Here is a 54308-nt window from a genome sequence, read left to right on the forward strand (position 1 = left end):
CTTGCCGTGGGGCTTCGGGAAGAAGGGCTCCAGAGGCGCCATTTGCGCATCCGTAAGCCAGAAGAGATCAGACATGTCCACCGCTCGTTTTTGAACCGTGAATCACGCCGCAAAACGGAAATCAATGGGGCCTGACCCTAAGCCGACATTAGCGCCCCCCTCCGACTGGGCAATGTGCTCAGAAAAAGCACGCGCCCAACAAAGGCGATCCGACCAATCCTTGAAGCCACGGCATTGATCCCCATCTTAACCCGCGACCGTGCGCCCTCTGGTACTTTCTGCACAAGCAGCGTAAAAAGGGTGCTGCGCGAAATATTTGGAGCCTCGCATCGATGAAAGAACATCGTGGCCGTCTGACCAAGGACGGTATCCGTATCTATGAACAGGGTGACTTTGCCGGCATGCAGGCGGCAGGGGCTTTGGCTGCGCGGATATTGGATGATATTGCCGATCATGTGTTCGTCGGCCAGACCACTGGCGCGATTGATGGGCTCATCACGCAGATGGTCGAGGATGCGGGCGCAACTTCGGCCACGATTGGATATAAGGGCTATCAGCATGCCAGCTGTATCAGCGTCAATCATGTGGTCTGCCACGGCATTCCCGGCGACAAAAAGCTGAAGGATGGCGATATCCTGAATATCGACGTGACCGTTATTGTCGACGGCTGGTTCGGGGATACCTCGCGCATGTATGTAGCGGGAAAGCTGCCACGCAAAGCCGAACGGTTGATCCAGATCACTCATGATGCCCTGTTCAAGGGCATCGAGATGGTCAAACCCGGCAACACGTTCGGCGATATCGGCCACGCGATTCAATCATTTGTCGAGGCACACCGGATGAGCGTAGTCCGCGATTTTTGCGGCCACGGGCTGGGCCGGGTCTTCCATGCACCGCCAAACGTTCTGCACTATGGCCGTCCGGGCACTGGTGCGGTTCTGGAAGAGGGCATGTTCTTTACCATCGAACCGATGGTCAATCTGGGCCGCCCCGAGACCAAGACGCTGGCCGATGACTGGACCGCCGTGACGCGCGACAAATCACTGTCGGCACAGTTTGAACACTCGGTCGGTGTAACGGCAGATGGGGTCGAGATCTTTACCCTGTCGCCAGGCGGTAAGTACCACCCGACTTATTCTTCCTGATCCGCGGCCTGTTCCCATAGCAGCTTTAGCAGCAAGGTTTCCGGCCCCCATGGCGTGACCGCATCATGGATGAAAACCGGCGCGCGCAGAGGTGTGCGCTGGGGATCGGTTGCGGTGTCAGCCTCTTGCGGAAGTGACCAATTCGACGGGGTCAGTGCACGGTCCATGCCCCGCAGGGTAACATGACAGGGTCAAATCCCCAAAAGCGCCGGGACCTGCGTCATGTCAGAGAAGACTTCGCCCCCCGCAGCGGCCAGTTTTTCACCGCCACCATGCGGCGCATAGGCCAAACAGCGCATATGTGCCCTGCTTGCTGCGGTCAGGCCGCTGAGGCTGTCCTCGATCACCACGGGGTTTACGGCGTTGAAACGCTCAGCCGCTGTCAGAAACAATGTCGGGTCCGGCTTGGCCGTTCCCAGGACATGGGCCGAAAAGGCGACATCGCGAAACCGATCCCATAACCCGTTCTGACCCAAAGTGATCTGCATCTTGTCCGGGCTGCCGTTCGAGGCGACACAGAAAGGCAACCCGTTTGCTTCGAGAACCGCCAACAGGTCCGCCACGCCGGGCATCAGCTGAACGCCAAGGCGGAGCCGGTCATAGGTTTCCGCATAGACCTCATCAACCCAGCCTGTGGGCAGCTCCGCGCCCAGCGCCCTTGCCTTGTCCCGCACCCCGGTCATGGTGCCCCCAACGAACAGCTTCATACTGTCTTCGATTGTCAGGTTCAGGCCATAACGGGCAAGATTGTCGACCAGTACCTGATTGGACAGCGGCTCACTGTCGACCAGGACTCCGTCGCAATCGAAGATCACCAGATCATGCATCCGGATCGCCATTCCACATCAGGGTGATATGCGTATCGCCATATTTGCGGCTGTTTTGCAGGACGAATCCTTCGGGCGGCTGCATGGGCGCGTTTTCCTCCCAGACCACAAGGGCGCCTTGTGCGAACCAGTCCTCTGACAGGGCAGCAATCGCCTTTTGCCCAAGGGATTTACCATAGGGCGGGTCCAGAAAGATCAGGTCATAAGGCGCTGCAGGATTGGCCCCCAACCGCGTGGCGTCGCGACGGATCAGCTCGGTACAGTCAGAACTACGGGTTAGGTCGATATTCTTGCGGATCAGGCCCTGTGACACGCGGCCATCATCGACAAAGCTCACATGTGCCGCACCGCGCGACAAGGCCTCAAGCCCCAGCGCACCGGTGCCTGCGAACAGGTCCAACACGCGCAGTCCGTCAAAATCAATCTGATGGGCCAGTACGTTGAACAGGCTTTCGCGCACCCGGTCTGTGGTCGGGCGCAGATGCGCGCCGGCGTCCCCCTTGCCGACCGAGGCCAAAGCTCGGCCTCGGAAGGCTCCGGCGATGATCCTCACGCTCTGAGCAGCGGTTTCAGGTCCGCATCCGGGTCGGCCACAATAGCAGGATCAGCTGTTTTTCCGCTTTCAATCAGACGCTTACCAACCATATAGGCACGCGGATCGTTCATCGCGTCGACCGCGATCAGCTGATCGCCCTTATAGTACCAGAAGGACACGGTCTGCCCGTCACCATTGCGGGTCACCACCCGGTCATACCCGGTGTTCAGGCCCGCGATCTGCAGTTTGACGTCATACTGATCCGACCAGAACCACGGGGTCGCAGTATAATCCTTTGCCGCGCCCAACATGTTCTGGGCAACAATCTCGGCCTGATCAATCGCGTTTGGCACGCTTTCCAGACGGATACGCCCGCCAGCATGCGGGAATGAGGCGCAATCGCCCGCCGCCCAGATCGACGGATCAGAGGTGCGCCCATGCGCATCGGTCTTGATGCCATTGTCCAGCTCAAGCCCGGCCATCTCGGCCAGTTGGGTTGCAGGAGCGATGCCAACGCCGACAACAACGAAATCGACCGCCAGTTCTGTTCCATCGGTCAGCACCGCGCCAGTGACCTTGCCGTTTTCACCCAGCAAACGGTCCAACCCGACGCCTTCGCGGATATCGGCGCCATATTCGGAATGCAGCGTTCTGAAATAGTCACTGGTTTCAGGGGCGGCGACCCGTTGCAGAATGCGGTCGGCCATTTCAACCAGGGTCACCTTGACCCCGCGCTTGGCGCAAACGGCTGCGGCCTCAAGCCCGATGTATCCCCCACCCACGATCAAAGCGCGCGCACCTTCAGAGACGAAGGGTTCCATTTCGTCCACATGGGCCAGATCGCGCACCACATGAACGCCGTCCAGATCGCCGCCAATAGCAGCGGGAAGGCGGCGCGGGTCTGATCCGGTGGTCAGGGCCAGCTCATCATAGGCAACAACCTGATCACCCAGCGTTACTGTCTTGGCCTGCGGGTCGATGTCGGTCACGCGCTGACCAAGGCGCAGGGTGATATTGTTATCGGTATAGAAGTTTTCGGGGCGCAGGAACAGGCGCTCTAGCCCCATCTCACCCAGAAGATAGGCCTTGGACAAAGGTGGTCTCTGATAGGGCAAATGCGGCTCCACGCCGATCAGAGTAATCTCGCCGTCGAACCCATCTTTGCGCAGCCGGGCGACAAGCGAAGCACCTGCCTGGCCGGCGCCAATCACGACAATATGGCTCATATTCCCCTCACCCTGTCGAATTCCCGTGGTCACTTTTGTTAGCTCACCTATATTGCGGCTAGGCCCGACTCTGCAAATCCAAATGACAGGAGCGAAAAAATGATTTCAACAGGTGACACTCTGCCCGACGCCACATTGACCCAAATGGGGGCAAATGGCCCTGAAGAGGTCCGCGTTTCGGACAAGACCAAAGGGCGCAAGGTTGTCATTTTCGCCGTGCCCGGCGCCTATACCGGCACGTGCACAACGGCGCATGTTCCAAGCTTTATGCGTACCAAAGACCAGTTCGATGCAAAAGGCGTGGAAGAAATCATCTGCATCTCGGTCAACGACCCCTTTGTCATGAGCGCCTGGGGCGAGTCCACCGGCGCAACTGCGACTGGCCTAACCATGTTGGCCGATGCGGCGTCTGAATTCACCAAAGCCATCGGGATGGATTTCGACGCCCCGCCCGTTGGTCTGATCGGCAGGTCCAAGCGCTATGCGATGCTGGTCGAAGACGGCAAAGTGGTCGCCATGAACCTGGAGGAAAATCCCGGCGTCTGCGAGATTTCCGCAGGTGAAGGGCTGTTAGAGGTTATCTGACCTGATCTGGCCCCAGTGCTGCTGGGGCCATTTTCGCAATTTAACTTGCGGCACTCTCATGATGGGCGAATACTTGGTACATATTCATCAGGGAGTTTGTTTATGAACCTAAAGACATTTACCTTTCTTTTAGGTCTGACCGGCGCACTTGGCGCTTGTGGACCGGCCCCTACCCCGCAGCAACAGGCCGCACGACAGCATGAGATCGCCTGCCTGAGCGGCACAGTGGGTGGTGCCTTGCTGGGCGGTGTCATCGGCAATCAGTTTGGCGGCGGTTCCGGGAAAACCATCCTGACGGCAGCGGGTGCTGCGGTCGGCGGCGTTGAAGGTCAGAGGTTCGCATGTTGAGAGGGATGAAGATGAAAACCGCAATCGTCCTGTCGATGTTGTCCCTGGCGGGTGCCGCAACGGCCGAAACCGTGGCAGAGCTGCATGAGAATGAGCTTAAGGCCATCGACACCAATAATGACGGCTTCCTGTCGAAAGATGAGTTCGACGCCTTTTCCGACTATGCGTTCCAGACGATGGATGAGGACAAGAACGGCACATTGGGCCTGGATGAAGCCAAGCCGTTTCTGGATATAAAGCAATTCCAAAAGGTTGACCGGGACCGGGATAGTAATATTTCAAGAACGGAATACGATCAGCATATGACCGAAGATTTTATTTCTGCCGATCAGAACAGCAACGGTCAACTGGATTAGGCTCTGCGGCCCTGGACCAGACAGGAGTATGCAATGACCAAATGGAGCGCTCTTTTTGCGTTGGGGTTGCTTGCGGCATGTGATGTGCCGCAGGCCCCTATTGTGACCGGCCCTGATGGCCAACCGAGGATAGAGATCAGTACCAATGGCCTGACCTGCTATGACCGGCGTTGTCTCGACATCAACCCCGCAGCACGGTCCGTGCGCATGATCGGCAACAGAACTACCCGGATACCTGCCGAAATCGACGTTAGTGACAACCTGGTCACCCCAGCCGAGTTCAGGCGGCTGGGTCAGGTTGCCAGCCTTGCCGGTGGTGTCGGATCACGCGGTGACAGCGGCTAGACCAGGCTGTCCATCTTGCGGGCCAGTTTGGCGTCCAGCGCCGAAAGCCCGCCGACATCATGGGTGGACAGCGTCACCTCGACCGTGCGGTAGACATTGAACCATTCGGGATGATGGTTCCATTTCTCGGCAAACATGGACACTTGGGTCATCCAGCCAAAGGCGTGGACGAAATCTTCGAAGGTAAAGGTCTTGGTGATCGCATCCCGGTCCTTGACCATGGTCCAGCCGCTTTTGAACAGCGGGTCCAGCAAGGGGCCACGGGTCTCGGTCGACAGAAGTTCAGTCATTGGTGTTCCTCCGGGTTCGACTTTCTGAACGGGCCATAATCAGTCAGAATCTCGATTTCTTCTCCCACTGCTTGGGCCTCGGCGTCCAGATATTTTTTGATCGCATCGGCAAAGCTGGGGTCATTGACCCAGTGCAGGCTGTGCGTGCGCGTGGGAAGATAGCCGCGCGCCAGCTTGTGTTCGCCCTGCGCCCCTGCCTCGACCCGGGCCAGGCCTTGCGCAATGGCAAAGTCGATTGCCCTATAATAGCACAGTTCGAAATGCAGGCAGGCATGATGTTCGACGCAGCCCCAGTAACGGCCATAAAGCGTCTCGCGCCCGATAAAGTTCAGCGCCCCCGCAATCGGATACCCGCCGCGCTCGGCCAGAACCAATGCCATGTCATCCGCCATGGTTTCCTGAGCGATATCAAAGAATTGCCGCGTCAGATAGGGCACGCCCCATTTCCGAGCGCCGGTATCCTGATAGAACTCCCAGAACGCGTCCCAATGTTCAGGGCGCAGGTCATCACCCGTCAACGCGCGGATTTCGCCGCCAAAGGCGCAGGCCTGCGCGCGTTCCTTGCGAATGTTCTTGCGTTTGCGCGAGGATAAAGCGGCCAGAAATCCATCGAAATCCGCATACCCGTCGTTCAGCCAGTGAAATTGCTGGGAATGGCGCGGCATCAGGCCCATCTGCGCGCCAGCCAGCGCCTCATCTTCGGTGCAAAAGGTCGCGTGGACAGAGGAAACCTGATTGTCCGCCGCCAGCTGCACCGCCCCCTGCACCAAGGCGGACATGCCCACCGCCTGATATCCCGGCCGCAGCAGAAAGCGACGCCCGGTGGCCGGGGTGAACGGTACGGCAATCTGCAGTTTGGGATAATACCGCCCGCCGGCGTTTTCATAGGCATGCGCCCAGTTGTGGTCGAAGATATATTCGCCCTGACTATGCGATTTGGCGTACATCGGGGCGGCCCCGATCAACATTCCATCCAGATAAACCGTCAGGTATTGCGGCTGCCAGCCGGTACCCGGCCCGACCGACCCGCTCTCCTCCAAAGCCAAAAGAAAGCGATGAGTGGTAAAGGGATCAAGCGGACGGCCCCAATCCGCAGTCTCGGGGCAGGCACAGCTGTCCCACTCTGCCGCAGTAATCTGCGAGAGCGATCCAAGTACCCGAACCTCGATTTGTGCCTGATCCATGTGCCCTCTGCGTTTGATCTTTATCTGTGACGGAAGGGGCGCGGTTCAAGCCGGATGCGCAGCTATGTACCCTTCGAAAGTCACATTATCGGCAATCTTGCGAGCCTCGGCCTCTTGCGCGGCCGAGCGAACGGTCCAGCACAGGACCGGAACACCCTGCGCCTTCAGCTCGGCAACCCTTGGGCGGGACAAGTCTTCGACTTCGTGGCTGATGAAACTGGCCCCGACCCTTACGAAATCCGGGATGTCCCGCAGGTAATCGCACACCGCCGCAGGCAAAAGTTCGACTTTGGGCTGATACGAACAGGTCGTGATCCCCCTGGGCAAATGCGGCGCCAACCGCGCCAGTTCAGCCACCGAATTGGGGTTGAACGACATCAGCGCCACCGGACCTTCATAACCCTCAAGGGCTCGTACAGTATCGCGCTCGAGCGGGCCCACATTCGGGCCCATCACACCGTCCTGATCCTTAAGCTCGATCAGCAGGGGCACCTTGCCCGCCACGATTTCCAGCACATCATCCAGTGTCGGAATACCGTCATCAGCGTGCAACAGCTGTGTCTCGGACGCTACCTGCGCCGAAATCTGCCGAACTGGCCCCGGTCGCCCGGTCAGTCGCCCCAGGTCATAGTCGTGAAAGACCAAAGCCCGGTTGTCGGCGCTCAACTGCAGATCAATCTCAATCCCGTAACCGGCCTTAACAGCGGCACGAACCGCCGCCCGGCTGTTTTCCGGGCGGTTGTCCAATTTGTCGTGCAGGGCCCGATGCGTGATCGGGGCCTGTAGGAACGTAGCGGGCAGTACCGGGGTCATGCGATCTCGAAGATGCCTTCGATCTCAACCGCGACGCCCAACGGCAACGACGCTGCACTCACGGCCGAGCGCGAATGGCGACCAGCCTCGCCCAGCGCCTCGACCAGAAAGTCCGACGCACCATTGATCACCTGCGGCTGGTCGGTGAAATCGGCGGTTGAATTCACAAACCCTGTCAGTTTGATCACACGCACCAGCTTTTCTATATCGCCACCGCAAGCAGCCTTGACCTGCGCCAGAAGATTGATCGCGCAGACCTTGGCAGCCGCAGCACCCGCTGCAACATCCATGTTATCACCCAGCTTGCCGGTGATCAGTTCCGCATCCTTGGAAATCTGTCCTGAAACGTAGACGATATTGCCGACCCGCACGAAAGGCACATAGTTGGCGGCGGGCGCCGGCCCGTCCGGCAGACTGATTCCCAGGCTTTCCAGTTTTGCTGCGATACTCATCGGTTGATCCTCACCTGATATAGACTCGGCCGGACGCTATCCGGGATCGTTCGGCTGGAAAAGTGTGAAACCAGTAAAACTGCGGTCAGTGGCGTATTAAGCGTAACTTCTCTTATCCCGAGGTGTTGAACTTGTGTCACTTTACCTGATGCAGTCGGCCGGGTTAAACGCGAACTGTTTCAAAATGGGACCAAAACCTTTATGTGACGACAGATTGAGCCGCAAAATGGCCGCAGGCATTATTGATTGAGCGTCCAGCCCCACTCACAAAACGGCTGGCGCGTTTGGAGTTGAAATACCGTGTTGAGCAAGATCAGATTCAAGCCCCTGATTGTCGTGACCCTGATGACCGTTCTTGGCGCTTGTGCGTCCCAACCCGCCGATCAGGCCGCGCGAGGCGATACTTTCGATCCCTACGAGAATACAAACCGCGGCATTCACAAGTTCAATCTGGGCGTCGACCGGTTCCTGTTCCGTCCGGCCTCGAAAGGCTATGTGAAGATCGTGCCCGATCCGATGGTGACCAGTTTCAACCATTTTGCCGAAAACCTGACTATGCCGGGTCAGGCTCTGGATTATCTGCTGCAGGGCAATCTGAAGCAGTCGGGCAATGCCCTACTGCGGTTCCTCATCAATACGACCGTTGGTGGCGCGGGTCTGTCTGACCCGGCCAGCGAATTGAACCTGCCGCCCGTGGATACCGATTTCGGTGAAACCCTGCACGTCTGGGGTTTTGGCGAAGGTGCCTATGTGGAATTGCCCTTCTATGGTCCCTCAACATCCAGGGATGCGGTCGGCGTCGTCGTCAACCTGTTTTCGAACCCGATCAACTTCACACCAGTGCGCCCGGTTGAGAATATCGGCGTCTACGCCGAAATCGTAAGGCGGATGGGCGACCGTGGACGGTTCTCGGACACAGTCGATTCCATCCTCTATGAAAGTGCTGACAGCTATAAGCAGGCACAAACAATTTACCTGCAAAATCGACGTTTCGAACTGGCACGCGATGATGAGGACGCCTATCTGGGATTGTATGACGATCCCTATGCAGATATCGGGACCGACCCTGTCAGAGACCCCTACCTTGACCCCTACGAGGATCCATATGCCGAGTAATTATTTGAAGAGAAGAGAGTTTATTGCATCTGGCATCGCCGGCCTGGCGCTAGCCACCCTCCCTTTGCCAAGCTTTGCACAGACAGAGGCCAGTGCAAAAGCGTTGGTCGTTAGCGTTGTGGATGACATCAACCGCGTCATCAGTTCGGGAAAATCCGAAAAGAGCATGATCCGCGATTTTGAAAAGATCTTCGTGCAATATGCCGACGTTCCGATCATGGCCCGCTATGTGCTGGGGGCCGATGGCCGCTCGGCCAGTGCGTCACAGATAAAGCAGTTCACCGACGCGTTTCAGGGCTATATCTCGAACAAATACGGACGTCGCTTTCGCGAGTTCATTGGCGGCGAGGTGACCGTTCGAAATGCGCGCAAGATCAAAGCCGGATACGAGGTGCGTACCTCGGTCAAGCTGCAGGGCTCCTCGCCCTTTGAGGTGACCTTCCTGGTGTCCGACAAATCCGGCCGCGACAAATTCTTCAACATGTTTATCGAAGGCGTGAACATGCTGCTGACCGAACGTACCGAGATTGGCGCCATGCTGGACGCGCGCGGCGGTGATCTGAACCGTCTGATCAAGGATATGAAGCGAACCGGGTGAATTCACAGCGATTTGCTGCAGTCAAAACTTTCAAATCCGATCGTAGTTTCGACCAGTTCGGCCTCATAGTGTGCGATCATTGGCATTGCAATGGGTTCGATCTGGTCATTCCAGACCGCCTCACCATAGAAGCTGTCCTTTATCCTGTCGCGTTCTTCCAACGAAGAAAACGCGCGCATCCAATGCACCTTGTCAGGATTTTCCAGGTCTCTGAGCGGCCCAAACACAAGCATTCCTGCATCCCGCAACGCAGCGCGATTGTGTTTCTCAAAGAATTCTATGAACGCTTCTCGGCGGCCCGGTTTTAGTGTGTAATGTCGAATTTCCAGTATCATCATATACCCCGGGCAATCTCGTTGGCCTGACATGGCGTCAGTACTTGGCGAAATTGCCCGAGTTTAGCAAGAACAAGTCCTGCGCAGTGCGCTAGTTCAACCGCTCGCCGGTTTCCTTGGCAAAATAGGACACTTTGCTCATGTCAAAGGCCAGGTTCAGCTCTTGTCCGGCCTGGGCGCTGGTTTCCGCGTGCAGGCGCGCAGTGACCTGTTTGCCGCCCAGTTCGGACACTACATAGGTGTCAGCTCCGGCAGGTTCGACCATGTCGACCATGCAGACCGCCTCCTGCACACCGTCGCCTGCGCGGAATCCGGCCTCGGCGATATCCTCGGGGCGCAGGCCCAGAATCACGTCCTGCGGCAGCGACAGATCACGGGCATCCTTGAGAACCAGCGTTTCACCGGATGACCGCTCAATGGCGATTTCGGTGCCCGTGCCGTTCTTGGTGGCCTTTGCAGGGATCAGGTTCATCGCAGGCGAGCCCATGAAATCGGCGACGAACAGGTTGGCGGGGTTGTTATAGATCTCGGCCGGGCTGCCGATCTGTTGCACGATCCCGCCTTTCAGAACCACAATCTTGGTGGCCAGCGTCATCGCCTCGATCTGGTCGTGGGTGACATAAACGATCGAGGCATCCAGCGTCTGGTGCAGCTTCTTGATTTCGGTCCGCATCTCGACCCGCAGCTTGGCGTCCAGGTTTGACAGCGGTTCGTCAAACAGGAACAGCTTGGGGTCGCGCACCAGAGCCCGGCCCATCGCCACACGCTGCCGCTGACCACCCGACAGTTGGCTGGGGCGGCGATTCAGCAACGGCTCGATCTGCAGCAGCGAGGCGACCTCTTTCAGCTTGGCGTCCTGTGTGGCCTGATCGACGCCGCGCACCTTCATGCCAAAGGTGATGTTCTTGGCCACCGACATGGTCGGGTACAGGGCATAGGACTGGAACACCATCGCGATGTCGCGGTCTTTGGGGCTGACATGGGTCATGTCCTTGCCTCCGATCGACAGCGTCCCGCCTGAGATCGGCTCAAGCCCGGCGATGCAGTTCAGCAAGGTGGATTTACCACAGCCCGATGGGCCGACCAGCACCAGAAAGTCGCCCGGTTCGATCGAGATGTTGATATCCTTCAGGATCTCGGTTGCGCTGTAGTTCTTGTACAGCTTGTTGATATCAAGGATGGGAGCCATCATTCTATCCCTTCACAGAGCCAGCGGTCAGGCCGCGGATGAAATACTTACCGGCAACGACATAGACGAGCAGCGTCGGCAGACCCGCGATGATCGCGGCGGCCATGTCGACATTGTATTCTTTGACACCGGTGGTGGAGTTTACGATGTTGTTAAGCGCCACAGTCACAGGCTGTGTGCCCGCCTGGCTGAACGACACGCCGAACAAGAAATCATTCCAGATCTGCGTGAATTGCCAGATCACGGTTACCACGATGATCGGCAGTGACAGTGGCAGGAAGATCGACCAGAAAATCCGCAGGAACCCGGCCCCATCGACGCGAGCGGCCTTGGTCAGCTCGGCCGGGATAGAGACATAATAGTTGCGGAAAAACAGCGTGGTGAAGCCAAGACCATAGATTACGTGGACAAAAATCAGACCCGGAATGGTTCCGGCAATACCCATCATGCCCAGAAGGCGCGCCATCGGCAGCAGGACGACCTGAAACGGAATGAAGCAACCAAACAGCATCAGCGAGAAGATGATGTTAGCCCCTTTGAACCGCCACTGCGCGACAACGTAACCATTCAGAGCACCCAGCAGGGTCGAGATGGCCACCGCAGGCACCGCAATCAGGACCGAGTTCCAGAAGTAAGGCCGCAGACCTTCGCATTGGATACCCGTGCAGGCGCCCGACCAAGCGGTTTTCCAGGCCTCGAAACTCACCTCACGCGGTAACGATATCAGACTACCGGTACGGATTTCCTCAAGACTTTTGAGCGATGTCGTCAACATCACAAATAATGGCATCAGGTAATACAGCGCGAACAGGCACAGCACCACGTAAAGCAGCCAGCGCAGGACGATTTTGCTCATGTTACTTTGACTGCGGGTTTGGGTGTGGGGCATCGACAGATCAGTCATTTTTAGCCCTCAATTCTGAGTAGAGATAAGGAACCACGATGGCAAAGACGACCAGCATCATGATCATTGCAGAAGACGCCGCCTGACCGATATCGCCGCGCGAAAAGGCCATCGCATACATGTAAGTGGCGGGCAGATCGGTGGCATAACCCGGGCCGCCGCCAGTCAGGGCGATGACAAGGTCAAAGCTTTTGATTGCCAGATGCGCCAACACGATGAAAGCGGACAGGAAAATCGGGGCCATCGACGGGATGATGATCGCGGTATAGATACGCCATGTTGGAATACCATCGACCTGTGCGGCCTTGATGATCTCGCCATCGACCGAGCGCAGACCGGCCAGAAACAGCGCCATCACAAAGCCCGAGCTCTGCCAGAGTGCAGCGATCACAATAGTGTAGATCGCGTAATCGGGGTTCACCAGCCAATCGAATTCGAAGTTGGGAAAGCCCCAACCCTGCACCATGGACTCAATCCCCAGACCGGGGTTCAGGATCCACTTCCACGCCGTGCCCGTGACGATCATCGACAGCGCCATGGGGTAGAGATAGATTGTTCGGATCGCTCCTTCGACGCGGATTTTCTGATCCAGCAGGATGGCCAGCAGCAGGCCCAGCAGCATCGCGATCACGATGAACAGAGTACCAAAGATATACAGGTTGCCAATCGCCGTATCCCAGCGAGGAGAGTCGAACAGGCGCTCATACTGGATGAAGCCATGGATCTCGTATTTCGGCAGCAGTTTTGAGCGTGTAAGCGACACCCATGCGGTCCATCCGATAAATCCGTAGACAAAGATCAATACGGCGATGAACGACGGTGCCAGCACCACCTTGGGCAGGTGGTTTTCCAGCCATTCGGACATGTTTTCCTCCGGGGAAAGATGCTCTGCCCCACACCTTGGGGGCAGAGCGTATTGGATCAGTAGCTGTTGGCCACCGCGTCCGCCAGTTGCTGAACCGCGTCAGCCGAGGACATATCCGAGTTGAAATGCGCGGTCACAACATCTGTGATCGCACCAGCCTGCGACCCGCGCAGCGCCATGCCATGGGCATAAGACGGCAGCAGTGAACCACCTGCCGAGGTCGAGCCCATGTCTTCGGCCGAGATTTGCGCGCAGATGTCAAAGGCATCCAGCGACACATCGGTCCGGGCCGGGATCGAACCTTTGTTCAGGTTGAACACTTCCTGAAAGTTCGGTGCAACAATCAGCTTGGCCAGCAATTCCTGACCGGCGCGATTGTCGTCGCCCTCAACCTCGAACATGGCAAAACTGTCGACGTTATACAGATATCCATCGCCGGGGGTCGAGGCGCAGAGGAAATCCTCACCAGGCTTCTTGCCCGCTGCCAGGAATTCGCCCTTGGCCCAGTCACCCATGATCTGAAAGGCCGCTTCGCCGTTCATCACCATCGCGGTGGCAAGGTTCCAGTCGCGACCCGAGAAATTCTCGTCCACATAACCACGCAGGGTGCGCATTTGGTCAAAGACCTGGATCATTGTGTCCGAGGTCAACGCCTCGGGGTCCAGATCGACCAGGGCTTTCTGATAGAATTCCGGTCCGCCAAGACCCAGCGCGACGGCTTCGAAAACCGTAGCGTCCTGCCAGGCCTGACCGCCATGCGCCAGCGGGATCACACCGGCGGCCTGCAGTTTTTCGGCTGCGGCGTTGAACTCGTCCCATGTGGTCGGCATCTCAATTCCGTTTGCGGCCAGCACATCGGCATTGGCCCAAATCCAGTCGATGCGGTGAACGTTCACCGGCGCCGCGCACCAAGTGCCTTCGCACATCATGTGACCGGCGATCGACGCGGGCAGAACCTCGGCCCAGCCCTCGGCGGCGGCCACGTTCGAGATATCGGCCAGTACGCCCTCTTCATACCATTCCTGAATCGCCGGGCCTTTCAGCTGAACCGCTGTCGGCGCGTTGCCTGCCAGAACCCGCGCCCGCAGCGCTGTCATGGCCGCATCACCGCCGCCGCCTGCGACAGGCATATCGGTCCATGTGCCCCCGTTCGAGGCAAACTCTTCCTGAAGCACGGCCACCGATTTGGCCTCGCCACCGGATGTCCACCAATGCAAGACCTCCGCCTGTGGTTCGGCCACCACAGATGATCCGGCTGCGACGGCCAATGCGGACACAGTCGCAAAAGAAAATCGTTTCATGTTTTCTCCTCCCTGAGAATTCGGTGCCAGTCAAAATGGCAATGCCGCAATACTGTGTCCCTATCTGAGTCTGACAACGCTAAATCCGGGCCAATACCCGGGAATGGCGCAAATTTTCACCGCTTTTGTTACAGCGTGTTACGTTAGCATTGAATCTGTTTCCGTTCGTTACAATGGACGAAGTTTGGGGCCAGAGAACAGGAGGACGAACACTGTGAGCATTCCGCGGCTGTTGGTGGTGGATGACGACCCTGAAATGCGGTCGATGATGACCCAGTTCCTGCAACAGAATGGCTTCATTGCGCTGCCCGCCAGTTCCGAAAGCGAAATCCGCGCCCATCTCAAGTCGGGTCGGATCGACCTGATTCTGTTGGATGTGATGCTGGGGGATGAAAACGGCGTTGATATCTGTGCCCGCCTGCGGGCCGAACAGGACGTGCCGATCATTCTGGTCTCGGCCTTGTCCGCCGATCATCAACGCATGGCCGGGTATGAGGTGGGCGCCGACGATTACATCGCCAAGCCTTTTAATCCGCAACTGATGCTGGCTCGCGTACGCGCCGTCATGCAACGGGCGCGTCGTACACCTTCGCTTGCCTATCGCCGCCGCACCCGCTCCTTTAGGTTTGACGGCTGGCTCTATGACGGCAAACGGGACGAAGTGCATTCGCCCGACGGATATCTGGTATCCCTGTCGCAGCGAGAAACAGCAATGCTCAAGGTTTTTCTGGCCAACCCGCATATTCCCCTGACCCGGGATGAAATCGCCGCGGCCCTGGATGTAACAGGCGCTAATGACAAGAGCGAAGGCCAGGGACGCGCCATCGACATGCTGGTCGGGCGGCTGCGATCCAAGATCGAAGCCAACCCCAAAGACCCGCAAATGCTGAAGACCGAACGCGGTGTGGGCTATATCTTTGCCGCAGAGGTGTCTGTGGACGAAACCGCATGACCGTCCGCGCCACGCGCCTGCGCAGCCTGGGCTGGATCTGGACCTGCGCCGCTTTTACCTCGGGGTTGCTGGCCGCAGGCCTTTGGTTCGCCTCGGCCCGGGCATGGCAGGAATTCCAGACCCGTGCATATGTTGCCGGGTTCGCTATTTACGAGGATTTGCGCATCGGTAAATCCCCACCGCCAGGCATCTCCATCGTACCATTGCCGCCCAAAGCAGCCAGCCTGGCGGATGCCGGGCAGTTTGAGCAACTTCCCGGGTTTTCGGATCGCAGCTTTGTCACCAACCTGTCGATCCTGACTGACAGCTCAGCACCCGTTTCAGGCCGAGAGCTGACGCTGGCTGTGATGTCAGACCGGCTAGTTTACCCGGTGTCCGACATCCTCTCCGGCATCGACCAGACCGGCCCTGAGAAAATGGGCAACCTGACCCGGCTTTTGGCGACCTATTGCAGCGAACCGATACTGATCGCCCGCTATGGGCGCGGCGCATGGCAACAGGTGGACGGGACAGATATCTGGGGATGCCGTGCAGCCCCAACCGACCTGCGTCTGCCTACGATTCTGGTCGCTATTGTCGCGCTGGCGGTGATCCTGACCTCGGTGGGCAATGTATCAGACAGTTTCACCCGCTTTTCTACTGCCTTGCGCGACCGCAAAAGGCGGGGTGGGCCGAACAGTTATGAGGCCGATGGCCCGGCCGAACTGCGCGACATCGTCTCTGCCGTGAACGAGCATCTGGACGCAGAGCGCATGCAACTGGAAAAGCGCGCCACTGTTTTATCGGGTGTCAGCCACGATCTGGGCACCCCGGCCACCCGCGTCCGGCTGCGTGCCGCATTGATCCCAGATGCCGAGCTGCGCGAAAAACTTGAGGCCGATGTCGATCAGATGACCGGCATGATCGAAAGCGTTCTGACCTACACACGGTCCGAGCTGAGCATCGAAGAACCGCGGCAGATTTCACTGACGTCGCTGGTCGAGGCTCTGGTCGCGGACTATCAGGATATGGGACTGCCGGTGACCCTGAAAAAGCTGGCCCCAGTGGCGGTACAGGGCGGCACGTCCGTTTTCATGTCGCGCCGAGGGCATGGATCCCTGCCCGAGACCCGGCGGATACTGGTCGTTGGCAGGCCAATTTCGCTAAAGCGCGCCCTGACCAACCTGATCGACAATGCGCTGAAATATGGGCGCCATGCCGAGGTTCAGCTGGAAACCGATGCCAAAATAGCAACCATCACCGTCGAGGACAAAGGGGCCGATCTGTCCGTCTCGGATATCGAAGCCCTGATGGCCCCGTTCCGGCGCGGGTCAAACTCCGGGTCTTCGGATGGGTTTGGTCTGGGACTGACAATCGCGGCGACAATCGCGGAACAGCATGGCGGCACCCTCAGCTTCGAAGCCGGAGAGCAAGGCCTGCGCGCACGTCTGCAGATCACCAGGCAGTGACGATTCATGTCATATAGCTACGCACCAGCGCGCTTGCGATCAGCGACCAGCCGTCGGCGATGACAAAGAAGGCTAGTTTGAACGGCAGCGACACTGTTGCAGGCGGAACCATCATCATCCCCATCGACATCAGCACAGCGGCCACCACAAGATCAATGATCAGAAACGGCAGGAAGATCAGAAACCCGATCTGAAAGGCCCGCGCTATCTCAGAGAGCATGAAAGACGGCATCAAGATCGACAAGGGTGCCTCGGCCGACAAGGACACAGTATCACCCCCAGGGCGTAGGGCCGCAATGGCATGGAAGGTATCGGGATCAACTCGCCCTGCCATAAAGGCACGAAACGGCTGCAACGCGCGCTCCAACGCTGGTTCGACCTCCATCGCTTCTTCGACCATGGGGCGAATGCCTGTGGCCCAGGATTCGGAAAAGACCGGCTCCATGATGAAATAGGTCAGAAACAGTGCGAGGCTGACGATCAGCATGTTGGGGGGGGATTGCTGCAATCCGATCCCTTGCCGCAAGATGGCCAGAACGGTGATCAGGAACGGGAAACAGGTAATCATGATCGCCAGCCCAGGCGCAAGGCTGAGCACGGTAATCAGCAAAATCAACTGAATGGTGCGCGCGGAAATCGACCCGCCTTCGCCCAGTGACAGCGACACCTCTTGCGCGGCGGCCAGAGACGGCGTCAGCGTCAGCAGCACCGCCACCCAATACAGGAAACGCATTACCCGATCCCGTTCTGCAGATCCGCGATTTCGGTTAGGCGCACGGCCAGTTGCCCGGCTTGATCACCCTCCATCTCTTCCAGCAGACCGCGCGCCACCAGTTGATCGCCAACATATAGGTCCACAGGATCTTCGATCCGTTTGTCCAGGATGAGAACAGCGTTTTCCCCCATATTCAGCAGATCCCGGATGAGCGGGCGCGCCCGACCGACTGACACGGTTACCTCGATCGGAATGGAATCAAACGGGCTGGCTTTTTCGGGTTTGGGGGATTGCGGGTCACTCATTGTTCAATGCCTCTTTTGCCTCATACACGTAAGCGTCAAATGCTGAACGGATTGTCTCTAGCAAGGCGCTGCTATCCACCTCTCGCTGCGAAGTACCAACCTGCAGACGCGCCTGACCGGCCCCAAGAGACGGGTCCTCGACAACGCGGGTCGGGGTGGCCAATTCGGGGGGCAACAGCCCTTCGACAACACTCACGAACCCCGAAGGCACAAAGATTTGCATCGGTTGGCCAATCTGTTCACCGGCCATTTCTGTAAGCTGTTCGACCAGCCGCGTGGCCTGCCCCCGATCCAGGGTGTTCGGCAACACCAGATTGACGAGGCTCTGGAACATGGGCTCTAACGACATTGTCATCCGGCTCGTCGCCTCATGATAAGTAAAGGACATATCCTCGAGCGCGCGGGCAAGGTTGTCTGATACCTTTCCACGACCCTGTTCCTGGGCCTGAAGGGCATCGTCCCATCCGGCGCTATAGCCGTGTTCGAAGGCACCAAGCCGCTGTTCTTCCAGCGCCTCTTCGTCCAATAAATGAACTTTGCCGCCGCCTGCCTGTACAGTGAAATCCTCAAGAAGATGAGCTATCGACATCACGCACGCTCCTCACTTTCTTCAAGCCAGCTGCGCAGGATTTCCACGGTCTCCTCCTGCTTGTCGCCGATCATGGCCCGCAGCCGATCAACCGGATCAGCGCCCGGATTTGCCGCCAGCGCGGGTACATCCCCCGGGGTATGTCCCGGAATAGCGGCGAATTGCCCGCCCTCTTCGGTCGCGATCTCACCGGTCAGAACCGCCTCGGGCTCTGGCGGTGTTCCCGCCGGCAAAAGGGCGGGGGCAAGGGCCGGTTTCATCAGGATCGGGCGGATCACGAACAATCCCAGAACCAGCATCACGATCGCCAGAACGGCCATTTGGACCAGTGACATCGCGTCAAAATGAACCTGCTGCCAGATCGAGGACGAAACCACAGTTCCGCCAGGCTCTACTGCGGGCAGATCCAGCGATTTCAGTGTGATGACGTCGCCACGTTCGGCATCGAACCCAACGGCCGAGGCCACAAGCTCAGCCAGCGCATCAAGCTCTGTCTGAGGCAACGGCACAAAGCTTTCAGCACCAGAGGCATCCACAGAACGCGTTCCATTCACCAGAACCGCAACGGTCAGGCGCTTGATCGCACCGGGTGCGGTGTGAACCTCTAACTCAGTCTCGGATACCTCATAGTTGACCCGTTCCCGTGTCTGTGTGGCATTCGAATTGGATGCATCCCCGCCCGCGCCGTCGCCATCGGGCAGGTTCGACGCAACCGTGACATCGGACGATTGGTTCCGGGCGCTGTCAGACCGTTCCTCGACATCGGTGCTGATGGCCACGCGCCCCTTAGGATCAAAGCGCCTTTCACGGATGGATTCGGTTTTAGTGACCGTATCAACACTGACCTCAACGACTGCATTTCCGGCCCCCACTCGGGCCTCAATCAGACGCAGGACCCGTTCGCGCAGCTGGCGCGACTTGTCATCCGCAGAATCTGCTGCCACCGCAGTCTCTTTTGCGCCAATGACCGCACCATTGGAATCAATCACCGCCACATTCTCGGGTGCGAGGCCGCTGACGGCAGAAGAGACCAGAAAACGGATCGCCTTGGCCTGATCCGAAGTGATATCCGCACCCGAGGACACCAGATAGACCGAAGCCGTCGGCGCGACGCTGCGCTGAAACGGGTTCGTTGACCCGTTGGCAATATGCACGCGCGCCTGACTTATGTGAGGGCTGCCGACAATCGTGCGCGCGAGCTCACCCTCTTTCGCACGCCAATAGGCCGCATCGAACATTTGCGAGGTGGTGCCAAAGCCGCTGAGTGAATCCAAAAGCTCATACCCGCGGTTTCCGTTCGCAGGCAGGCCTTCGCTGGCCAGAGTCATGCGCAATTCGTCCCGCTGCGAGCCGGGCACGTAAATCGAACCGCCTCGAATCTCATACTGTACGCCGCGCTGATCCAGTGATCGAACGATATCCCCCGCCGCGCCGCTTTCCAGCCCGGCATAGAGTAGGGTCATCGACGGCGCCGTCGCCAACCGCGACATCGCAAGGACCCCCAAAAACACCAGCACGACTGCACCGGCGACAATGATTTGCTTTCGCCTGTCCAAACTTGCCCAGACAGTTCCGATCTGCTGCACGCTCACCTCCGACTCGCCGACATTCTGCCCGGCGCATCCCCTGTTTGGACGATTGCCCTTAACAATCGGTTAGTCCCTGCCGGGTTATGACATCCCCAGACTGAATGAATGAGGACGTCATGACTGACGCGACTGCAGAACAGGCAGAAGCCCCGGAAAAATTGGGGAAAAAAGGAATGATCATCGGGGTGATTCTGGCCGTTGCCGGGGCTGCGGGCGGGTATTTCCTGACCACTTCGGGACTGCTGCCATTTGGCGGCCAACCAGCCGCGGAAGACGCCAAGGAAAAAGACAAAGGGGCCGAGGTTAAGGCCCTGCCCGAGGTTGGTTTTATCGACCTGCCGGCGGTGATCGTCTCGGTCAATGCCGGCGATTCGCGGCATCTGAAGTTCCACGCCCAGCTTGAGGTGAACAGCGGCTACGTCTCGGATGTCGAGAAGATGAAGCCTCGAATCATGGATGTGCTGAACGGGTACCTGCGGGCGGTCGAAGTGTCGGATCTGGAGGATTCGCTCGCACTGATGCGCATCCGCGGCCATCTTTTGCGTCGCATTGAAATCGTCGTCGGCGAAGGGCGCGTGCGCGATGTCCTCGTGATGGAATTCGTATTGAATTAGGAGGCCGAGATGGAGCTGATTGCAGATATTTTGCTGGTCGCAGGTGCGCTGGGCGCGGGTCTTTACTGTTTTGTGCTGTCCCGTCGGTTAAAGCGGTTCACTAATCTGGAACAGGGGGTCGGTGGCGCGGTTGCTGTCCTGTCATCCCAGGCGGATGAGCTGAAGAAGTCGCTTGATTCGGCGCGGACGGCCTCGGACCAATCGGGCCTTGTGCTTGAAGCTCTGACCCAAAGGGCGGAATCGGTTGCTCAGCGGCTCGAACTGATGATGGCTTCGATGCATGATGTCATTCCGGCCGAAGAACCCGCCAATGACATCAAGGTTGAAGATCCCAAGCCGCAAGAACCCAAGGCCGCGGAACCAACGACGGATCCTGTGCCTGAAGAGGTTCCAATCGAGGCGGTGGAAAAGCCAGAGGATCCTGCTGCGCCCAAATTTGAGGACACTCAGGAAAAGCGCCCGGGCGGGCTGATGTTTTTCCGCCACGACCGCAATAGCGGAGAGGCCGCGACATGAGCGGACACGTTGTAGAGAAACGACCAAGAAGCGGTGTCCTGACAGTTATTTCACTGTTGATGCTTGGGTCAGCCGCGATTCGGCTGGGGTTTGAGGCTGCACCAGCCCTGGCAAAAGGGGCCGAGCAGGCAGAAGCAATTCCGAAAGAGACCCAAGCAGAGCTGCCCGGAGCCCGGATATTGCTGACCGAATTGCTGCGGCGCGAAGAGGCGTTGAAAAAGCGCGAAGCCACCGCCATTGATCGGGAAAAGGCGCTGGCCATTGCCGATCAGGCCATCGAGGCCCGCCTGGCCACCCTGCAGCAGGCAGAAGAGGCGCTGCGTGAGACGCTGGCCATTGCAGAAAAAGCGGCTGAGACAGACCTGACGCGCCTGACGGATGTCTATCAGAACATGAAGCCGAAAGACGCGGCCGCCCTGTTTGAAACGATGGACCCGACCTTTGCCGCCGGATTCCTGTCACGGATGCCGCCCGATGCCGCAGCCGGTGTTTTGGCAGGCCTGAACCCCGAGGCTGCCTATACAATCAGCGTGATTATGGCCGGGCGAAACGCTTCGGCTCCGCAGGAGTAGCCCCCATGATTTTCAACCCTGCATCGGAATTCACCGGAGACCTCTTATGATCGGAATTGTCGGAATTGTCATTATTTTCGTCATGGTGTTCGGCGGCTATTTGGCGGCTGGTGGGAAAATGACCATCATCATGAAATCCCTGCCGTTCGAGATGATGATGATCGGTGGCGCCGCGGTCGGCGCATTTATGATCAGCAATGACCTGAGCGCCGTGAAGCACACGATCAGGGATATGGCAAAAGTATTCAAAGGGCCGAAGTGGAAGCCCAATGACTACCGTGATCTACTGTGCCTGTTGTTTTCGCTGATCCGGATCGCCAAGGCCAACCCGGTCGAGGTTGAACAGCATATCGAAGACCCCGAAAACTCGCCTCTGTTTTCGACTTATCCGAAAATTCAGGCCGACAAAGAAGCCGTCGACTTGATCTGCGACACGATGCGGGCTGCCTCTTTGAATTATGACGATCCCCACCAGGTCGAAGAGGTGCTGGAAAAGCGGATGGAGGCGAATTTTCACCACGCGATGCACTCTAGCCACGCGCTACAGACTGTTGCTGACGGCCTGCCCGCACTTGGAATTGTTGCGGCAGTTCTGGGCGTTATCAAAACGATGGGATCGATTGATCAACCCCCAGAAGTGTTGGGAAAGCTGATCGGTGGCGCTTTGGTCGGGACGTTCCTGGGGGTCTTTCTGGCTTATGGGCTGGTCGGCCCATTTGCAGGAAAACTCAAATCCGTGGTGGAAGAAGACAATCATTTCTATCAGTTGATCAAAGAGGTTCTGGTTGCCAACCTGCACAACCACAACCCTGCCATGTGCATTGAGGTCGGGCGGCAGAACACTCCCACCCATAACAGGCCGGGTTTCTCAGAACTTGAAGAGGCCTTGAAAGAGCTCAAGCAGGCAGCGGCATGATCCGATACGCCCTGATGGTTTCAGCGGCGCTTACGGCCGCTGGACAGGCTGGCGCGCGCGACATTTCTGTGCGATCGGGCGAGCATGACGGATATACGCGTCTTGTTGTGCAGGTGCCCCCGGGTACGGAATGGGGTCTGAAGCAAACGAAGAATGGCGCAAGACTCAACGTGGCGCTTCCTGATGCCGAATTTCAAACCGGAGCGGTATTTCAGCGGCTGTCGCAGAACCGTCTGTCTGCGATCTCACAGACCAGCCCGGGTGATGCGTTAGAGATGGAATTCGGCTGCGACTGCTTTGCCACCGCATTTCTGCATCAAAACACGATGATCGTTGTGGATATTGCGCCGGGGGCAGCCCTTCCACCGATCAGCAGCGACATTCCACCCCCAACGCTGCCCAAAGCCGCTGTGGTAAACGCCCCGCTGCCCGGGCCACAGGCGCTTGATCCTCTGGTATTGCCGCTTTTGAATCTCAATGCGCAGGTATTTGAGGACCAGCTATCGACGCGATTGTTGCAGGGCGCTGACCGAGATCTGGTTGATCTTGAACTATCTCAGATTGGGCCCAGGAACTCGAATGGCAATCAATCGCTCGACATGCCACCGCGTATGGACCTGAACATCGCAGTTACGTCGGTACTGGACGATCTGGATGGCTTGCTGGGACCATCCATTCCACAACTGGAAAAGAAACCAGCCTGCATTTCCAGCGCCGAGCTAGGTTTTGACAGCTGGTCCGATGAGCGCCTGTTCCCCGAACAGGTGGCAGAGCTGCGCACTGGCCTTTTTCAGGAGTTTGATCGCCTTGACAAAGTACGAGCCATGAAGCTTGCCAAGCTCTATGCGTATTTCGGCTTCGGTGCCGAGGCGGTTCGCAGCCTTGGCTGGATGGGTGAAGAGACGCCGGAAACGAACCGGATTTCTGCGATTGCCGCTGTTCTGGACGACCGGCCACTGAAAGGGTCAAATCCATTCCGCGACCTACAGCGTTGCGAAAGTGACGCCGCAATCTGGGCCGCTCTGACCGAGGGTAAGCTCGCCGAAGATGCCCAGATAAGGGTTATGGAACATTCCTTTGCGCGACTACCGGATCATCTGCGCCGGCAAGTCGGACCTATGCTGTCCGACATTTTCGTTGCAGCCCAAAAACTTGAAGCCGCGCGGCGCGTCTTGCGGGCTGTTGATCGCATCGAAACCAAACCCAGCCCCGGCGCAACACAGGCCAAGGCCAGTGTTGCAAAGGCTGAAGGTAATCAGGAAAAATCCGAAACCTTGCTGAGTGACGTAGTGAGCAGCTCGGAAGCGGGGCTCGAAGCGCCTCTGGCGCTGGCGCGGTTGATTGAACAGCGGTGGGCGGAACGCGGGTCAGCCTCCGCCCGGGAGCTCGAACTTGCCGCATCTTATACGGTCGAATTGCGCCGATCTGAGATCGGGCCACTTATGCAACGGACATATGCGCTGGCACTGAGTTTGGGCCAAGAGTTCGACCAGTCTTTTGATCTGTTAGAAGATATTCCGAATTCAGCTGAAACGCTGGACCGGGCCGTTCAAATACTGACTGCGCGCGCCGACGACGATACCTTTTTGCGGCGCATCATCAACCTGCCCGAACCGATGGCACAATCGCTGACAACCGAAACCGCAATCTCCATTGCCGAAAGGTCGGCATCGCTGGGGTTTGCCCGTCCAACGCTCTTTTGGTCCAACCGACCTCAGGACACTATCAGGCGAAAGGACCGAGCCCTTTTGCGCGCGCAGGCCGCATTGTTGTCCGGCCAGCCACACAAAGCCTTGCTGGAGTTAGGGGATGACCCCTCGGACAAGGCCATGTCACTGCGGGCGCAGGCCAATCTGGATATAGGTGAGTTTGAAAATGCAGGGCGGGTACTGTTGCAGTTTGACAGGGTGAACGAAGCAGAAAGATTGTTCTGGCTTTCTGATATGGAAGACGTCCCGCAGCCTGAGGCCGACCAAAAATTTGGACAGGTCAGGCGGGCGACTCTGGCATTGGCAGAACCTGTAACCAGGATTGAAGAACGACCATTGGCGGATGCAACTGCCCTGCTTGAAAACAGCGCCAACGCCCGGGAGAATATCGCTCAGCTTCTCGCATTTATGAGGGCAGACTGAAACGTCTGGGCAAAACTCAGGGTGGCCACCCAGTCAGGGCTGATCTCCTGACGAACCGCGGCATCCAATGCCCTGTTCCCGAGGGAAAACCTCATGAACAGAGCCTGAATTGGTGGGTTTAGTCAGTAAGGCGCCTCGACGTCATTCATCGAGACATAAACCGTTTTCATCTCGCTGAAATGATTGATTGCCAATTTCGAGTTTTCCCGCCCGACCCCAGACATTTTTGACCCGCCAAACGGGGCTTCAACCGGTGCGAGGTTGTAAGTGTTGATATAGCAGGTGCCCGCCTCGAACGCGGCCGCGATACGATGGGCTCGGGTCAGATCTTTGGTGAACACACCGGCTGCCAGACCGAATTCGGTGTTATTGGCGCGGGCCATCACCTCTTCCTCGGTTTCGAAATCCAACACTGACATAACCGGGCCGAAGATTTCCTCGCGCGCGATGGCCATGTCATCGGTCACATCGGCAAAGACGGCGGGCTGAATGTAGAACCCGTCGCCTTCGATACGCGCACCGCCATAGACCAAACGCGCACCTTCTGCCTTGCCTTTTTCAACATAACCCAGAGCGATATTCATCTGGTTTTCGCTAACCATCGGACCGAAATTAACCTCTTCATCCATCGGGTCGCCGATTCTCACATTCGCCAGACGCTGGGACAGGCGATCGAGGAAGGCTTCTTTGATGCCTTTGTGTACAAAAACGCGGGTGCCGTTGGAACAGACCTGACCCGAGGAGTAGAAATTCCCCAAAATGGCGCCAGACACGGCGTTTTCGATATCCGCATCGTCGAACACGATCATGGGGGACTTGCCGCCTAGTTCCATCGTGACATGCTTCATGCCATCGGCTGCTGCGGCATAAACCTTGCGCCCTGTCGGTACCGATCCGGTCAGCGAGACCTTGGCAACACGGGGGTCCGTCACAAGTGATGCGCCCACATCGCCATAACCCTGAATTACGTTATAGACACCCTTTGGTGCCCCGGCCTCGACCAGGATTTCGGCCACTTGCAGAGCAGACAAGGGCGTGGTCTCGGAAGGCTTGAATACCATCGTGTTGCCGCAGGCCAAAGCAGGCGCGCCTTTCCAGCAGGCAATCTGGGTTGGATAGTTCCACGCGCCGATTCCGACGCAAACCCCAAGCGCCTCACGGATCGTATATACGAAATCCCCACCACCCAGCGGGATATGCGCGCCGGTCAGCGAGGCCGCCAGACCTCCGAAATATTCCAACGCATCGGCTCCGCTGGTTGCATCGGCAACCAACGTTTCCTGCAGCGGTTTTCCAGTATCGTGGGTTTCGATGATCGACAGATCACGATTGCGTTCGCGCATGATGTCCGCGGCGCGGCGCAGAACACGGCCCCTTTCGGTCCCAGACATCGCGGCCCAGTCTGCCTGTGCCGATTTTGCACTGTTTAGAGCCTGATCTATGATCTGCGGAGTAGCAGAATGCAGCCGTGCGATCACTTCCCCTGTTGCAGGGTAGATCACGTCTATGGGTGCTCCGGTCGTGTCGTCGACATATTCACCGTTGATGAAATGGCTCGCCTTGGGCTGAAATCTCATTGTGGGGATTCCCTGATCAGAAGCTGTTTCCTCCGCGTTTATATTTTATTGACTCAGCAGTCAATAAAACTGATCCAGAGCGATTTCCTGCCAATTCCAACAGGCCGTGGCTTGAAATTTTCGGTAAATGTTCTATTTATGTTCTACATAGTCAGAGGATCAACCGATGGCCCATTCATTGCGAAACACCGCCCCGCACGGCCCGACAAACGACTATCACCTGCTGCCCGCCACCGATCGGCAGATACGCTATGCCCGCGCCATCGCGGAGCAAACTGCACTTGAGATTCCGGTCGAGGCGCAGCGCGACCGTCAGTCCATGTCTGCCTGGATTTCCAAACACAAACCTGATGATCCCTCGCCATTTGCAAATTACCCGACCGGCAAGCAGGTTGCCTTTGCCGAACGTATCTCGCGCAGCAAACGCCGCCCAATCCCGTCGGAGTGCTTTCGCGACAAACAGATGATGTCGCGTTGGATAGATCAAAACAAATAGACGAAATCAGAGCCTAATCCGGACTATGATTGCGGGCATACAACGCCACCGCCGCCGCGACGAACAGGCCCAGTAGGATATAGCCGGTCACCGCCTCGGCCACGGCCAGGGCGCGGCACAGCCCGGTTGGGGACATATCGCCGTACCCAACGGTGGTGAATGTAACATAAGAAAAATACAGGATATCAGCGGGCCCTTGCGCCCCGATGACGCAATTATCCTGGTACCCGAATGCGCCATAGGCAGCGGCGAACAGGAACGGAACGACCTGAATAAAGGACACACCCATCAAAAACAGAATGCGGCGCGGTGATTTCACCTGAGTCATATAGAACCAGGATTGAGACACCATCCACACAACCAGCCCCACAGAGGCGATCGTACCGATCGTGTCACCTGCAGTGCCCTCGCTCAGACGGGACAGACCGAACCATGCGAGGAAACTGGCAACCACCATTGCGGCTGCCGCCAGCAGCGTTGATTTCCATTCTTCCAAAGTCGTGGGTTTTCGGGACATGGAACCTCCAACGCGCTGAAATCTCCGGGATTATCCGGTGGACTGTCCTGCGTGGCAACCAGATTTCAGCAAATCAGTCTGCGCCCAGATGCTCCTGTCCCCGCTGACGTGCCAGCAGGATCTGTTTTTGACGTTCCCGGAACCGGGTTTTGTCGACCTCAGAGGTTTCCTCTATGCATTGATGGCAGGACACGCCGTGTTCGTATTCGGCACGTTTCACATCCTCGGGAAGGATCGGGCGACGGCAGCCATGGCACAGGTTGTGCGGCCCTTCGACCAGCCCATGCCCAACAGATACGCGGTTGTCGAACACAAAGCATTCGCCCTGCCAGGTGCTGTTCTCGACGGGCATTTCCTCGAGGTATCGCAAGATGCCACCTTTCAGGTGATAGACATCCTCGACCCCCTGACCCAACAGGTAATTGGTGGATTTCTCACACCGGATGCCACCCGTGCAAAACATCGCCACACGCTTATTGTGGAACCGGTCCTTGTTTTCTTCCCACCAGGTGGGGAATTCACGAAAACTGCTTGTTTCAGGGTCTAACGCGCCCTCAAACGTACCGATTGCCACCTCGTAATCATTTCGGGTGTCGATCACCACCACATCATCCGAGCGGATCAGATCATTCCAGTCTTCGGGCTCGACATAATTGCCGACACGGGCGCGCGGATCGATATCCGGTTGGCCCATGGTCACGATCTCTTTTTTCAGGCGTACCTTGATCTTGCCAAATGGCGGTTGGTCAGACGTGGCCTCTTTCCACTCCAGATCAGCACAGCCGGGCAGCGCACGGATATGGGCCAAAACCGCGTCAATGCCAGCGCGGGGTCCGGCAATAGTGCCATTGATCCCTTCCTGTGCCAGCAAGAGCGTCCCTTTGACCGATTGCGCGCGGCACAGCTCAAGCAAGGGCTCACGAAGGGCTTCGTGGTTGGCGAACCGGGTGAAATGATAGAGAGCAGCGATCGTATACATGCGCGCGGTCTAAACCCGCGCGGACAGAGTCGCAAGAGACCGGATTGACGCCCCTTGTCGCGCCCACTACCGATAACGCAACCGAAGGAGGTCCCCATGACCCATGCCCTTATTGTGATCGATGTTCAGAACGATTTCTGTCCCGGCGGTGCGTTGGCGGTTCCCGGCGGAGATGAGATCGTGGCTCCGATCAACGCGATGATGCCAGATTTTGACGCGGTGATCCTGACTCAAGACTGGCACCCTGCGGGGCATTCGTCCTTTGCCAGCAGCCATGCGGGCAAAAACCCCTATGACATGACCGAGATGCCTTATGGGCCTCAGGTTTTGTGGCCAGATCACTGCGTGCAGGGAACAAATGGGGCAGCATTTCATACGAACCTGCGTACGGATGGCGATCTGATCCTGCGCAAAGGGTTCCGCAGCAACATCGATAGCTATTCGGCGTTCTTTGAGAACGACCAGACCACGCCCACCGGGTTGGAAGGGTATCTGCGCACCCGTGAAATCGAGAGACTGACACTCGTCGGACTGGCCACGGATTTCTGCGTCTACTACTCTGCGGTTGACGCAGCGCGGCTGGGTTTCGACGTGTCAGTTCAGATGAGAGCCTGCCGGGCAATTAATCTGGATGGGTCATTGGCCTCGGCAGAGACCGCGATGAAAGATGCTGGCGTTCGGCTGATTTAAGGGGTTGCCCCCGCAGCCGCCAGATACTTGAGCAGTGCAAAGATAATCACCGCCAACCCCAAAGCAAACCCAACCCGGCCTGGTACAGTTCGGCGCTTTGGTCCGACCGATTCCGCCTGCTGTGGCCTGGGTTTCCACATCGGAACCTCTTTGGGCAACCCGGCGCGCGGCTTGGCGGCTTTTACATCGTTCATGAACTTCAGGAAATCAAACTCGCCGCAATATTCGCCTTTGACTCCCGTCGTCCGGATATTGTGAAACAAGGCTCGCAGAATGCGATCCCTGTCCGCCGTATCCTGTGGACGGTAATATCCATGGGTAATCTCGCTGCGCGTCGAATCCAGACCAAAACCGGCATCATGAAAAATTTTGCGTATTTTGGGTGACGCTGCCCGCAATGCATCGGCTGTTTTCACATTCCGAAACAGCGCACGCACCTTGCGTCCGTTTTGCGCCCCTGACGGGGTCGTCTCCGGATCGTTTTCCCCCGAAGCGATCGTTACAATATCAAAGTCGTACTCGAGAACCATTCACTAACTAAACCTCGACTATCCATCCCCCTCTTTCCACTAACCGGTGAAAAGACCCCACAATATGCTCGCATTGTGACTTGACCTTGTCATTGTCATCAATTTAGCGACTCTTGCCATTCCACGCACCTATTGATCTAACAACGGAAATCGCAGGAGTTCCCAATGGTCGATATTGCGACGCGAGTATACAATCACAAATGGAAGATTGACCCGATTGTCCGGTCTTTAATCGACACAGACTTCTACAAACTGCTGATGTGCCAGTCAGTGTTTCGAAATAAGCCCCAAACGGATGTGGTGTTTTCACTTATTAACCGGTCGAATCACATTCCATTGGCTGAATTGATTGATGAGGGAGAGCTGCGCGAACAGCTGGACCACATTCGGTCACTCAGCCTGAGCCGGGGGGAAAGCACTTGGCTGCGCGGCAATACCTTTTATGGCAAACGTCAGATGTTCCGTTCGGATTTCATGGGGTGGTTCGAGAACCTGCGACTGCCGCCCTACCACCTTGAACGCAAAGGTGATCAGTACGAATTGACCTTTGAAGGCAAATGGCACGAGGTCATGCTGTGGGAAATTCCCGCATTGGCAGTCCTGATGGAGCTGCGATCCCGCTCGGTGCTGAATGCGATGCGGCGGTTCGAGCTACAAATTCTCTATGCTCGTGCGATGACCCGTGTATGGGAGAAAATCGAACACTTACGAGGGATTCAGGGGCTGGGCATCGCCGATTTCGGCACTAGGCGGCGGCATTCCTTTCTATGGCAGGACTGGTGCGTCCAAGCCATGATCGAAGGTCTGGGCCCTGCATTTACCGGCACCTCGAACTGCCTGATCGCCATGCGGCGCGAGGTCGAGGCCATCGGCACCAATGCCCACGAGTTGCCCATGGTTTACTCTGCGCTGGCTGATACTGATGAGAAACTGGCGCAGGCACCTTATGATGTGCTTAGCGATTGGCACGAGGAACATGACGGCAACCTACGGATCATCCTGCCTGATACCTATGGCACCAAGGGTTTTCTGGACGACGCGCCAGATTGGTTGGCGGGATGGACCGGCATCAGAATCGACAGCGGTGATCCGGCAACCGGTGCAGAAACTGCGATCAAATGGTGGCAATCGCGCGGTGAGGATCCCAAACAGAAACGCGTGATCTTTTCTGACGGTCTGGATGTCGGCAAAATCCGCGAACTGCAAAGTCAGTTTGCAGGCCGCACCAAAGTATCCTTCGGCTGGGGCACGCTGCTGACCAATGATTTCAGAGGGCTGGTTCCCGATGACGCGCTGGCACCCTTCTCGTTGGTCTGCAAGGCGGTTTCGGCCAATGGTCGCCCGACGGTTAAACTCTCGGACAACCCGGAAAAAGCGATGGGTCCGGCGGATCAGATCGAGCGCTACAAACGTGTCTTTGGCGTTGGCGTGCAACAGCCAATCGAGGTCATCGTTTAGGCCCTAACCATGGAAAGCAGCTACCGTTTTCACCTGTGAGAACCCGTACAGCGCCTCGAACCCTTTTTCGCGACCATGGCCGGATTTCCCGACACCGCCAAAGGGCAGCTCCACACCGCCGCCAGCGCCGTAATTGTTGATAAACACCTGCCCCGACCGCAACTTCTTCGCCAGCCGCATCTGCCGCGCGCCATCGCGTGTCCAAATGCTGGCAACCAGCCCGTAATCGGTGGAGTTGGCGATCTGCAGGGCCTCTTCTTCGGTCTCAAAGGGGATCAGCACTTGGACTGGGCCGAAAATCTCATCCTGTGCCAAAACATGATCAGGGGGTACGTCGGCAAACAGGGTCGGTTGCACATAGGCACCAATCTCGGGTGCGTGGCCAACAATCGGCCCCTGGCCCACGATATTCAGATCTGCGCCTTTGTCGATAAATCCGGTCACGATGTCCTTCTGACGTGCTGAAATCAGGGGCCCCAGGCGCAAATCTTCGGACGCGGGCCCAACGGTCAACTCGGAATAGGCCGAGGCCATGCGCGATTTGACCTGCTCATACACTCCGCGTTGCACCAGAACGCGGGAGGAGGCCGAACAGGTCTGCCCTGCGTTCTGAACGCCCGCATTCACCAGAAATGGCAGGGCCGCATCCAGATCTGCATCGTCGAACACCAGCTGCGGGGATTTCCCGCCCAGCTCCAGCGTCACTGGCACCACGTTATGCCCAGCGGCCTGTTGCACCAACGCGCCGGTGGCAACGGAGCCGGTGAAGGACACATGCTGAATCCCCGGATGCGCCGACAGCGCCGCCCCGGCCTCGGCCCCCAGCCCCGGAACCACGTTCAAAGCGCCCGCCGGCAACCCGGCCTGCTGCGCCAGATGGGCAAAGGCAAGCGCGGTCAAACAGGCCTCTTCCGCTGGTTTCAGCACACAGGCATTGCCCATCGCCAAAGCCGCCCCGACAGAGCGGCCGATGATCTGCATAGGGTAATTCCACGGCACAATGTGGCCCGTCACACCATGCGGTTCACGCAGGGTATAGACGGTATAGCCATCCAGATAAGGGATCGTTTCGCCCATCACCTTATCCGCCGCGCCTCCGTAAAACTCACAATACCGCGCCAGTGCCACCGCATCGGCGCGCGCCTGTGTCAGGGGTTTGCCGACATCCATCGCCTCCAACGCGGCCAGATCATCGACACGCTCCAGCACCATCTGACCCAACCGGGTCAGAATGCGCCCGCGCTCTAATGCGGATTTGCGGCCCCAGTCCCCATCCAACGCTTTTTGGGCCGCGGCCACGGCTGCGTCGATGTCACCGGCATCTCCGCGCGCGATCCGGCAAAGTTCAGATCCGTCCGAGGGGTTGATCAGCGGCAGATCGGCCTGCGAGGCTGGGCGCTGCCATGCGCCGCCAATCAGGCACAAGCTGGGATCGAACCACAAGGGGTTGGTCATGTCAGGCTCCATTTCGTCTCTAACATTGAAGTTTACGCCACATCCTGACCGATATCCGGCAGGATAGGTGCAGCGGCAATCAGAGTTTGGGTATAAACGTGCTGCGGGTTGGAAAAGACCTGTTCGGTCTTACCCTGTTCAACAATTTGCCCCGCCTGCATCACCAAAACCCGGTCGGTAATGGTGCGCACGACGCTTAGATCGTGGCTGATGAACAGATAAGTCAGATCATAGGCGGCGCAGAGCTCGGCCAGCAGATCAAGGATCTGCGCTCGGACAGAAACATCAAGGGCCGAGACCGCCTCATCAAACAGGATCAGCTCGGGCCGGATGATCAGGGCACGGGCGATGGCAATACGCTGCCTCTGCCCGCCCGAGAATTCGTGAATGTACCGACCCGCGTCATCGGGGCTGAGACCTACGGCTGTCAGAATCTCGGCGATCCGATCCTGCCGCTCGGACCCGGTTGGGGGATGTTCGAGCAGGTGAAACGGCTCGGTGATCAGGCGCGTGACCCGGTGTCGGGGGTTGAAGCTGCCATAGGGGTCCTGGAACACAACCTGCATCTTACGCCGGACGGCCAGATTGGGTTTGTGCCCCGTGAATACTGGCTGCCCGTCCAGCAGAATCTGGCCGCTCTGCACCTCTTCCAGCCCCAGGACAGCCCGTGTTAGGGTCGATTTTCCGCACCCGGACTCTCCGACCAGGCCTAAGCGCTCGCCTTTGTTCAGTGTAAAGCTGACCCCAGCCACAGCCCTGTGGTGTCGCGGCGCATCAAACAAGCCCTTTCGGGGCAAACGGTAATCCCGGACCACCTGTGCAACCTCAAGCAAAGGCTGTGTCGGTTTGGGTTCCGGCAGGTTGACCTGATGGCCCGAAGCCCGGAACAGCATGCGTGTATAAGGGTGCTGCATGTTCCGCAGCAAGGGTTCGGTGGCGCCGGCCTCGACGACTTCGCCATAGCGCATGACGATGATCCGGTCGGCCATATCGGCCACAACCGCCAGATCATGGGTGATCATTAGCAATCCCATGTCGTATTCGCGCACCAACCCCGTGAGCAGGTCTAGAATCTGCGCCTGCGTAGTGACGTCCAGCGCCGTCGTAGGTTCGTCCGCGATCAGCAACCTTGGGCGCAACGCGATGGCCATGGCGATCACCACGCGCTGACGCTGACCACCGGACAGCTCATGCGGATACCTGGACAGAGGGAACCTTTCGGGCGGAAGGCCGACGCGCGTCAGCACTTCTTCGGCACGGGACCGGGCCTGTGCAGTAGGCATGGCCTTGTGGATCAGGATTGTCTCCATCACCTGATCCCCGATGGTTTTGACCGGGTTGAGCGCAGTCATGGGTTCCTGAAACACCATCCCGACCGAGGCGCCGCGCAGAGCGCACATCTCATCCTCGGAACAGTTCAGCAGGTCCAGCCCGTCCAACCGGATCGCGCCCGCGGCATCCGCACCGTTTGGCAGCAGTTGCATCACCGCCAACGCCGTCATGGACTTGCCCGAACCGCTTTCACCGGTGACGGCGACGATCTCACCCGACGCAACAGACAGGCTGACCTGTTTGAGGATGTCCATGCCATGAATCGACAGGTTGAGATTTTCGATTTCCAGCAAGCTCATGCGCGCGCCACCCGTATTTGGGGGTCCAGCCAATCCCGCAAACCGTCGCCCAGCAGGTTCAGCCCCAAAACAGTGACAATGATTGCAAGCCCCGGAATCAGAGCCAAATGCGGGGCAAAACTGACCATCGTCTGCGCATCTGCCAACATCCGGCCCCAACTGGGCGTAGGCGGTTGCGCACCCAACCCGACATAGGACAGGCCTGCCTCGGCAAGAATGCCAAGGCTGAACTGGATGGTGCCCTGTACGATCAGCAAGTTCGCCACATTCGGCAGGATATGTTCCGCCGATATCCGCGCCGCGCCCTTGCCCGAGACCCGGGCGGCCAGGATGAACTCTCGCTCCCACAGGGACAGCGCAGCGCCACGGGTGATACGGGCAAAGACCGGAATGTTGAAGATACCGATGGCAATGATGGCGTTGACCGCCCCGGCACCGAAAACGGCAGTGATCAGGATGGCGATGACCAACGACGGGAAAGCAAAAACCAGATCGTTGCCGCGCATGATCACCTCATCCAGCCACGTGCCTTTGCGCGCCGCTGCCGCCAGACCAAGTGGCACGCCCAATGTCATGCCGATCCCCACCGCCACCAAGGCCACAGCGATTGAAGTGCGCGCACCCACCATGATCATTGAGAACATGTCCCGTCCAAAATGATCGGTGCCGAACCAGTGCTGCGCATTGGGTGGTTGCAGCTTGGCGGGAATATTCAGCGCGGCGTGCGCATAGGGCGTCCAGACAAAGGAAAGTGCGGCCGCCAAGACCACCAGCGAGGAGAGCACTGCACCAAGGATGAGGTTGCGGCTCATGTCCTGCTCCTCAGACGGGGGTCAACGGCGGCATAGGCGAGATCAACCAGAAAATTCACCGTGATCACTGCAAAAACCAGTAGCATGACCACGGATTCCACCACGATCAGATCGCGGGCCGAGATCGCTTGAAACACCAGCCGCCCGAGGCCGGGCAGGTAAAACACCTGTTCGATAATGATGGACCCGGCCAGAAGAAAGGAAAACTGCAGCCCGATGATAGTCAGCACCGGGATCAGCGCATTGCGCACCCCGTGACGCCACAGCGCCTGTCGGCGGGACAGGCCCTTGGCCCGTGCGGTGCGCATGAAATCCTCACCCAGAATATCCAGCAGGGCCGACCGCATGACCCTTGCAAGAATCGCCGCCTGTGGCAGGGCCAGCGCTATGGCTGGCAGGGTCAGCGAGTGTAGACCGGTCCAAAACCCGTCGTCCCAGCCTGCGAACCCTCCAGCGTTGAACCAGCGCAGATTGATGGCAAAGACCAGCACCAGCATCATGGCGAACCAGAAATTGGGCACGGCGATGCCGAGCTGTGTGGCCCCCATGACCGCCACATCGCCGGGCCGCCCCCGGCGCGCAGCAGCGTAAATCCCGGCGGGAAAGGCGATCAGGGTTGAAAGGGTCAGTGCATAAAGCGCCAGCGGCAGCGACACCCAAAGTCGGTCCGCAATCATCTGAGACACCGGCGTGCGATAGGTGTATGAAGTGCCGAAATCCCCGACCAGCATTCCGCTGACCCAGTTGAAATAGCGCTGCGGTTTGGACACATCCAACCCCAGCTCGGCCCGCAGCGCGGCCAGCGTGTCCGCCTGCGCGTTGACGCCAAGCATGAAGGATGCCGGATCGCCCGGCGCGACCTCGATCACTGCAAAAATGACCACCGAGGCGATAGCCAGGCTGATCACCAGCGAAATCAGACGTTTGAGGGCATAGCGTAGCATTACAAACAGGTTACGGGTGCGAGCGGCGCCTACGCAACAGCTACTTGTAGGACTGCTGCTCTTGCCGGACCAGATCAGTCGCGCAGGTCGAAAGCTTCGCCGCGGGTGCGCTGTCCACCAGCGTTTCCAGATTTGTCTCGGTCCGGGCCAGTGCCGCCCGACGAAGGACCATCAGGCGCGCGCGAGGACTGTCCAGAAACTGCTCCTGCGGGATGAGCGTTTCCAGCGGGCTGTCGATGCGGATGACCTCGAAATAGCCGCCAAACAGGGCAAGGAAGGCAAAGGCGCAGTTTGGTGCCTCGGCCCCGCATTGGTCAGAACAGAGCTGCGCGATGGGGCGGGTCGACTGGGATGTCATCAACCAGTTTTCCACCGCCGGGCGCCAGCTATTGTCCACAGACAGATCGCCATATCCCAGCCCCAGGGCCAGCAACCCCGCCATGCCCAGCGCCTGATCGGAATTCATGTCAACTGGATCAGGCTGAATGTGGCGCAGCGCTGCCAGACCGTCGCCGCGCGGCTCGGGATCGACCGTCAGATAACTCAGATAAGGTTTGAGGTCCTGCATCAGCTGCCCATCCGCCAACAGATCGCCGCGCATTTCTGGATCGCCATAGAGCGCCACAATTCGCGTCGGGTAGTCCGTAGCTTGATGTTCTCCCAACGCATTGAGCTGTGCAATCAGCTTCGGGTCTGGTGTGGGGCGTTTGGCATCCAACAGCGCTTGGGCAAGCTCATTTCCACCTTTCGCCTCGACCAACAGCCAGGATCGGCCAAAGGCCGTCAGGTCTTTTTGACGAAACAGCTTGCGCGAACCCTTTCGGCCCAGCGATTGGCGGAACGGAGATGGTCCAAGATCGGCGGTTTCAATTCGCCCCAACAGCAGACGAGCCTGCGCGTTGCCATCAGCCGCCAGATCCGCCAGCAGTGGCAGAGCGCGTTCATCATCGCCCTCCAGCCACAGTGTCACCGCCTGTTCAAGCGGCGTATCCCCTTTGGCGACCGGCGCAATCACGGCTAAAACCGCAATCATCAACGCAACGAGGGTTGATCTTCTCATGCGCCGGTCTCCTCTCTGGAACTGGTCTTATTCCGCCCAACTGATGGCGGTCAGGTCGATGGCCGCTGTGGGTGCGTTTTCCCAAAGTCCCTGAACGCCAGCCTTGGCAACGCCAAGCTTGGCCAGCTGGAACAGATACCCGTTGACGTAATCATTTGCGATCAGACGCTGCGCTTCGCCCAACAGGCGGGTACGCTCATCAGGGTCGGTGGTGGCGTTCAACGTCTCCATCAGCGTCTGAAAGTCGATGCTGTCATACTGGAAATAATAGTCGGGCCGCGCATAGATGCCGATATCCATCGGCTCGGTATGGCTGACGATAGTCAGACCAAAATCCTTGCCCTTGAACACCGATTCCAGCCACTGCGCCCATTCGACATTGATGATTTCAGCCTCAATCCCGACCTCGGCCAGTTGTGCGGCGATGATCTCGCCTCCGCGGCGAGCGTAAGAAGGCGGCGGCAGGTGCAGAGTGGTCTTGAACCCTTCGGCATAGCCCGCATCGGCCAGCAACTGCGCGGCCTTCTTGGGGTCATACGCCGAATTGCCGGTCAGATCGACATAGGCGGGGTTGTGCGGGGCAAAATGCGTTCCGATGGGCGTGCCATAGCCGAACATCGCGCCGTCAATAATTGCCTGACGGTCGATGGCATGGGCCAGCGCCTGCCGCACCCGGATGTCGTCAAAGGGCGGCTGCTTGTTGTTGGTGGACAGAATCGTCTCACCCTCGGTCGAGCCGACAAGCACCTGAAAGCGCGGATCAGCCTCGAACTGCGGCATGTTCTCAGGCGCCGGGAAAATGTCGAACACATCAACATCCTCGGCCATCATGGCGGCAAAGGCGGCGGTCGGGTCCGAGATGAACTTGAATGTAGCAGACTCTAACGCGGGCTGATCACCCCAATAGTCGGGGTTTCGCGTCAGCGTGATGCTGTCCCCCTGCACCCAGTCCCCAAAGGCAAACGCGCCGGTGCCGACCGGGTTGGTCTTGATCGTCTCTATGCTTTCGGGGGCGACAATCACCGCATCCCCCCAGGCCATATTGAACAGGAAATTCCCGTTTGGTCCTGACAGGGTGACCCTGACGGTCAGCGGATCCACGACCTCTACGCTTTCGATCCCGGCAAACAGGGCTTTTTGTGCATTGGCGCTGTCTTCAGCGCGGGCCCGGTCAAGGCTGAATTTGACGTCCTCGGCATCCATGGTGGTGCCATCGTGGAAGGTCACACCATCGCGTAGCTTAAAGGTATAGACGGTGCCGTCGTCTGATATCTCCCAGCTTTCCGCCAGCCCGGGCACGACCGATCCGTCGCCCATGAACCGGGTCAGACCTTCGAAGATATTGGTATAGACAACCGAATCGATGGCCTGTGCCGCAGCGCTGGTCGGGTCCAGATGCGGCGGCTCAAGCTGCATTGCGATGGTGATGTCGGATTTGGCCAGGGCTTGGGTGGCTATCAAACTGGCTCCAATCGCCAGCGCCGATGCAAAAGACCGAAACATCTGCTTTGTCATATCGTTGTCTCCCCACTGAAACTGTGTGGTCCTGCATGTCGCGGACCGGTCTGCGGACCAATGTCCCTTTAAACCTTAGGTCAATCAAGGAAATGTTCGCGCAACCGGGCTATCTTTGGCCCGGTCCAATCTGCTATGCCGCACCGCAACATGAACCGCGAGGAGCGAGCATGAGCGCCACCGCCCGCAAAAGAGCCCCGAATGCCGTGGATATTCGCTCCCGAAAAGGTGGCGAGCCACTGGTCAGTCTGACCGCATATACAACTCCGATGGCCCGACTGATGGATGATCATTGCGACTTTGTTCTGGTCGGTGACAGTGTCGGCATGGTGCTACACGGGTTGGAATCCACCCTTGGCGTGACGATGGAGATGATGATCCTGCATGGTCAGGCTGTTGCTCGCGGGCTGGACAAGGCGATGATGGTCATCGACATGCCCTTTGCCAGTTACGAGGAAAGCCCCTCACAGGCGTTCCGCAATGCCGCCCGCCTGATGGCGGAAACCGGTGCCGGTGCGATCAAGCTAGAGGGCGGGGTCGAAATGGCCGAAACCATCCGCTTTCTGGTCAAGCGCGGCATCCCGGTGATGGCGCATATCGGCCTGACCCCGCAGTCGATCAACACGCTGGGCGGCTACAAGGTGCAGGGCCGTGATGATCAGGCACAGACGGTACTGGCCGATGCCCATGCCGTGGCTGATGCAGGCGCCTTTTCCCTTGTGTTAGAGAAGGTCCCGCAGAGTCTAGCCAACCAAATCACTGCCGAGGTCGCCATCCCTACTATCGGCATTGGCGCGTCCGCCGGATGTGACGGGCAAATACTGGTGGTGGACGACATGGTCGGCTTTTTCACCGCTTTCAAACCGAAATTCGTCAAACGATATGCCGAGCTGGGGCCACTGGCCGAGGCCGCCATCGCCGAGTACGCCGCCGAAGTGCGCGCACGCGCTTTCCCCGCCGATGAACATGTCTTTGCCAATCAGGCTCCGTCACAGGGCACAGTTAAATGACCGCTCCGATCCTGCGTCGCCTCTCCGATCTGCGCGCCTTGACCGCCAACTGGCGCAAGAATGGTGAGGCAATCGGCGTCGTCCCAACTATGGGCGCGTTGCATCCGGGGCATCTGTCTCTGGTTGAGGCGGCCAAAAATGGCACCGACCGAGTTATCGTGACGATTTTCGTGAACCCAACGCAGTTTAACAACCCCGAGGATCTGGCCAATTATCCGCGCACCGAAATCGAAGATGCTCAGAAACTGGCCCCCTATGGCGTTGATGCAATTTATGTGCCGGACCCGGACGAGATCTACCCGCAAGGCTTTGCCACCACCGTATCTGTAACTGGCCTGACCAGTGTGATGGAGGGCGAATTCCGCCCCGGCCATTTCGATGGCGTCGCCACTGTGGTCGCCAAACTGTTCCTGCAAACCCAGGCAGACAGAGCCTATTTTGGGGAAAAAGACTATCAACAGCTGCTGGTCGTGCGCCGCATGGCGCGCGATCTGGATATCCCGATCGAAGTGATCGGCTGCCCCACGGTGCGTGAACCCTCGGGTCTGGCCATGTCCTCGCGCAATCAGCGCCTCTCGCCCGAGGGGGTGGAGATTGCAGCGCACAAACACCGCATCATGCTGGATCTGGCCAACGCGCTAAAGAACGGCGCCCCGTTCGACACACTGGCAGCACAGGCCAGTACCGATCTTTTGGCCGCAGGTTTTACACAAGTGGAATATATCCAACTGCGCTGTGCGGAATCTCTGAACCCGCTGACACATGCGGACCGACCCGCCCGCCTGTTTGCCGCGGCCTGGGCGGATGGAGTGCGTCTGATCGACAATATTCCCGTCTGAACACTCTGGTACGCAACCGACTGTTTGCGCTAAAGTCTCGCAAAACCAAATGCGAAGGGGGGCGCAGGCGTGACCTATATTCTTGCCATTGATCAGGGCACCACATCATCACGGGCCATTCTGTTCGACGCGGACATGCAACGGGCAGGCACCGCGCAGCATGAATTCACGCAGCATTTCCCACAAGAAGGCTGGGTCGAACACGATCCCGAGGAAATCTGGGACAGCGTCCTACGTGTCTGCCGCGAGGTGATGCAGAGCGTTGGCGCAACCCCCGATCAGATTGCCGGTATCGGCATCACCAACCAGCGTGAAACAACCGTGGTCTGGGATAAACAGACCGGCGAGCCTATCCACAACGCAATCGTCTGGCAGGATCGACGCACCGCCGATATCTGCGCCCGCTACAAGCAGGCCGGTTGCGAGGATGACGTGACCCAGCAGACCGGGCTGTTGCTGGACCCGTATTTTTCGGGCACCAAAGTCAAATGGCTACTGGATAATGTCCCCGGCGCCCGCGACCGCGCCGAGGCAGGCGATCTACTGTTCGGCACCATCGACAGTTTCCTGATCTGGCGCCTGACCGAAGGCTGCAACCACGTGACAGACGCCACCAACGCTGCCCGCACACTGCTGTTCGACATCCACAAAGGCTGTTGGAGCACCGAGATCTGCGATCTGTTGGATGTGCCCATGTCCATGCTGCCCGAGGTACAGGATTGCGCCTCGGATTTCGGAGAAACGACTCTGATTGGGGGAAAAATCCCGATTCTGGGTGTTGCGGGCGATCAGCAGGCCGCGACTATCGGGCAGGCCTGTTTTCAGCCCGGCATGATGAAATCGACCTATGGGACAGGCTGTTTTGCGCTGTTGAATACCGGGCCACAGCCGGTCGCCTCGAAGAACCGCCTACTGACGACGATCGCCTATCAGTTGGACGGACAAAGAACCTATGCACTTGAGGGTTCGATTTTTGTCGCAGGGGCTGCGGTGCAATGGCTGCGCGATGCGCTGCAGATCATCGAAACTGCCCCGGAAAGTGGCGAGCTGGCGCAGCAGGCCGACCCGAACCAGCACGTTGTGCTGGTGCCTGCGTTCACCGGGTTGGGCGCACCCTATTGGAAACCCGATTGTCGGGGCGCGGTCTTTGGCCTGACCCGCAATTCCGGGCGGGCAGAATTTGCCAAGGCAACACTGGAAAGCATCGCCTATCAGACCCGAGACCTGTGGCATGCCATGCAGGGCGATTGGGGCGCAGATACCGATGTCATCTTACGCGTCGACGGCGGTGCCAGCGCATCTGATTGGGCGATGCAAGGGCTGTCGGATTACCTCGGCGCCGAGGTCGACCGACCCGTGATGCAGGAAACTACCGCACTGGGCGCGGCCTGGCTGGCCGGTATGCGCGCGGGCATCTACCCTGATCAACAGGAATTCGCGGAAACCTGGGCGCTGGATCGCCGGTTCGAACCCAAACTATCCGCAGAGGAACGCGACGCCGCCTATGACCGCTGGCAACGCGCTGTTCAGGCGGCCATGGCGTTCTGATCGGTGCCGCATTTGGGCTCTGCTTTGTTCAAGGTTGGGTTTCTTGGGGCCACCTGTGCGAACGGTGAATTTCTACGGCAAGTCAGTGCTGCGAGTTAGGCTGATGGTCAATGTCGGTAGAGCGGACTTTGCGGTCATTTGGAACAAACCCTCAAATGGCTGCAGTGTTTGACGAAACGAGACGGGCTATGCGACCTAGGACACTAGCAGATACGCAATAAGTGCGACCAATCCAATTGAGCTAGCCCAACCTAAAAGCGAATAAAAGAACTTAAGTCCATCCAGCTGTAGCATCACATAGTCTCCCAATCGCATGTTTCGCTTATGCTTCCAACGATCAAAAATCAGAGGAAAAGCCGCCGCAAGACCGTGTGCCAGCCCGGTGGGGAGTAAGAGTGACATCACTCCGACACCAAATACACTTGCGGCTACTCCTGAGACGGTCCAAGTGTTGTCGAGAGCCTGAGAAACAGCACCCAAAGTGATTGCGGCGGCAAAAACAGACACCGACATCATCAAGAATGCACCTAATCGCTGCATAGGTGTTTCAGGTGATCCCCACGCCCAAAGACACAGAACCTTTTCGAACATTGAGTTTGGTAAACCTCATACTGCTTCCTAGCCAACTCGTCATAGCGGCCATTCGTTCCGTTCGCAGCATTTGTTGCGAAGGGCTCGAACCGGATATCTGCCGTATCTGTAGTCCCGGTAGCCTGATTGAGAACGCGAGGATCAAATCCATCTGACAACCGATAATCGAGCGCCTTTAGCTGTGATCTTTCAGCAAGCGTTGCTTTTGCCGTGACCAGTCGCGCTTGGCCTGGGTTTCGCGCTTGTCGTGGTTTTTCTTACCCTTGGCGATGCCGATCTTAATCTTGGCCAAGCCCTTATGGTTGAAATACAGGACCAGCGGCACAAGGGTCATGCCCTTGCGCTGGGTCGCGTTCCACAGATTTGACAGTTCCTTGCGCGACACCAACAGCTTACGGCGGCGGCGTTCCTCGTGCTTGAACACCTTGGCTTGTTCGTAGGGGGCGACATAGCTGTTGACCAGCCACAGCTCTCCGTCATCAACCGTGGCATAGCTTTCGGCGATGTTAGAGCCGCCTGCCCGCAGGGATTTGACCTCGGACCCGTGCAGCATGATGCCGCATTCGATATCCTCTTCGATCGCGTAATCGAAGCGGGCACGTCGGTTTTCGGCGATGACTTTGTAATTCGGGTCTGTCTTCTGCTTGGCCATGACGGGTTGATTTAGGCCCCTTAGGCGGGCCTTGCAAGCAGGTGCATCAGGATTTGGCCGAGATAATCAGATCGGGGCCGAAAATCGTGTCGGCGTGGTTGTGCAGGTAGATCTTCAGCCAGGGTGTAAACCGGTCGGGATGGCGCTGCACTTCGGCCAGCAGATCGTGGTAGTCGATCCAGCGGATATCCATCACTTCCTCGGGGTTCGGCTCGATCTTCAATGGCCCGCGGACATGAGCGAGGAAAACATCCACCACCTCATGCTCGATCAGGGAATTGCCGACATCGGCATGATATTCCAGCCGGTGACGATATTCGGGATACAGCCCAGTGATCCCCAGTTCCTCTTGCAAGCGACGCACTGCACAGACCGAGGGCATCTCACCCCAGTCAGGATGGGTACAACAGGTATTCGCCCACAGGCCGGGCGTGTGGTATTTGCCCATCGCCCGGCGCTGCAGCAAAATCTCGGTGCCGCGCACAACAAAGACCGACACCGCTTTGTGCCGCAGACCCTTTTCATGGGCTTCAAGCTTTTCAACGGGGGTCAATTCACCATCAACCCAGGCCGGGATCATGATTCCCATTTGTCGTCTCCTGCTGCCGATCCGCCTGGGCGACCGGGAATTCCGGAATAGCTTTGGCCTGATAGGCTTGGCTGTGGTGCAAAGCGGGCAATGCACCACGCGATTCCAAACTGGCGTCTATTGATCCGGTTATCAACCGCACGAAAGGCCGCAGGGGCTGCGGCCTTTTCTGGTCTTACCGATTGCGTGGTTTCCCAGGTTATTCGCCCGAAACACTGACGATATAGGCGTAAACGTCCTCAGCGCCCTTTTTCAGCTTGAAGGTCATTTTGGACTTGGCCGAGGTCTGATCCAGATAGGATTGCAGGAAGGCTTTGGGGTCCTGGGCATATTCGACAAAAGTTGCCTCGTCCCAGACCAAGCCGTTTTCACCGGCTTCGACAATGCTGTCACCGTATTTGAACCCTTCGACCGTCCCAGCAGTACGGCCTGCAACCCCATAGAGGTTCGGGCCGGTTTTTCCGCCCTTTACGATCACCTCGCCATCGGGATCAGCAATCAGATGGCAGGATTTGCATTTGTTGAAGGCTTTCTTGCCAGCTTCGGTGTCACCTTCAGCATAGACTGGAAGGGCCAGTAGGCCGGCAATTGCGGTCGCGAGGATACGATTCATAACTTTTGCTCCGATACGAATTGGCTGCACAGAAAGGACCTCTGGCGCAGCAGAGAGTCAACGCGCAGATTGCCGCGCGATGGCACTGTGTCACAGCCGGGATCGGGTCGTCCTTAACTTAAGTCATGTACGTCTGCCCAACAGGGCAGAAGATCGCCTGCACTGGGTGACGCCAGATAAATCGCACGGGCGATCGCCCGCGACAGGCAAACCGAGGCTGCATGCGCGATCATAGGCAGCACGCTTGGGTCAACAGCTTGACCGGAAGTGCTGATGCCGAAAACCAGATCACCATCTTGTGAAGTATGCGCAGGCACAATCGCGCGAGCGATGCCATCATGAGCTGTCACCGCCAGGCGGTGGCACTGTGTCTTGGTTAACGCGGCATCAGTTGCGACAATTGCAATGGCCGTGTTGGCCCGGTCTGGGTCAACCTGCCCCATAGCTAGAGCTTTGCGGCTTTGCTGAATCTGTGCTTGACCCGATGAGAGGTCTGGCCCCAGGCCGCCAAATTCGTTGTCGATCTCGAATGGCGCCGCCCAGAAGTGGCGATCCCCAGGTGTCGTGACGCTGCCAACCGGATTGGCTGCCACAAGCGCGCCTACAGTGATGCCGTCGTCCAGAACCAACGATGCAGAACCCAGGCCACCTTTTTGCATAGCCGCCAATGCGCCGGTTCCTGCCCCGACTGAACCGAGCGCAAAACGTTCTGCGGCAGCGTGGTAGGCTGCCTTTCCGAGAGCGCGGTATGGATTCTCGGACCAAGTTTTATCGCCGCCATTGAGTAAATCGAACAGAATTGCTCCCGGCACGATGGGCACAATCGCATTCCCGACAGCAAAGCCGCGCCCGTCGGCCCGCAAACCATCCGTAACCCCTGAGCAGGCGTCCAACCCGAAAGCCGAGCCACCAGACAGCGCGATCGCATCGATTTGATCAACGGTTTTGTCCGGTGCCAACAAATCAGTTTCACGCGTGCCCGGTGCGCCCCCCATTACATGGACAGAAGCAACAAAGGGTTTGTCTGCCGTCAGAACAGTTGTGCCCGATTTCAACGCCTCGTCCTGCGCGTTGCCGACCTTCAGCCCTGAGACATCGGTGATCAGGTTTTTGGATCCGGGAGTCATCGAAACCTCTGACGTTGGGCAGGGAAGCGCGCCTCGGCGCGCTGCCTCTGGTGGAGATATTTTGAGCCAAATGAAGTCCGGATCAAATGCATCGGCCCCCGTCCACTTCGAGCGTGGTGCCCGTAATCATACTGGCTTCATCCGAGCACAGAAAGCAGGCGGCGTTGGCCATGTCTTCGGGAGTCGAGAAGCGACCCAATGGGATGGTCGACAGGAATTTGGCGCGAATCTCGGGGGTGTCTTCGCCCATGAAGGATTTCAGCAGCGGCGTTTCCCCAGCCACAGGGCAGATCGCGTTGACACGCACGCCGGACGGAGCAAGTTCTACCGCCATGGTCTTGGTTGCGGTGATCATCCAACCCTTGGACGCGTTATACCAGTTCAGGTTGGGGCGTGGGGACAGCCCGGCGGTTGAGGCGACGTTCAGGATCGCCCCGGTTCCGCGTGCCTTCATCATCGGCACAAAGGCGCGGGCAGTCAGATAGACGGATTTCATGTTCACGTTGAAGACACGGTCGAAATCCTCTTCGGAGACGTCCTCCAGCGGGGTCGGCAGATGGGTCACTCCGGCATTGTTGACCAGGATGTCGAGCCCGCCAAAGGCGTCGTGGGCGGTGCCCGCCATTTCCTGAACCGATGCCCTGCTGGCCACATCAACCTGCTGCGCGATGGCCTGCGCGCCCAGCGTTTCTGCCATTTCGCGGGCCGCAGCGCCGTTGATATCCGCGATCATAACGCGTGCGCCCTCTGCAATGAACTTCTGTGCGATACCGGCCCCGAACCCGGACGCGCCGCCGGTTACGATTGCGGTTTTTCCCTCCAACCTCATGGCTTTGCCTCCTTGTCGCCTGTCAGGGCAGAGTAGCAAGGCGCAAAGAAGTTACCAGATCAATCTTCGTCGACCCTGCCGCGCAGAGATTTGACATCCGAACGGGCCTTTTTGGCGGCCAATCGACGTTTGACCGAGCCATAGGTGGGCTTGGTGGCGATACGCCGTTTGGGTTTGACCAGCGCGCGGGTGATCAGTTCAGCCAATCGCACCCGCGCAATCTCGCGGTTGCGGGCCTGGCTACGCGTTTCCTCGCACTGGATGATGATCGCGCCCTCTTTGGTCCAGCGCCGCCCAGCCAACCGTTTCAGCCGCGCCTTGACCGGATCAGGCAGTGAGGGCGAGCGCGCCGCTTCGAACCGCAACTCGACTGCGGTCGAAACCTTGTTCACGTTCTGCCCGCCAGGGCCGGAAGAGCGCACAAAGCTTTCGGTCATTTCCCAGTCTTGCAGGGTGATATCGTCATTGATCCGCAACATGGGGCGGACCTTACAAGTGCTGTGCGGAAACAAAAAGGGCCGCCCTAGCAGGACGGCCCTTCGAAAGTTCAGGAGGTTGGGTCGGTTAGATCAATCGACCAGCCGGAGCGAGCGCTCCACCAAGGGCTGCCCTAACGGGCGATCCCCCCGGTTGTTCCAACACCTCTCTCCAATCTCTTTCTCGACACTGGATCACCTCCTTTTCTATCTGTTGCGGTTAACTAGGATGGTGACACAAGCTGTGCCATTCTCAAAGCGTTTTTTACACGGGCTGCGCGGTCAGGCGCGCAACGATCACCTTGAAGGGGATCAGCGCCACCAGCGCCAACGACAACTTTACCAGCCAGTCGGCAAAGGCCAGCGTGACCCACAGGGGTGCCATCGGGCCAGACAGCATGAAGGGAACAGGCTCCCACGCCCAGCTGATCGCAGCGTCGGCATTGGCGCCGAAGATCGCGATCGAGGCAGAAAAGGCGATAGTGAAGAACAATGCTGTATCCAGCGCCGAACCCACTAGGGTCGAGACCAGCGGTGCGCGCCACCAGCGACCCCCGCGCATTGCATTGAACACGGTGACATCGGTCAGCTGGGCGATCAGGAAAGCAGTGCCAGAGGCAACAGCGATCCGCAGCGGCACAGCGGCATAGGTGAACCCGTCGCCCTGCAGCATGATCTGGCTGCCGATCAGCGAGCAGACGATGCCGGTGACGAACCCGGCAAACACGACCTTGCGGGCGGTGGCCACGCCATAGACGCGGTTCATGATGTCGGTGACCAGAAAGGCCAGTGGATAGGTGAAAGCACCCCAAGTCAACAGCCCGTCAAGGATCAGGAACTGGACCAGAATGTTCGAAGCCACAACGATGGTGGCCATGGCAAGAATGCCGGGAATAAAAGCGCGTTGCATGTTTTGATGCCCGTTTTGACAAGGTAGCGGCGACTTGGCCAAGGGACCGTCCCAAGGCAAGCCGTGCGTTTAGACCTTTGTTTCGAGCCTGTCAATCGGGCAGCAGATATTCCACCAGTTCCGTCCGCTGAAGGGCCAGAAAATTGTCATCCGAAATCATCGTAACCCGCAACCTTCCCTGATCGTCACGCCAGACCGACAGGCCTTCGAGGTTGTCATGCGTCCCGCGCGCGGTTTGCAGCAAGATCTCTTCGGATTGCGGAGTGTCACCATTCAGTTCCCAACGCCTGAGCTGCGACCGAAAGCCTGTCAGGGACACCGATCGTTCCAGCACATAGAACCGCCCGTCGGGGCCGAAATCCGCGGCTACTGGCAGGAACTTGCCCCGTTGCGGCAGGACAAAAGGTGTCGACCACGACAGACCATCCCAACGATATACCGGTATGTCCCCCGATACGGTACGGCTCTTTTCGGTCAGGGTGTACAGCCGCCCAAGCCTGTCAATGGCCAGTGCCTCGAACGAGCCGTTATGGTCAAGAACCTCAAAGGCTTTGGGGCGTGGCAGAACCTGCGCCGGGCCGGTTGGATCGGAATAATAAGCCACCCGGTGCACACCCTCGAATGAGATATAGACCCCACCGTCAGGGGCGATTGCCAGGCCTTCGGAATCGCCCGCGGTGCCCACCAGAACCTTGCCGGTGCTGGACAGGATGGACCAGTGCCGCTGGATCTCGATGCCAGTAATCTCATCCTCGTTTCGATCAATACGAGCGTCCAACATCGTTGCACGATCACTCAGCGCGATCATGCGGGTGCCACCGTCAAAGATGTGAATTCCGGAATATCCGCCGAACCAATCCGCCTGATGTCGCCAGGCAAAATTGTTCAGCAAAGCGGCAGGCTTTGCTCCCTCGGCCCAGACACCCCCTGACAGCAGCAGCGCCGCGATCAGTTGGATTGCAAGACGTTTGTGCATTGCTTGGGCAGATCGGCCAGCCGGTATTCGCGTCGTTTCTTGGGAGCAGGCGCGTTTGGATCGGGCGGTGGCGGGTTGAGGATGTTGTTCACCCATTGCTGTGCTTCGGCGCAACCATCACCCTTGGGCGGCGGATCCTGATTCACGCAGCCGCTTGATCCTCTTGGACAGGCCAGCCGCACGTGGAAATGATAGTGATGGCCCCACCACGGTCGGATTTTACGCAGGTAAGCGCGGTTTCCCTTTTCGTCATTGCACATCTGCACCTTGGCGCCGGGAAAGACGAATATCCGCGCCACGCGCTTGTCTTTTGCCGCCTCACGCAGCACTGCGTGATGCTGTTTGGTCCAGCTGCCGTTGACGAAGGCACCGTTCGAGCGGCGCAGGGAAATCGAAGAGATATTCTCGCGCGCCTTGCGGGAAAGACGCATGTTGTCACCGGGCAGCATCCAGATATCGATGTCCAGACCCAGCTGGTGGCTGCGGTGGCCCGATGTCATCGGCCCGCCGCGCGGCTGGCTGATATCGCCTATATAGAGACCATTCCATCCTGACTGCTTGGCCGCAAACCGGCTCAGATCCTGGACATAGTCGATCGCCTGCGGATGGCCCCAGTTGCGGTTGCGTGACAGGCGCATAGCCTGCCATGTGGGTCCGGTTTCGGGCAGTTGTACCGCCCCCGCCGCACAGCCACGCGAATAACTGCCGAAAGCGGCCGGTTTTTGTTGTGAACTTTGCTTTTGGCCTCCGAATAACTGCTTGGCCAGCGGCTCGGAACCTGCGGTACCGGCGAATGTGATTGCGGCAATGACCGCGAAAAAACGTAATAAAATCATCTGCTCTGATCCCCTTCCGGTTTCACCCAGCGCATTAGGAACAGTCCCAGAATAAACAACAGAACTATGGGTGACACCCCCAGTCGCGCACTACCGGTCACGGTTGTGGCAATCCCGATCAACAACGGGGCCGCAAATGCCGTGGCGCGGCCGGACAAGCCATACAGGCCAAAGCTCTCTACCGGGGCAGCGGGATCGGTGTGGCGCACCATCAGAGAACGGCTGGCCGATTGTAGGATACCCCCCATGCCGCCGATCAGAACACCACAACCAAAGAACACCAGATCCGGCAGGCCCGACCCTTCGGGCAGGGTGATGCCGTAGATCTGGGTCCGGTCCATCATCACGACGGTGATACAGACAAAGATCAGCACCCAGATCGCAACCAGAATGACAGGTTTGGGGCCGTATTTCTTGTCCAGCTTGCCGCCAAGCCAGGCAAAGGCTGCCGCAGCCAGAACGCTGACAATCCCGAATACGCCGATCTTGATCAGATCCCATTCCAGCACCAGCCGCGCATAAACGCCGCCAAAGGTATACAGACCGTTCAGCGCATCGCGATAGAACATGGACGAGCCCAGATAGCTGGCCAGACTGACGCGATTGCGCAGGTTAGAGACTGATTTGACCAGCAGCTGCAGCGCCTCTTTGACGCTGCCTTTCTTTTCGACATCTGGATCGTCGCGCACCCACAGGAAATAGGGGATCATGAACAGAATGAACCACACGGCGGTGAACGGCCCGACAAAACGCGTGCCTTCGCGTGCTGCGGCGTCCAGACCAAAAACAGGGTCCATGCCGATCAGGGTCTTGCCATTACCCTGCTCAACAAACAGGGCCAGCATGATTGCCAGCGAGATAAGCCCGCCGAAATAGCCAAAGGCAAAACCCGAACCCGATATCTCGCCCACCTCACTGTCATCACCCAGATCGGGCAGCTGAGAATTGGCGAAGATCAGCGCGTATTCCGCCCCGACAAAACCCAGGCCAAAGGCCGACAGCATCAGCCACATGTTTGACCCGTCCGGCAACGTGTACCACAGCGCAGCAGAGCCCACCGCGTACATGATGGAAAAGCCGAATATCCATGGTATACGACGGCCCGAAACATCCGCCATCGCCCCCATCAGCGGGGCACCAAAGGCGATGATCAGCCCCACGATGGTCATGCAGTTCGCCCACACCGTCTGCGCCCGTGCGTCTGCGGCATCGGAACCCAGACCGGCGTTCAGATAATACTCGGCGGCTACCCCGGCAAAATAGGGCCCAAAAACAAAGGTCACCAACAGCGTGTGATAGGGCTGACTTGCCCAGTCGAAGAACCACCAGCCCCAGATGCGTTTGCGCTTGGAAATCTCTGCCATACCTGCCCCGTTTTTTATTGTTGGCGTCATAAGACGGTTCTTTGGCCTATTTCGCAAGGGTTCTGTTAGCGCGCACTTGCTCTTTGCTGCGCTAGCCACTACCTCTCCCGAAACGTGACTTGGAGTATACGAATATGATGGCAATTTTCGGCCCGATCGACTTGGTATTGAGCATCGCCTATTGGTTCGTCTTGATTCAGGTCATAATGAGCTGGCTGATTAACTTTCAGGTTCTGAACCTTCACCAGCAATTCGTTGCCCAGATTTGGTACGGGTTGAATCGGATCCTGGAGCCGATTTATCGCCCTATTCGCAAAGTGCTGCCCGATCTTGGCGGCATCGATCTGACGCCTCTGGTCGTGTTGATCATCATCATTTCACTGCGAAGCTACGTCCTGCCGGAACTCTTTCTGGCCCTGAGCTGAGGCTGATCCCTCTTGTTCAGTGAATCTTAGTATGTGATTGTCCTGTCTTAAGAGCAGATAAACCTTAAAACAGGGCACCCCCGCACATGTTTGACGCCGCGCCCTTGCTGCGAGATGTCTTTGGATTCGACGACTTCCGCCCCGGTCAGGAAGAGATCGTCGATGCCGTGACCGCAGGCGAAAACGTGCTGGCCATCATGCCGACGGGCGGTGGTAAATCCCTGTGTTTCCAACTGCCTGCGCTGATGCGTGATGGGGTCACAGTGGTGATCTCTCCGCTGATTGCCCTGATGCGCGATCAGGTGCGCGGCTTGCAGGAAGCAGGCGTCGAGGCCGGCGCGCTAACATCCGGCAATACCCCCGAAGAAACCGATGCCGTGTGGGAGGCGTTGGAGGCCGGACGGCTCAAGCTGCTGTACATGGCTCCCGAACGTCTGGCCGCCGGATCGGCGCTGGGCATGTTGCGGCGGATCAATGTCAGCCTGATTGCGGTGGACGAGGCTCATTGCGTCAGTCAATGGGGCCATGATTTCCGCCCCGACTACCTTCGGATCGGAGAGCTGCGACGTGCGCTGGATGTGCCTTTGGCCGCTTTCACCGCCACAGCAGATGCGGAAACGCAGGACGAGATTGTCGAAAAGCTGTTTGACGGTACGGCCCCGCGCAAATTTCTGCGCGGGTTCGACCGGCCCAACATCCACCTGGCCTTTGCCGCCAAGGATGGGCCCCGCAAACAGGTCCTGGATTTTGCCGCCGCGCGCAAAACCCAATCCGGCATTGTCTATTGCGGCACCCGTAACAAGACCGAGGTTCTGGCACAGGCCCTGCGTGCCGAAGGCCACACCGCCTGTCACTATCACGGCGGCATGGATCCCGAGGATCGCCGCATCGTCGAGACCCGCTTTGCGCGCGAGGATGGTCTGATCGTGGTGGCCACGGTTGCCTTTGGCATGGGCATCGACAAGCCCGATATCCGCTGGGTCGCCCATGCGGACCTGCCCAAATCCATCGAGGTCTATTATCAGGAAATCGGCCGCGCCGGGCGTGATGGCGCCCCGGCAGAAACCCTGACCCTGTTTGGGGCAGATGACATTCGCCTGCGCCGGTCACAGATAGACGAGGGGCTTGCTCCCTCTGACCGGCGGATGGCCGATCACGCCCGTTTGAACGCCCTGCTTGGCTTGGCCGAGGCGCTGGCCTGCCGCCGTCAGACTTTGCTGGGTTATTTCGGTGAACAGACCGAACCCTGTGGCAAATGCGATCTGTGTGACAGCCCGCCGGAAGTGTTCGATGGCACCACCCCGGTTCGTATGGCCCTGTCCGCGATCCTGCGCACCGAGGAATGGTTCGGCGCAGGCCATCTGATCGACATCCTGCTGGGCAACGAGACCGACAAGATCCGCGCCCGCCGCCATGATGCGCTGTCCACCTATGGTATCGGCAAGGACTGGTCGCGCCCGCAATGGCAGGCGATCTTCCGGCAGATGATGGGCCATGATCTGGTCCGTCCTGATCCCGACCGCCACGGTGCGCTGCGCATGACTGAGGCCGCCAAGCCGATCCTGAAAGGCGAGGCGCAGATCAACTTGCGTAAGGACACGATCCGCAAAGCAACCCGTCGGCCTGTGGTCAAAGAAATGGTATCCGAAGAAGACGCACCGCTGCTGAGCGCACTCAAGGCGAAACGCCGTGCGCTGGCCGAATCCGCGCGGGTCCCGGCCTATGTTATTTTTCCCGATCGCACCCTGATCGAGATGGCCGAAACCCGCCCCGCCAATCTGGACGATATGGCCCGGATCAGCGGGATCGGTGCCAAAAAGCTGGAACGCTATGGCGCGACATTTCTTGAGGTTCTGACCGGCGCGGTCGAGGAACTGCACCCGGCCCGCCGCAAATTGGCCGGGCGCGATCAGGGTGAGATTTTCGACCGCCTGCTCGAAGTTCAGTCGCAACTGTCGCGCGGCCCTGATGGAATCGACAAGCCGCTGACCTGTACCGCCTCGCAACTGGCAAAGGTGGCGCAGTTGCGATCAGACGACCCGCGCGCCATCGAACAGGTTCTGGGTGGCCGCCGTCACGAAAGGTTTGGAGCCGCCTTTCTGGACGTGCTGCGTATGGCAAGCTAGATACCCACCAACAGGCAAGAAACGAGGGCGACTATGCTGGTAGTGATTTCCCCGGCCAAACGGCTGGATTGGGCAGAACGGAATGTTGAGGTCACGCAACCCGACTTTCAGGATGACGCGATCCGCCTGTCGAAAACCGCCCGCAATCTAACGCTGGGCGACCTGAAAAAGCTGATGGATCTGAGCGATGATCTGGCCCGCCTGAACCGCGACCGTTATCGCGCCTTTTCGGACGCCCCCGATGCTGTGGCGACACGCCCGGCCGCACTGGCCTTTGCCGGAGACACCTATCAGGGGCTCGAAGCGACTTCGCTGGATGTGGAAGAGATGGCCTGGGCCCAGGATCACCTGCGTATCCTGTCCGGACTGTATGGCATATTGCGTCCGCTGGACGCCATTCAGCCCTATCGGCTTGAGATGGGCAGTAGGCTGAAGACCCGGCGCGGCAAGAACCTGTACGATTATTGGCGCGACCAACTAAGCAAGGCGCTGAACGCTCAGGCAGCCGGGACCGGTAGCGATGTGCTGTTGAATTGCGCCAGTCAGGAATATTTCGGTGCAGTAGACCCCAAAGCGCTGAAATTACGGGTCATCACACCGGTCTTCATGGAAGACAAGGGCGGCACGCCAAAGATCGTCAGCTTCTTTGCCAAAAAGGCACGCGGGGCGATGGCACGCTATGTCATTCAACACCGTCTGTCCGATCCCGCCAGCCTGACGGAGTTCGACTCGGGCGGCTATGAATACCGCCCTGACCTGTCAGAGAACGACAAGCTGGTCTTTATCCGGCCCTATCAGGCCTCAGCCAGCATCGACGGGTCGTAAGAGACCAGTTCAACTGTGTTGCCTTCCGGGTCTTCGGTGAAAATTCCGCGCCAACCAACCCATCCGAACTGCTCGACGCGATAGGGTTGGCCGATCTTGTCATACCAACTTATGACCGCCGCCTGCTCGTCGAAGGGCAGCGACAA

At 58.3% G+C, this 54308-nt stretch carries 62 protein-coding genes (1 of these 62 running past the window's edge); 23 read left to right on the plus strand and 39 right to left on the minus strand.

Features of this window, described 5'->3' with window-relative positions; all coding sequences use genetic code 11:
• The first annotated feature begins 332 nt into the window (after positions 1-332).
• Positions 333-1145 carry a type I methionyl aminopeptidase gene (map, locus tag AC2FJV_RS14565; protein WP_271952408.1) on the plus strand — a complete coding sequence of 271 codons (813 nt, stop codon included), beginning with the start codon at positions 333-335 and terminating at the stop codon, positions 1143-1145.
• On the opposite strand, the gene AC2FJV_RS14570 is transcribed toward map, so the two are convergent.
• Genes AC2FJV_RS14570 through AC2FJV_RS14585 form a run of 4 tightly spaced genes read right to left on the minus strand, consistent with a single transcriptional unit; the run spans position 1133 to position 3733 of the window.
• Positions 1133-1312, minus strand: a complete 180-nt coding sequence (locus AC2FJV_RS14570; RefSeq protein WP_496690245.1) for a hypothetical protein — start codon at positions 1310-1312, stop codon at positions 1133-1135. The genes map and AC2FJV_RS14570 overlap by 13 nt on opposite strands.
• A gap of 24 nt (positions 1313-1336) precedes the next feature.
• Positions 1337-1984 carry an HAD family hydrolase gene (locus tag AC2FJV_RS14575; RefSeq protein ID WP_496694336.1) on the minus strand — a complete coding sequence of 216 codons (648 nt, stop codon included), beginning with the start codon at positions 1982-1984 and terminating at the stop codon, positions 1337-1339.
• Positions 1965-2525, minus strand: coding sequence for a 16S rRNA (guanine(966)-N(2))-methyltransferase RsmD (rsmD, locus tag AC2FJV_RS14580; protein ID WP_496690247.1), 561 nt, complete (start codon positions 2523-2525; stop codon positions 1965-1967). The genes AC2FJV_RS14575 and rsmD overlap by 20 nt, the downstream gene beginning before the upstream one ends.
• Entirely contained in the window at positions 2522-3733 is a 1212-nt protein-coding gene (locus AC2FJV_RS14585; RefSeq protein WP_496690248.1) for an NAD(P)/FAD-dependent oxidoreductase, read from the minus strand. The genes rsmD and AC2FJV_RS14585 overlap by 4 nt, the downstream gene beginning before the upstream one ends.
• Before the next feature lie 99 nt (positions 3734-3832).
• Between AC2FJV_RS14585 and AC2FJV_RS14590 the strand changes: the two genes are divergently transcribed.
• From AC2FJV_RS14590 to AC2FJV_RS14605, 4 genes are all read left to right on the plus strand, one after another.
• Positions 3833-4318 (plus strand): peroxiredoxin, encoded by a 486-nt coding sequence (locus tag AC2FJV_RS14590; RefSeq protein WP_142638675.1) that lies wholly within the window; start codon positions 3833-3835, stop codon positions 4316-4318.
• Positions 4319-4420: 102 nt separating this feature from the next.
• Positions 4421-4666 carry a glycine zipper 2TM domain-containing protein gene (locus tag AC2FJV_RS14595; RefSeq protein ID WP_271952399.1) on the plus strand — a complete coding sequence of 82 codons (246 nt, stop codon included), beginning with the start codon at positions 4421-4423 and terminating at the stop codon, positions 4664-4666.
• Between the two features lie 11 nt (positions 4667-4677).
• Positions 4678-5022, plus strand: a complete 345-nt coding sequence (locus AC2FJV_RS14600) for an EF-hand domain-containing protein (protein WP_142638671.1) — start codon at positions 4678-4680, stop codon at positions 5020-5022.
• Positions 5023-5055: 33 nt separating this feature from the next.
• Positions 5056-5367, plus strand: coding sequence for a hypothetical protein (locus AC2FJV_RS14605; RefSeq protein ID WP_281973287.1), 312 nt, complete (start codon positions 5056-5058; stop codon positions 5365-5367).
• Here the strand turns inward: AC2FJV_RS14605 and AC2FJV_RS14610 are convergent.
• From AC2FJV_RS14610 to AC2FJV_RS14625, 4 genes are read right to left on the minus strand one after another with little or no spacing between them, the layout of a single operon-like run.
• The gene (locus tag AC2FJV_RS14610; RefSeq protein WP_496690249.1) at positions 5364-5657 is read right to left on the minus strand and encodes a 4a-hydroxytetrahydrobiopterin dehydratase; all 294 of its coding nucleotides are present in this window, start codon (positions 5655-5657) and stop codon (positions 5364-5366) included. The genes AC2FJV_RS14605 and AC2FJV_RS14610 overlap by 4 nt on opposite strands.
• On the minus strand, positions 5654-6841 hold the full coding sequence (locus AC2FJV_RS14615; RefSeq protein WP_496713994.1) for a GNAT family N-acetyltransferase: 1188 nt from the start codon (positions 6839-6841) through the stop codon (positions 5654-5656). The genes AC2FJV_RS14610 and AC2FJV_RS14615 overlap by 4 nt, the downstream gene beginning before the upstream one ends.
• 45 nt (positions 6842-6886) lie before the next feature.
• Entirely contained in the window at positions 6887-7654 is a 768-nt protein-coding gene (locus tag AC2FJV_RS14620) for a glycerophosphodiester phosphodiesterase family protein (protein ID WP_281995692.1), read from the minus strand.
• Positions 7651-8106 carry a RidA family protein gene (locus AC2FJV_RS14625; RefSeq protein ID WP_142638661.1) on the minus strand — a complete coding sequence of 152 codons (456 nt, stop codon included), beginning with the start codon at positions 8104-8106 and terminating at the stop codon, positions 7651-7653. The genes AC2FJV_RS14620 and AC2FJV_RS14625 overlap by 4 nt, the downstream gene beginning before the upstream one ends.
• Before the next feature lie 345 nt (positions 8107-8451).
• On the opposite strand from AC2FJV_RS14625, the gene AC2FJV_RS14630 reads away from it, so the two are divergent.
• Both AC2FJV_RS14630 and AC2FJV_RS14635 read left to right on the plus strand, forming a co-directional pair.
• Positions 8452-9222: an MlaA family lipoprotein gene (locus tag AC2FJV_RS14630; protein ID WP_142638706.1), complete on the plus strand. Its 771-nt coding sequence runs from the start codon at positions 8452-8454 to the stop codon at positions 9220-9222.
• Positions 9212-9820 (plus strand): MlaC/ttg2D family ABC transporter substrate-binding protein, encoded by a 609-nt coding sequence (locus tag AC2FJV_RS14635; RefSeq protein ID WP_142638660.1) that lies wholly within the window; start codon positions 9212-9214, stop codon positions 9818-9820. The genes AC2FJV_RS14630 and AC2FJV_RS14635 overlap by 11 nt, the downstream gene beginning before the upstream one ends.
• A 2-nt stretch (positions 9821-9822) precedes the next feature.
• Here AC2FJV_RS14635 and AC2FJV_RS14640 read toward each other — a convergent pair whose 3' ends face one another.
• The 5 genes from AC2FJV_RS14640 to AC2FJV_RS14660 all read right to left on the minus strand — a co-directional run bounded on the left by AC2FJV_RS14640 (position 9823) and on the right by AC2FJV_RS14660 (position 14414).
• On the minus strand, positions 9823-10155 hold the full coding sequence (locus AC2FJV_RS14640) for a putative quinol monooxygenase (protein ID WP_281973291.1): 333 nt from the start codon (positions 10153-10155) through the stop codon (positions 9823-9825).
• A 91-nt stretch (positions 10156-10246) separates the two neighbouring features.
• Complete coding sequence (locus AC2FJV_RS14645) at positions 10247-11344, minus strand: ABC transporter ATP-binding protein (protein ID WP_496713995.1); 1098 nt, start codon at positions 11342-11344, stop codon at positions 10247-10249.
• A gap of 4 nt (positions 11345-11348) precedes the next feature.
• Positions 11349-12248, minus strand: a complete 900-nt coding sequence (locus AC2FJV_RS14650) for a carbohydrate ABC transporter permease (protein ID WP_496694332.1) — start codon at positions 12246-12248, stop codon at positions 11349-11351.
• Entirely contained in the window at positions 12241-13113 is an 873-nt protein-coding gene (locus tag AC2FJV_RS14655; protein ID WP_142638652.1) for a carbohydrate ABC transporter permease, read from the minus strand. The genes AC2FJV_RS14650 and AC2FJV_RS14655 overlap by 8 nt, the downstream gene beginning before the upstream one ends.
• Positions 13114-13169: 56 nt before the next feature.
• Positions 13170-14414 carry an ABC transporter substrate-binding protein gene (locus AC2FJV_RS14660; protein ID WP_271952389.1) on the minus strand — a complete coding sequence of 415 codons (1245 nt, stop codon included), beginning with the start codon at positions 14412-14414 and terminating at the stop codon, positions 13170-13172.
• A 214-nt stretch (positions 14415-14628) separates the two neighbouring features.
• On the opposite strand from AC2FJV_RS14660, the gene AC2FJV_RS14665 reads away from it, so the two are divergent.
• Both AC2FJV_RS14665 and AC2FJV_RS14670 read left to right on the plus strand, forming a co-directional pair.
• Positions 14629-15366, plus strand: a complete 738-nt coding sequence (locus AC2FJV_RS14665) for a response regulator transcription factor (RefSeq protein ID WP_142638648.1) — start codon at positions 14629-14631, stop codon at positions 15364-15366.
• A complete protein-coding gene (locus AC2FJV_RS14670) occupies positions 15363-16814 on the plus strand; it encodes a sensor histidine kinase (RefSeq protein WP_142638646.1) in 1452 nt (483 codons plus the stop codon). Before AC2FJV_RS14665 ends, AC2FJV_RS14670 begins: the two co-directional genes overlap by 4 nt.
• A 4-nt stretch (positions 16815-16818) precedes the next feature.
• Here the strand turns inward: AC2FJV_RS14670 and fliP are convergent, their stop codons facing one another.
• Genes fliP through fliF form a run of 4 tightly spaced genes read right to left on the minus strand, consistent with a single transcriptional unit; the run spans position 16819 to position 20009 of the window.
• Complete coding sequence (gene fliP / locus AC2FJV_RS14675; protein WP_496690251.1) at positions 16819-17547, minus strand: flagellar type III secretion system pore protein FliP; 729 nt, start codon at positions 17545-17547, stop codon at positions 16819-16821.
• On the minus strand, positions 17547-17834 hold the full coding sequence (locus AC2FJV_RS14680) for a FliM/FliN family flagellar motor switch protein (protein ID WP_281995694.1): 288 nt from the start codon (positions 17832-17834) through the stop codon (positions 17547-17549). Before AC2FJV_RS14680 ends, fliP begins: the two co-directional genes overlap by 1 nt.
• Complete coding sequence (locus AC2FJV_RS14685; protein ID WP_281995695.1) at positions 17827-18423, minus strand: FliH/SctL family protein; 597 nt, start codon at positions 18421-18423, stop codon at positions 17827-17829. The genes AC2FJV_RS14680 and AC2FJV_RS14685 overlap by 8 nt, the downstream gene beginning before the upstream one ends.
• The gene (gene fliF / locus AC2FJV_RS14690; protein WP_281995696.1) at positions 18423-20009 is read right to left on the minus strand and encodes a flagellar basal-body MS-ring/collar protein FliF; all 1587 of its coding nucleotides are present in this window, start codon (positions 20007-20009) and stop codon (positions 18423-18425) included. Before fliF ends, AC2FJV_RS14685 begins: the two co-directional genes overlap by 1 nt.
• Positions 20010-20128: 119 nt before the next feature.
• On the opposite strand from fliF, the gene AC2FJV_RS14695 reads away from it, so the two are divergent.
• From AC2FJV_RS14695 to AC2FJV_RS14715, 5 genes are read left to right on the plus strand one after another with little or no spacing between them, the layout of a single operon-like run.
• Positions 20129-20626 (plus strand): flagellar basal body-associated FliL family protein, encoded by a 498-nt coding sequence (locus AC2FJV_RS14695; protein WP_281995697.1) that lies wholly within the window; start codon positions 20129-20131, stop codon positions 20624-20626.
• A gap of 9 nt (positions 20627-20635) precedes the next feature.
• Positions 20636-21142, plus strand: a complete 507-nt coding sequence (locus AC2FJV_RS14700) for a hypothetical protein (protein ID WP_496690252.1) — start codon at positions 20636-20638, stop codon at positions 21140-21142.
• On the plus strand, positions 21139-21714 hold the full coding sequence (locus tag AC2FJV_RS14705; protein ID WP_496713996.1) for a MotE family protein: 576 nt from the start codon (positions 21139-21141) through the stop codon (positions 21712-21714). Before AC2FJV_RS14700 ends, AC2FJV_RS14705 begins: the two co-directional genes overlap by 4 nt.
• Before the next feature lie 46 nt (positions 21715-21760).
• Positions 21761-22630, plus strand: a complete 870-nt coding sequence (gene motA, locus AC2FJV_RS14710) for a flagellar motor stator protein MotA (RefSeq protein ID WP_496690254.1) — start codon at positions 21761-21763, stop codon at positions 22628-22630.
• Positions 22627-24762, plus strand: a complete 2136-nt coding sequence (locus tag AC2FJV_RS14715; RefSeq protein ID WP_496713997.1) for a hypothetical protein — start codon at positions 22627-22629, stop codon at positions 24760-24762. Before motA ends, AC2FJV_RS14715 begins: the two co-directional genes overlap by 4 nt.
• 122 nt (positions 24763-24884) lie before the next feature.
• Here AC2FJV_RS14715 and betB read toward each other — a convergent pair whose 3' ends face one another.
• A complete protein-coding gene (betB, locus tag AC2FJV_RS14720; protein ID WP_496713998.1) occupies positions 24885-26339 on the minus strand; it encodes a betaine-aldehyde dehydrogenase in 1455 nt (484 codons plus the stop codon).
• A 166-nt stretch (positions 26340-26505) separates the two neighbouring features.
• Here betB and AC2FJV_RS14725 point away from each other — a divergent pair, with 166 nt between their 5' ends.
• Positions 26506-26835 (plus strand): hypothetical protein, encoded by a 330-nt coding sequence (locus tag AC2FJV_RS14725; RefSeq protein ID WP_271952366.1) that lies wholly within the window; start codon positions 26506-26508, stop codon positions 26833-26835.
• A 13-nt stretch (positions 26836-26848) separates the two neighbouring features.
• On the opposite strand, the gene AC2FJV_RS14730 is transcribed toward AC2FJV_RS14725, so the two are convergent.
• Entirely contained in the window at positions 26849-27352 is a 504-nt protein-coding gene (locus AC2FJV_RS14730; protein WP_281973307.1) for a potassium channel family protein, read from the minus strand.
• A 73-nt stretch (positions 27353-27425) separates the two neighbouring features.
• Positions 27426-28331 carry an oxygen-dependent tRNA uridine(34) hydroxylase TrhO gene (gene trhO, locus AC2FJV_RS14735; protein WP_496694325.1) on the minus strand — a complete coding sequence of 302 codons (906 nt, stop codon included), beginning with the start codon at positions 28329-28331 and terminating at the stop codon, positions 27426-27428.
• A 96-nt stretch (positions 28332-28427) separates the two neighbouring features.
• Here trhO and pncA point away from each other — a divergent pair, with 96 nt between their 5' ends.
• Positions 28428-29021: a bifunctional nicotinamidase/pyrazinamidase gene (gene pncA, locus AC2FJV_RS14740; RefSeq protein WP_496713999.1), complete on the plus strand. Its 594-nt coding sequence runs from the start codon at positions 28428-28430 to the stop codon at positions 29019-29021.
• Here the strand turns inward: pncA and AC2FJV_RS14745 are convergent.
• Complete coding sequence (locus AC2FJV_RS14745; RefSeq protein ID WP_282022091.1) at positions 29018-29551, minus strand: hypothetical protein; 534 nt, start codon at positions 29549-29551, stop codon at positions 29018-29020. The two genes, pncA and AC2FJV_RS14745, sit on opposite strands and share 4 nt — an antisense overlap.
• Before the next feature lie 165 nt (positions 29552-29716).
• Here AC2FJV_RS14745 and pncB point away from each other — a divergent pair, with 165 nt between their 5' ends.
• A complete protein-coding gene (gene pncB / locus AC2FJV_RS14750) occupies positions 29717-31009 on the plus strand; it encodes a nicotinate phosphoribosyltransferase (protein WP_142638615.1) in 1293 nt (430 codons plus the stop codon).
• Between the two features lie 3 nt (positions 31010-31012).
• On the opposite strand, the gene AC2FJV_RS14755 is transcribed toward pncB, so the two are convergent.
• From AC2FJV_RS14755 to AC2FJV_RS14780, 6 genes are read right to left on the minus strand one after another with little or no spacing between them, the layout of a single operon-like run.
• Entirely contained in the window at positions 31013-32464 is a 1452-nt protein-coding gene (locus AC2FJV_RS14755) for an aldehyde dehydrogenase family protein (protein ID WP_496714000.1), read from the minus strand.
• 32 nt (positions 32465-32496) lie between these two features.
• The gene (locus AC2FJV_RS14760; RefSeq protein WP_496714001.1) at positions 32497-34095 is read right to left on the minus strand and encodes an ABC transporter ATP-binding protein; all 1599 of its coding nucleotides are present in this window, start codon (positions 34093-34095) and stop codon (positions 32497-32499) included.
• The gene (locus tag AC2FJV_RS14765) at positions 34092-34907 is read right to left on the minus strand and encodes an ABC transporter permease (protein WP_496714002.1); all 816 of its coding nucleotides are present in this window, start codon (positions 34905-34907) and stop codon (positions 34092-34094) included. Before AC2FJV_RS14765 ends, AC2FJV_RS14760 begins: the two co-directional genes overlap by 4 nt.
• Complete coding sequence (locus AC2FJV_RS14770; protein WP_282027660.1) at positions 34904-35851, minus strand: ABC transporter permease; 948 nt, start codon at positions 35849-35851, stop codon at positions 34904-34906. The genes AC2FJV_RS14765 and AC2FJV_RS14770 overlap by 4 nt, the downstream gene beginning before the upstream one ends.
• Positions 35852-35891: 40 nt before the next feature.
• Positions 35892-36911, minus strand: coding sequence for a hypothetical protein (locus AC2FJV_RS14775; protein WP_282022086.1), 1020 nt, complete (start codon positions 36909-36911; stop codon positions 35892-35894).
• A gap of 27 nt (positions 36912-36938) precedes the next feature.
• Positions 36939-38426 (minus strand): ABC transporter substrate-binding protein, encoded by a 1488-nt coding sequence (locus tag AC2FJV_RS14780; protein ID WP_496690263.1) that lies wholly within the window; start codon positions 38424-38426, stop codon positions 36939-36941.
• A 170-nt stretch (positions 38427-38596) separates the two neighbouring features.
• On the opposite strand from AC2FJV_RS14780, the gene panB reads away from it, so the two are divergent.
• The 3 genes from panB to glpK all read left to right on the plus strand — a co-directional run bounded on the left by panB (position 38597) and on the right by glpK (position 41823).
• Positions 38597-39436, plus strand: coding sequence for a 3-methyl-2-oxobutanoate hydroxymethyltransferase (gene panB, locus AC2FJV_RS14785; protein WP_496690264.1), 840 nt, complete (start codon positions 38597-38599; stop codon positions 39434-39436).
• A complete protein-coding gene (panC, locus tag AC2FJV_RS14790; protein ID WP_142638600.1) occupies positions 39433-40275 on the plus strand; it encodes a pantoate--beta-alanine ligase in 843 nt (280 codons plus the stop codon). The genes panB and panC overlap by 4 nt, the downstream gene beginning before the upstream one ends.
• Positions 40276-40344: 69 nt before the next feature.
• Positions 40345-41823, plus strand: coding sequence for a glycerol kinase GlpK (gene glpK / locus AC2FJV_RS14795; protein WP_496694319.1), 1479 nt, complete (start codon positions 40345-40347; stop codon positions 41821-41823).
• Positions 41824-42018: 195 nt separating this feature from the next.
• Here the strand turns inward: glpK and AC2FJV_RS14800 are convergent, their stop codons facing one another.
• From AC2FJV_RS14800 to AC2FJV_RS14850, 11 genes are all read right to left on the minus strand, one after another.
• The gene (locus AC2FJV_RS14800) at positions 42019-42414 is read right to left on the minus strand and encodes a hypothetical protein (RefSeq protein ID WP_496714003.1); all 396 of its coding nucleotides are present in this window, start codon (positions 42412-42414) and stop codon (positions 42019-42021) included.
• 175 nt (positions 42415-42589) lie between these two features.
• A complete protein-coding gene (smpB, locus tag AC2FJV_RS14805; protein ID WP_142638585.1) occupies positions 42590-43066 on the minus strand; it encodes an SsrA-binding protein SmpB in 477 nt (158 codons plus the stop codon).
• Positions 43067-43112: 46 nt separating this feature from the next.
• Positions 43113-43655 (minus strand): isopentenyl-diphosphate Delta-isomerase, encoded by a 543-nt coding sequence (gene idi / locus AC2FJV_RS14810; RefSeq protein WP_271951847.1) that lies wholly within the window; start codon positions 43653-43655, stop codon positions 43113-43115.
• 199 nt (positions 43656-43854) lie between these two features.
• Positions 43855-44268, minus strand: coding sequence for a c-type cytochrome (locus tag AC2FJV_RS14815; RefSeq protein ID WP_142638581.1), 414 nt, complete (start codon positions 44266-44268; stop codon positions 43855-43857).
• A gap of 113 nt (positions 44269-44381) precedes the next feature.
• Complete coding sequence (locus tag AC2FJV_RS14820; RefSeq protein WP_281973318.1) at positions 44382-45395, minus strand: P1 family peptidase; 1014 nt, start codon at positions 45393-45395, stop codon at positions 44382-44384.
• Between the two features lie 82 nt (positions 45396-45477).
• The gene (locus tag AC2FJV_RS14825) at positions 45478-46224 is read right to left on the minus strand and encodes an SDR family oxidoreductase (RefSeq protein ID WP_496690268.1); all 747 of its coding nucleotides are present in this window, start codon (positions 46222-46224) and stop codon (positions 45478-45480) included.
• Positions 46225-46283: 59 nt separating this feature from the next.
• Positions 46284-46703 (minus strand): alternative ribosome rescue aminoacyl-tRNA hydrolase ArfB, encoded by a 420-nt coding sequence (gene arfB / locus AC2FJV_RS14830; RefSeq protein WP_142638575.1) that lies wholly within the window; start codon positions 46701-46703, stop codon positions 46284-46286.
• Between the two features lie 262 nt (positions 46704-46965).
• On the minus strand, positions 46966-47610 hold the full coding sequence (locus AC2FJV_RS14835) for a queuosine precursor transporter (protein WP_142638573.1): 645 nt from the start codon (positions 47608-47610) through the stop codon (positions 46966-46968).
• A 91-nt stretch (positions 47611-47701) separates the two neighbouring features.
• On the minus strand, positions 47702-48586 hold the full coding sequence (locus AC2FJV_RS14840; protein ID WP_496714004.1) for an esterase-like activity of phytase family protein: 885 nt from the start codon (positions 48584-48586) through the stop codon (positions 47702-47704).
• Positions 48559-49422 (minus strand): penicillin-insensitive murein endopeptidase, encoded by an 864-nt coding sequence (gene mepA, locus AC2FJV_RS14845; protein WP_142638569.1) that lies wholly within the window; start codon positions 49420-49422, stop codon positions 48559-48561. The genes AC2FJV_RS14840 and mepA overlap by 28 nt, the downstream gene beginning before the upstream one ends.
• Entirely contained in the window at positions 49419-50786 is a 1368-nt protein-coding gene (locus AC2FJV_RS14850) for an MFS transporter (protein ID WP_496714022.1), read from the minus strand. The genes mepA and AC2FJV_RS14850 overlap by 4 nt, the downstream gene beginning before the upstream one ends.
• Before the next feature lie 134 nt (positions 50787-50920).
• Between AC2FJV_RS14850 and AC2FJV_RS14855 the strand changes: the two genes are divergently transcribed.
• The 3 genes from AC2FJV_RS14855 to yaaA all read left to right on the plus strand — a co-directional run bounded on the left by AC2FJV_RS14855 (position 50921) and on the right by yaaA (position 54162).
• The gene (locus tag AC2FJV_RS14855; RefSeq protein WP_108860000.1) at positions 50921-51211 is read left to right on the plus strand and encodes a YggT family protein; all 291 of its coding nucleotides are present in this window, start codon (positions 50921-50923) and stop codon (positions 51209-51211) included.
• Between the two features lie 86 nt (positions 51212-51297).
• Entirely contained in the window at positions 51298-53337 is a 2040-nt protein-coding gene (recQ, locus tag AC2FJV_RS14860; protein ID WP_496714005.1) for a DNA helicase RecQ, read from the plus strand.
• Positions 53338-53370: 33 nt separating this feature from the next.
• The gene (yaaA, locus tag AC2FJV_RS14865; protein ID WP_282027662.1) at positions 53371-54162 is read left to right on the plus strand and encodes a peroxide stress protein YaaA; all 792 of its coding nucleotides are present in this window, start codon (positions 53371-53373) and stop codon (positions 54160-54162) included.
• On the opposite strand, the gene AC2FJV_RS14870 is transcribed toward yaaA, so the two are convergent.
• Positions 54132-54308, minus strand: partial view of a VOC family protein gene (locus AC2FJV_RS14870; protein WP_142638563.1) — the 3' end only. 285 nt of this gene lie beyond the right edge of the window; the window shows 177 of its 462 coding nt (coding positions 286-462); its start codon lies beyond the right edge, outside the window; its stop codon occupies positions 54132-54134. The two genes, yaaA and AC2FJV_RS14870, sit on opposite strands and share 31 nt — an antisense overlap.

This window comes from Ruegeria sp. CDSA241, assembly GCF_059611265.1.

Excerpts from the sequence above, each read along its gene's own strand:
- map (WP_271952408.1), top strand. The coding sequence starts at position 333 with ATGAAAGAACATCGTGGCCGTCTGACCAAGGACGGTATCCGTATCTAT.
- AC2FJV_RS14570 (WP_496690245.1), bottom strand. The coding sequence starts at position 1,312 with ATGGACCGTGCACTGACCCCGTCGAATTGGTCACTTCCGCAAGAGGCT.
- AC2FJV_RS14575 (WP_496694336.1), bottom strand. The coding sequence starts at position 1,984 with ATGGCGATCCGGATGCATGATCTGGTGATCTTCGATTGCGACGGAGTC.
- AC2FJV_RS14585 (WP_496690248.1), bottom strand. The coding sequence starts at position 3,733 with ATGAGCCATATTGTCGTGATTGGCGCCGGCCAGGCAGGTGCTTCGCTT.
- AC2FJV_RS14590 (WP_142638675.1), top strand. The coding sequence starts at position 3,833 with ATGATTTCAACAGGTGACACTCTGCCCGACGCCACATTGACCCAAATG.
- AC2FJV_RS14595 (WP_271952399.1), top strand. The coding sequence starts at position 4,421 with ATGAACCTAAAGACATTTACCTTTCTTTTAGGTCTGACCGGCGCACTT.
- AC2FJV_RS14600 (WP_142638671.1), top strand. The coding sequence starts at position 4,678 with ATGAAAACCGCAATCGTCCTGTCGATGTTGTCCCTGGCGGGTGCCGCA.
- AC2FJV_RS14605 (WP_281973287.1), top strand. The coding sequence starts at position 5,056 with ATGACCAAATGGAGCGCTCTTTTTGCGTTGGGGTTGCTTGCGGCATGT.
- AC2FJV_RS14610 (WP_496690249.1), bottom strand. The coding sequence starts at position 5,657 with ATGACTGAACTTCTGTCGACCGAGACCCGTGGCCCCTTGCTGGACCCG.
- AC2FJV_RS14615 (WP_496713994.1), bottom strand. The coding sequence starts at position 6,841 with ATGGATCAGGCACAAATCGAGGTTCGGGTACTTGGATCGCTCTCGCAG.
- AC2FJV_RS14620 (WP_281995692.1), bottom strand. The coding sequence starts at position 7,654 with ATGACCCCGGTACTGCCCGCTACGTTCCTACAGGCCCCGATCACGCAT.
- AC2FJV_RS14625 (WP_142638661.1), bottom strand. The coding sequence starts at position 8,106 with ATGAGTATCGCAGCAAAACTGGAAAGCCTGGGAATCAGTCTGCCGGAC.
- AC2FJV_RS14630 (WP_142638706.1), top strand. The coding sequence starts at position 8,452 with ATGACCGTTCTTGGCGCTTGTGCGTCCCAACCCGCCGATCAGGCCGCG.
- AC2FJV_RS14635 (WP_142638660.1), top strand. The coding sequence starts at position 9,212 with ATGCCGAGTAATTATTTGAAGAGAAGAGAGTTTATTGCATCTGGCATC.
- AC2FJV_RS14640 (WP_281973291.1), bottom strand. The coding sequence starts at position 10,155 with ATGATACTGGAAATTCGACATTACACACTAAAACCGGGCCGCCGAGAA.
- AC2FJV_RS14645 (WP_496713995.1), bottom strand. The coding sequence starts at position 11,344 with ATGGCTCCCATCCTTGATATCAACAAGCTGTACAAGAACTACAGCGCA.
- AC2FJV_RS14650 (WP_496694332.1), bottom strand. The coding sequence starts at position 12,248 with ATGACTGATCTGTCGATGCCCCACACCCAAACCCGCAGTCAAAGTAAC.
- AC2FJV_RS14655 (WP_142638652.1), bottom strand. The coding sequence starts at position 13,113 with ATGTCCGAATGGCTGGAAAACCACCTGCCCAAGGTGGTGCTGGCACCG.
- AC2FJV_RS14660 (WP_271952389.1), bottom strand. The coding sequence starts at position 14,414 with ATGAAACGATTTTCTTTTGCGACTGTGTCCGCATTGGCCGTCGCAGCC.
- AC2FJV_RS14670 (WP_142638646.1), top strand. The coding sequence starts at position 15,363 with ATGACCGTCCGCGCCACGCGCCTGCGCAGCCTGGGCTGGATCTGGACC.
- fliP (WP_496690251.1), bottom strand. The coding sequence starts at position 17,547 with ATGCGTTTCCTGTATTGGGTGGCGGTGCTGCTGACGCTGACGCCGTCT.
- AC2FJV_RS14680 (WP_281995694.1), bottom strand. The coding sequence starts at position 17,834 with ATGAGTGACCCGCAATCCCCCAAACCCGAAAAAGCCAGCCCGTTTGAT.
- AC2FJV_RS14685 (WP_281995695.1), bottom strand. The coding sequence starts at position 18,423 with ATGTCGATAGCTCATCTTCTTGAGGATTTCACTGTACAGGCAGGCGGC.
- AC2FJV_RS14695 (WP_281995697.1), top strand. The coding sequence starts at position 20,129 with ATGACTGACGCGACTGCAGAACAGGCAGAAGCCCCGGAAAAATTGGGG.
- AC2FJV_RS14700 (WP_496690252.1), top strand. The coding sequence starts at position 20,636 with ATGGAGCTGATTGCAGATATTTTGCTGGTCGCAGGTGCGCTGGGCGCG.
- AC2FJV_RS14705 (WP_496713996.1), top strand. The coding sequence starts at position 21,139 with ATGAGCGGACACGTTGTAGAGAAACGACCAAGAAGCGGTGTCCTGACA.
- motA (WP_496690254.1), top strand. The coding sequence starts at position 21,761 with ATGATCGGAATTGTCGGAATTGTCATTATTTTCGTCATGGTGTTCGGC.
- AC2FJV_RS14715 (WP_496713997.1), top strand. The coding sequence starts at position 22,627 with ATGATCCGATACGCCCTGATGGTTTCAGCGGCGCTTACGGCCGCTGGA.
- betB (WP_496713998.1), bottom strand. The coding sequence starts at position 26,339 with ATGAGATTTCAGCCCAAGGCGAGCCATTTCATCAACGGTGAATATGTC.
- AC2FJV_RS14725 (WP_271952366.1), top strand. The coding sequence starts at position 26,506 with ATGGCCCATTCATTGCGAAACACCGCCCCGCACGGCCCGACAAACGAC.
- AC2FJV_RS14730 (WP_281973307.1), bottom strand. The coding sequence starts at position 27,352 with ATGTCCCGAAAACCCACGACTTTGGAAGAATGGAAATCAACGCTGCTG.
- trhO (WP_496694325.1), bottom strand. The coding sequence starts at position 28,331 with ATGTATACGATCGCTGCTCTCTATCATTTCACCCGGTTCGCCAACCAC.
- pncA (WP_496713999.1), top strand. The coding sequence starts at position 28,428 with ATGACCCATGCCCTTATTGTGATCGATGTTCAGAACGATTTCTGTCCC.
- AC2FJV_RS14745 (WP_282022091.1), bottom strand. The coding sequence starts at position 29,551 with ATGGTTCTCGAGTACGACTTTGATATTGTAACGATCGCTTCGGGGGAA.
- pncB (WP_142638615.1), top strand. The coding sequence starts at position 29,717 with ATGGTCGATATTGCGACGCGAGTATACAATCACAAATGGAAGATTGAC.
- AC2FJV_RS14755 (WP_496714000.1), bottom strand. The coding sequence starts at position 32,464 with ATGACCAACCCCTTGTGGTTCGATCCCAGCTTGTGCCTGATTGGCGGC.
- AC2FJV_RS14760 (WP_496714001.1), bottom strand. The coding sequence starts at position 34,095 with ATGAGCTTGCTGGAAATCGAAAATCTCAACCTGTCGATTCATGGCATG.
- AC2FJV_RS14765 (WP_496714002.1), bottom strand. The coding sequence starts at position 34,907 with ATGAGCCGCAACCTCATCCTTGGTGCAGTGCTCTCCTCGCTGGTGGTC.
- AC2FJV_RS14770 (WP_282027660.1), bottom strand. The coding sequence starts at position 35,851 with ATGCTACGCTATGCCCTCAAACGTCTGATTTCGCTGGTGATCAGCCTG.
- AC2FJV_RS14775 (WP_282022086.1), bottom strand. The coding sequence starts at position 36,911 with ATGAGAAGATCAACCCTCGTTGCGTTGATGATTGCGGTTTTAGCCGTG.
- AC2FJV_RS14780 (WP_496690263.1), bottom strand. The coding sequence starts at position 38,426 with ATGACAAAGCAGATGTTTCGGTCTTTTGCATCGGCGCTGGCGATTGGA.
- panB (WP_496690264.1), top strand. The coding sequence starts at position 38,597 with ATGAGCGCCACCGCCCGCAAAAGAGCCCCGAATGCCGTGGATATTCGC.
- panC (WP_142638600.1), top strand. The coding sequence starts at position 39,433 with ATGACCGCTCCGATCCTGCGTCGCCTCTCCGATCTGCGCGCCTTGACC.
- AC2FJV_RS14800 (WP_496714003.1), bottom strand. The coding sequence starts at position 42,414 with ATGTTCGAAAAGGTTCTGTGTCTTTGGGCGTGGGGATCACCTGAAACA.
- smpB (WP_142638585.1), bottom strand. The coding sequence starts at position 43,066 with ATGGCCAAGCAGAAGACAGACCCGAATTACAAAGTCATCGCCGAAAAC.
- idi (WP_271951847.1), bottom strand. The coding sequence starts at position 43,655 with ATGGGAATCATGATCCCGGCCTGGGTTGATGGTGAATTGACCCCCGTT.
- AC2FJV_RS14815 (WP_142638581.1), bottom strand. The coding sequence starts at position 44,268 with ATGAATCGTATCCTCGCGACCGCAATTGCCGGCCTACTGGCCCTTCCA.
- AC2FJV_RS14820 (WP_281973318.1), bottom strand. The coding sequence starts at position 45,395 with ATGACTCCCGGATCCAAAAACCTGATCACCGATGTCTCAGGGCTGAAG.
- AC2FJV_RS14825 (WP_496690268.1), bottom strand. The coding sequence starts at position 46,224 with ATGAGGTTGGAGGGAAAAACCGCAATCGTAACCGGCGGCGCGTCCGGG.
- arfB (WP_142638575.1), bottom strand. The coding sequence starts at position 46,703 with ATGTTGCGGATCAATGACGATATCACCCTGCAAGACTGGGAAATGACC.
- AC2FJV_RS14835 (WP_142638573.1), bottom strand. The coding sequence starts at position 47,610 with ATGCAACGCGCTTTTATTCCCGGCATTCTTGCCATGGCCACCATCGTT.
- AC2FJV_RS14840 (WP_496714004.1), bottom strand. The coding sequence starts at position 48,586 with ATGCACAAACGTCTTGCAATCCAACTGATCGCGGCGCTGCTGCTGTCA.
- mepA (WP_142638569.1), bottom strand. The coding sequence starts at position 49,422 with ATGATTTTATTACGTTTTTTCGCGGTCATTGCCGCAATCACATTCGCC.
- AC2FJV_RS14850 (WP_496714022.1), bottom strand. The coding sequence starts at position 50,786 with ATGGCAGAGATTTCCAAGCGCAAACGCATCTGGGGCTGGTGGTTCTTC.
- AC2FJV_RS14855 (WP_108860000.1), top strand. The coding sequence starts at position 50,921 with ATGATGGCAATTTTCGGCCCGATCGACTTGGTATTGAGCATCGCCTAT.
- recQ (WP_496714005.1), top strand. The coding sequence starts at position 51,298 with ATGTTTGACGCCGCGCCCTTGCTGCGAGATGTCTTTGGATTCGACGAC.
- yaaA (WP_282027662.1), top strand. The coding sequence starts at position 53,371 with ATGCTGGTAGTGATTTCCCCGGCCAAACGGCTGGATTGGGCAGAACGG.